Annotated in this window: 44 protein-coding genes (2 of these 44 cut by a window edge); 16 read left to right on the top strand and 28 right to left on the bottom strand. The window is 62.0% G+C overall.

Features of this window, described 5'->3' with window-relative positions:
• The 5 genes in view from FHR70_RS13665 to FHR70_RS13645 are tightly spaced (at most 43 nt apart) and all read left to right on the top strand, a layout consistent with a single transcriptional unit that may run on beyond the window.
• Window positions 1-943, top strand: partial view of a sugar ABC transporter ATP-binding protein gene (locus FHR70_RS13665; RefSeq protein WP_183451005.1) — the 3' portion only. It extends 587 nt beyond the left edge of the window; only the last 943 of its 1,530 coding nucleotides appear in the window; the start codon falls outside the window, past its left edge; the stop codon is at window positions 941-943.
• Complete coding sequence (locus FHR70_RS13660; RefSeq protein ID WP_183451003.1) at window positions 936-1,937, top strand: ABC transporter permease; 1,002 nt, start codon at window positions 936-938, stop codon at window positions 1,935-1,937. Before FHR70_RS13665 ends, FHR70_RS13660 begins: the two co-directional genes overlap by 8 nt.
• Window positions 1,938-1,945: 8 nt before the next feature.
• Window positions 1,946-2,920 carry an ABC transporter permease gene (locus FHR70_RS13655; RefSeq protein WP_183451001.1) on the top strand — a complete coding sequence of 325 codons (975 nt, stop codon included), beginning with the start codon at window positions 1,946-1,948 and terminating at the stop codon, window positions 2,918-2,920.
• A 43-nt stretch (window positions 2,921-2,963) separates the two neighbouring features.
• Complete coding sequence (locus FHR70_RS13650) at window positions 2,964-4,052, top strand: mandelate racemase/muconate lactonizing enzyme family protein (protein WP_183450999.1); 1,089 nt, start codon at window positions 2,964-2,966, stop codon at window positions 4,050-4,052.
• Between the two features lie 43 nt (window positions 4,053-4,095).
• Complete coding sequence (locus tag FHR70_RS13645) at window positions 4,096-5,784, top strand: GMC family oxidoreductase (RefSeq protein WP_183450998.1); 1,689 nt, start codon at window positions 4,096-4,098, stop codon at window positions 5,782-5,784.
• Between the two features lie 3 nt (window positions 5,785-5,787).
• On the opposite strand, the gene FHR70_RS13640 is transcribed toward FHR70_RS13645, so the two are convergent.
• The 3 genes from FHR70_RS13640 to coxB are packed head-to-tail and all read right to left on the bottom strand — an operon-like array spanning window position 5,788 to window position 9,664.
• Window positions 5,788-6,147 (bottom strand): hypothetical protein, encoded by a 360-nt coding sequence (locus FHR70_RS13640; protein ID WP_183450996.1) that lies wholly within the window; start codon window positions 6,145-6,147, stop codon window positions 5,788-5,790.
• Window positions 6,147-8,714, bottom strand: coding sequence for a cbb3-type cytochrome c oxidase subunit I (locus FHR70_RS13635; RefSeq protein ID WP_183450994.1), 2,568 nt, complete (start codon window positions 8,712-8,714; stop codon window positions 6,147-6,149). The genes FHR70_RS13640 and FHR70_RS13635 overlap by 1 nt, the downstream gene beginning before the upstream one ends.
• Window positions 8,711-9,664 (bottom strand): cytochrome c oxidase subunit II, encoded by a 954-nt coding sequence (gene coxB, locus FHR70_RS13630; RefSeq protein WP_246408149.1) that lies wholly within the window; start codon window positions 9,662-9,664, stop codon window positions 8,711-8,713. The genes FHR70_RS13635 and coxB overlap by 4 nt, the downstream gene beginning before the upstream one ends.
• A gap of 120 nt (window positions 9,665-9,784) precedes the next feature.
• Here coxB and FHR70_RS13625 point away from each other — a divergent pair, with 120 nt between their 5' ends.
• Entirely contained in the window at window positions 9,785-10,750 is a 966-nt protein-coding gene (locus FHR70_RS13625) for a cytochrome c oxidase assembly protein (RefSeq protein WP_183450990.1), read from the top strand.
• A gap of 10 nt (window positions 10,751-10,760) precedes the next feature.
• Window positions 10,761-11,303 (top strand): c-type cytochrome, encoded by a 543-nt coding sequence (locus tag FHR70_RS13620; RefSeq protein WP_210277610.1) that lies wholly within the window; start codon window positions 10,761-10,763, stop codon window positions 11,301-11,303.
• Here the strand turns inward: FHR70_RS13620 and FHR70_RS13615 are convergent.
• The 9 genes from FHR70_RS13615 to FHR70_RS13575 all read right to left on the bottom strand — a co-directional run bounded on the left by FHR70_RS13615 (window position 11,300) and on the right by FHR70_RS13575 (window position 22,637).
• Window positions 11,300-12,250 (bottom strand): hypothetical protein, encoded by a 951-nt coding sequence (locus FHR70_RS13615; RefSeq protein WP_183450988.1) that lies wholly within the window; start codon window positions 12,248-12,250, stop codon window positions 11,300-11,302. The genes FHR70_RS13620 and FHR70_RS13615 overlap by 4 nt on opposite strands.
• Window positions 12,247-12,735 carry a c-type cytochrome gene (locus tag FHR70_RS13610; protein ID WP_183450986.1) on the bottom strand — a complete coding sequence of 163 codons (489 nt, stop codon included), beginning with the start codon at window positions 12,733-12,735 and terminating at the stop codon, window positions 12,247-12,249. The genes FHR70_RS13615 and FHR70_RS13610 overlap by 4 nt, the downstream gene beginning before the upstream one ends.
• Window positions 12,726-13,265 (bottom strand): DUF3341 domain-containing protein, encoded by a 540-nt coding sequence (locus FHR70_RS13605; protein WP_183450984.1) that lies wholly within the window; start codon window positions 13,263-13,265, stop codon window positions 12,726-12,728. Before FHR70_RS13605 ends, FHR70_RS13610 begins: the two co-directional genes overlap by 10 nt.
• Entirely contained in the window at window positions 13,262-14,575 is a 1,314-nt protein-coding gene (gene nrfD / locus FHR70_RS13600) for an NrfD/PsrC family molybdoenzyme membrane anchor subunit (RefSeq protein WP_183450982.1), read from the bottom strand. Before nrfD ends, FHR70_RS13605 begins: the two co-directional genes overlap by 4 nt.
• A gap of 4 nt (window positions 14,576-14,579) precedes the next feature.
• On the bottom strand, window positions 14,580-17,483 hold the full coding sequence (locus FHR70_RS13595; protein WP_183450980.1) for a TAT-variant-translocated molybdopterin oxidoreductase: 2,904 nt from the start codon (window positions 17,481-17,483) through the stop codon (window positions 14,580-14,582).
• 5 nt (window positions 17,484-17,488) lie between these two features.
• A complete protein-coding gene (locus FHR70_RS13590) occupies window positions 17,489-18,139 on the bottom strand; it encodes a cytochrome c3 family protein (RefSeq protein ID WP_183450978.1) in 651 nt (216 codons plus the stop codon).
• Window positions 18,140-18,253: 114 nt separating this feature from the next.
• Window positions 18,254-19,069 (bottom strand): formate dehydrogenase accessory sulfurtransferase FdhD, encoded by an 816-nt coding sequence (gene fdhD, locus FHR70_RS13585; RefSeq protein WP_183450976.1) that lies wholly within the window; start codon window positions 19,067-19,069, stop codon window positions 18,254-18,256.
• Window positions 19,066-21,378 (bottom strand): FdhF/YdeP family oxidoreductase, encoded by a 2,313-nt coding sequence (locus tag FHR70_RS13580; RefSeq protein WP_183450974.1) that lies wholly within the window; start codon window positions 21,376-21,378, stop codon window positions 19,066-19,068. The genes fdhD and FHR70_RS13580 overlap by 4 nt, the downstream gene beginning before the upstream one ends.
• A 176-nt stretch (window positions 21,379-21,554) precedes the next feature.
• Window positions 21,555-22,637, bottom strand: a complete 1,083-nt coding sequence (locus FHR70_RS13575) for a D-TA family PLP-dependent enzyme (RefSeq protein WP_183450972.1) — start codon at window positions 22,635-22,637, stop codon at window positions 21,555-21,557.
• A gap of 171 nt (window positions 22,638-22,808) precedes the next feature.
• Here FHR70_RS13575 and FHR70_RS13570 point away from each other — a divergent pair, with 171 nt between their 5' ends.
• From FHR70_RS13570 to FHR70_RS13550, 5 genes are all read left to right on the top strand, one after another.
• Window positions 22,809-23,171, top strand: coding sequence for a hypothetical protein (locus FHR70_RS13570; RefSeq protein ID WP_183450970.1), 363 nt, complete (start codon window positions 22,809-22,811; stop codon window positions 23,169-23,171).
• Between the two features lie 97 nt (window positions 23,172-23,268).
• Window positions 23,269-24,603, top strand: coding sequence for a poly(ethylene terephthalate) hydrolase family protein (locus tag FHR70_RS13565; RefSeq protein ID WP_210277609.1), 1,335 nt, complete (start codon window positions 23,269-23,271; stop codon window positions 24,601-24,603).
• A 228-nt stretch (window positions 24,604-24,831) separates the two neighbouring features.
• Window positions 24,832-26,619 (top strand): adenylate/guanylate cyclase domain-containing protein, encoded by a 1,788-nt coding sequence (locus FHR70_RS13560; RefSeq protein WP_183450966.1) that lies wholly within the window; start codon window positions 24,832-24,834, stop codon window positions 26,617-26,619.
• A gap of 201 nt (window positions 26,620-26,820) precedes the next feature.
• Window positions 26,821-27,861: a phosphatase PAP2 family protein gene (locus tag FHR70_RS24525; RefSeq protein WP_183450964.1), complete on the top strand. Its 1,041-nt coding sequence runs from the start codon at window positions 26,821-26,823 to the stop codon at window positions 27,859-27,861.
• 38 nt (window positions 27,862-27,899) lie between these two features.
• A complete protein-coding gene (locus tag FHR70_RS13550; protein ID WP_183450962.1) occupies window positions 27,900-29,960 on the top strand; it encodes a S8/S53 family peptidase in 2,061 nt (686 codons plus the stop codon).
• Window positions 29,961-29,996: 36 nt separating this feature from the next.
• On the opposite strand, the gene FHR70_RS13545 is transcribed toward FHR70_RS13550, so the two are convergent.
• The gene (locus FHR70_RS13545; protein ID WP_183450960.1) at window positions 29,997-30,353 is read right to left on the bottom strand and encodes a DUF2934 domain-containing protein; all 357 of its coding nucleotides are present in this window, start codon (window positions 30,351-30,353) and stop codon (window positions 29,997-29,999) included.
• 147 nt (window positions 30,354-30,500) lie between these two features.
• On the opposite strand from FHR70_RS13545, the gene FHR70_RS13540 reads away from it, so the two are divergent.
• Window positions 30,501-30,728 (top strand): hypothetical protein, encoded by a 228-nt coding sequence (locus FHR70_RS13540; protein ID WP_183450958.1) that lies wholly within the window; start codon window positions 30,501-30,503, stop codon window positions 30,726-30,728.
• A 23-nt stretch (window positions 30,729-30,751) separates the two neighbouring features.
• Here FHR70_RS13540 and glgB read toward each other — a convergent pair whose 3' ends face one another.
• The 4 genes from glgB to otsA form a co-directional block, all read right to left on the bottom strand.
• Window positions 30,752-32,959 (bottom strand): 1,4-alpha-glucan branching protein GlgB, encoded by a 2,208-nt coding sequence (glgB, locus tag FHR70_RS13535; RefSeq protein WP_183450956.1) that lies wholly within the window; start codon window positions 32,957-32,959, stop codon window positions 30,752-30,754.
• Window positions 32,956-36,270: a maltose alpha-D-glucosyltransferase gene (gene treS / locus FHR70_RS13530; protein ID WP_183450954.1), complete on the bottom strand. Its 3,315-nt coding sequence runs from the start codon at window positions 36,268-36,270 to the stop codon at window positions 32,956-32,958. Before treS ends, glgB begins: the two co-directional genes overlap by 4 nt.
• Before the next feature lie 5 nt (window positions 36,271-36,275).
• The gene (locus FHR70_RS13525) at window positions 36,276-39,533 is read right to left on the bottom strand and encodes a maltotransferase domain-containing protein (RefSeq protein WP_183450952.1); all 3,258 of its coding nucleotides are present in this window, start codon (window positions 39,531-39,533) and stop codon (window positions 36,276-36,278) included.
• 259 nt (window positions 39,534-39,792) lie between these two features.
• A complete protein-coding gene (gene otsA, locus FHR70_RS13520; protein ID WP_246408147.1) occupies window positions 39,793-41,382 on the bottom strand; it encodes an alpha,alpha-trehalose-phosphate synthase (UDP-forming) in 1,590 nt (529 codons plus the stop codon).
• Between the two features lie 302 nt (window positions 41,383-41,684).
• Between otsA and FHR70_RS13515 the strand changes: the two genes are divergently transcribed.
• Window positions 41,685-44,168, top strand: coding sequence for a glycogen/starch/alpha-glucan family phosphorylase (locus FHR70_RS13515; RefSeq protein ID WP_183450950.1), 2,484 nt, complete (start codon window positions 41,685-41,687; stop codon window positions 44,166-44,168).
• Between the two features lie 433 nt (window positions 44,169-44,601).
• Here FHR70_RS13515 and FHR70_RS13510 read toward each other — a convergent pair whose 3' ends face one another.
• Complete coding sequence (locus tag FHR70_RS13510; RefSeq protein WP_183450948.1) at window positions 44,602-45,213, bottom strand: hypothetical protein; 612 nt, start codon at window positions 45,211-45,213, stop codon at window positions 44,602-44,604.
• A 320-nt stretch (window positions 45,214-45,533) separates the two neighbouring features.
• Here FHR70_RS13510 and FHR70_RS13505 point away from each other — a divergent pair, with 320 nt between their 5' ends.
• Together FHR70_RS13505 and FHR70_RS13500 are read left to right on the top strand one after the other, a co-directional pair.
• Window positions 45,534-46,376 (top strand): TIGR02587 family membrane protein, encoded by an 843-nt coding sequence (locus FHR70_RS13505; RefSeq protein ID WP_183450946.1) that lies wholly within the window; start codon window positions 45,534-45,536, stop codon window positions 46,374-46,376.
• Window positions 46,377-46,384: 8 nt separating this feature from the next.
• Complete coding sequence (locus tag FHR70_RS13500; protein ID WP_183450944.1) at window positions 46,385-46,807, top strand: TIGR02588 family protein; 423 nt, start codon at window positions 46,385-46,387, stop codon at window positions 46,805-46,807.
• A 373-nt stretch (window positions 46,808-47,180) separates the two neighbouring features.
• Here FHR70_RS13500 and FHR70_RS13495 read toward each other — a convergent pair whose 3' ends face one another.
• The 10 genes from FHR70_RS13495 to FHR70_RS13450 form a co-directional block, all read right to left on the bottom strand.
• Window positions 47,181-47,951, bottom strand: a complete 771-nt coding sequence (locus FHR70_RS13495) for a sulfite exporter TauE/SafE family protein (RefSeq protein ID WP_183450942.1) — start codon at window positions 47,949-47,951, stop codon at window positions 47,181-47,183.
• Between the two features lie 3 nt (window positions 47,952-47,954).
• Window positions 47,955-49,958, bottom strand: a complete 2,004-nt coding sequence (locus FHR70_RS13490) for an alpha-glucosidase (protein WP_183450941.1) — start codon at window positions 49,956-49,958, stop codon at window positions 47,955-47,957.
• 7 nt (window positions 49,959-49,965) lie between these two features.
• The gene (locus FHR70_RS13485) at window positions 49,966-50,730 is read right to left on the bottom strand and encodes an SDR family NAD(P)-dependent oxidoreductase (protein ID WP_183450939.1); all 765 of its coding nucleotides are present in this window, start codon (window positions 50,728-50,730) and stop codon (window positions 49,966-49,968) included.
• A gap of 12 nt (window positions 50,731-50,742) precedes the next feature.
• The gene (locus FHR70_RS13480) at window positions 50,743-51,624 is read right to left on the bottom strand and encodes an SMP-30/gluconolactonase/LRE family protein (RefSeq protein WP_183450937.1); all 882 of its coding nucleotides are present in this window, start codon (window positions 51,622-51,624) and stop codon (window positions 50,743-50,745) included.
• Window positions 51,621-52,508 (bottom strand): aldose 1-epimerase, encoded by an 888-nt coding sequence (locus FHR70_RS13475; RefSeq protein ID WP_343058826.1) that lies wholly within the window; start codon window positions 52,506-52,508, stop codon window positions 51,621-51,623. Before FHR70_RS13475 ends, FHR70_RS13480 begins: the two co-directional genes overlap by 4 nt.
• Window positions 52,509-52,529: 21 nt before the next feature.
• Window positions 52,530-53,339 (bottom strand): HpcH/HpaI aldolase family protein, encoded by an 810-nt coding sequence (locus tag FHR70_RS13470; protein WP_183450935.1) that lies wholly within the window; start codon window positions 53,337-53,339, stop codon window positions 52,530-52,532.
• Window positions 53,340-53,349: 10 nt separating this feature from the next.
• Complete coding sequence (gene araD / locus FHR70_RS13465) at window positions 53,350-55,083, bottom strand: L-arabinonate dehydratase (protein WP_183450933.1); 1,734 nt, start codon at window positions 55,081-55,083, stop codon at window positions 53,350-53,352.
• A gap of 12 nt (window positions 55,084-55,095) precedes the next feature.
• Entirely contained in the window at window positions 55,096-55,947 is an 852-nt protein-coding gene (locus tag FHR70_RS13460) for a carbohydrate ABC transporter permease (protein WP_183450931.1), read from the bottom strand.
• A 5-nt stretch (window positions 55,948-55,952) separates the two neighbouring features.
• Window positions 55,953-56,891, bottom strand: a complete 939-nt coding sequence (locus FHR70_RS13455) for a carbohydrate ABC transporter permease (RefSeq protein ID WP_183450929.1) — start codon at window positions 56,889-56,891, stop codon at window positions 55,953-55,955.
• A gap of 75 nt (window positions 56,892-56,966) precedes the next feature.
• Window positions 56,967-57,671 carry the 3' portion of an ABC transporter substrate-binding protein gene (locus FHR70_RS13450; protein WP_246408191.1) on the bottom strand. It continues 486 nt past the right edge of the window, so 705 of the gene's 1,191 nt are visible here — the last part of the coding sequence; its start codon lies beyond the right edge, outside the window — the gene reads right to left on this strand; its stop codon occupies window positions 56,967-56,969.

The raw sequence follows: 57,671 nt of genomic DNA, 5'->3' as shown, positions 1-57,671 counted from the left end.
GAGCCATAAGCTCGACGAACTCTATGCCGTCTGTGACCGCGTCACCATCATGCGAGACGGACGCACCGTACAAGTCGCACCGATGAACCAGCTGTCGCGGATCGACCTTGTCACCTCCATGCTCGGGCGCGAGCTGTCGCAGGTTCTACACGAGGGGCATGACACGACCGATACGGCAAGCGAGACGCCTGGGTCCGTGCTGGAGGTCCGGAATCTTGCCATCGGCCGCAAGGTCAGCGATGTCAGCTTCGATGTCCGGCCGGGTGAAATCGTCGGACTCGCGGGACTTCTGGGAGCGGGCCGGACTGAATCCGTGAGGGCTGTCTTCGGAGTCGACAAGCCGAATGCCGGTACGGTCAGCTTCGGCGGGCGTGAGAATGCCATCGTCGCACCGTCGGATGCAATCCGGGCCGGCATGGGCTTCTGCTCGGAGGATCGCAAGCTCGAGGGCATCATTCCAGACATGTCCGTGCGCGAGAACCTGACGCTTGCCCTCATGCCGCAACTGGCCCGGCGCGGTATCGTGGACGAGGCGCGCAGCCGGGCGATCGTCGATCGCTTCATCAAGCGCCTCGGCATCCGCTGCACCGGCCCGGAACAGCGCATCCGCGAACTCTCGGGCGGCAATCAGCAGAAGGTGCTGCTGGCCCGCTGGCTCTGCATGAACCCCAAGCTCCTAATCTTAGACGAGCCGACCCGCGGCATCGATGTGGGCGCCAAGGCCGAGATCCTCAGCCTGATCAGGGAGCTCGCGGGCCAAGGCCTTGGCGTCCTGATGATTTCCTCCGAATTGGAGGAAGTCGTGGAGGCAGCCAGCCGCATTTTCGTCCTACGCGACGGCCGCACCGTGGCCGAATTACACGGCGACGAGGTGAACGAGCAGAGTGTGATGTCCGCCATGGCCCATGGGCATGAGAGCGACCGGGAGGTAGCCCATGGCTGATACGGCAACCACCCTGCCACCGGCGCACAGGGCGCCTCGCTTCGATGTCAGAACCATTCTGACGCGCTATGGCGCCTGGATTGCGCTCGTCCTCCTGATTTTGGTCAATCTCGCCATTACGCCGAACTTCGCCACGTGGCAGACGCTCAACGTCAATCTCACCCAGGTCTGCGCCATTGTGATCGTCGGAGTCGGGATGACCCTCGTCATCGCCACGGGAGGCATCGATCTCTCGGTCGGCGCTCTCATGGCGATTGCAGGCGCGCTCGCACCACTGATCTTTCTCGGCAAGCTCTTTCCCCTGCCCCACCCGGCCATCGGCATTGCGCTGGCCTTCATCCTTCCGGTTCTGGCCGCGGCGGCACTCGGATGGTTCAATGGCTGGCTTGTGACACGCCTGCGCATCCAGCCTATCATCGCCACCCTCGTCCTTTTCATCGCCGGGCGCGGCATCGCCCAGGTCTTTACCAACGGCAACCTGCAGGTGTTCAACCTGCCCAGTTTCCAGTTCATCGGCCTTGGGCGCGTCTTCGGCATCCCGTTTCAAGCCATCCTGATGATTTTTATCGTGGCGACGGCTGCCTGGATGCTCAGGCGCACCGTTTTCGGCAGGCAGATCCTTGCCATCGGGGGCAATGAGAAGGCCGCCCGGTTGTCCGGCATTCCCGTGGCGTCCGTGAAGAAGCGAGTCTACCTCATCAGCGGCTTTCTCTCCGGCATCGCAGGCCTCATCGTGATCGCCCGCAACTCCGCCGCTGACGCCAACCTCGTGGGCCTTGGCATGGAGCTTGACGCCATCGCAGCAGTGGCCGTGGGTGGAACGCTCCTCACCGGCGGCCGGGCCACAATCATCGGCACCCTGGTCGGAGCACTGATCATCCAGCTCGTCCGCTACACGCTTCTGGCCAACGGCGTCCCCGATGCGGCTGCCCTCGTGGCGAAAGCCGCCATCATCGTGCTGGCCGTCTGGCTGCAGCGGCAGAGCTATCGCTGAGGTCGCCGATGAACACAACCTCCCTCAAGCTGTTCCAGGGGATCGGACGTTACGGTGTGCTCCTCGCCCTCGTCGCCCTGATCCTGTTCGGCTGGCTGCGCTACGAGAATTTCCTCGGCGCCTTCAACGTTCTCACGGTGCTGCGCTACAACAGCATGTTCGCCCTGGTCGCGCTTGGTATGTGCTTCGTTATCATCACCGGCGGCATTGATCTCTCTGTCGGTTCGACCGCGGCTCTCGGCAGCGTCGTTGCCGCCTTGCTCTCTCCTTACGGCGTCATGCCTGGTCTGCTCGGCGGCTTGGGAGCCGGGCTGGCGATAGGCGCCTGCAATGCTTTCATCATCACACGCCTCAATATCCTTCCGTTTATCGCTACCCTCGCAACCATGTTGGCGGCGAGCGGATGCGCTCTGCTGCTAGCCGACAACCAGTCGGTCTCGGTTTCCTACGAGACCGGCTTTGTTGAGCTTGGCCAAGGCGATTTCCTCGGCTTTCCCATTCCAGCCTGGATCGCGCTCATCGCATATCTTCTCGGCTCTCTCATTCTCAATTTCACTTCGTTCGGGCGCACCGTACTGGCGATCGGCGGCAATGAGGACGCAGCTCGCCTTATGGGTCTGCCGGCCCAACGCGTGAAAGCGCTTGTATACCTGGCCAGCGGCGGCCTTGCTGGCCTCGCAGGTGTGATCCTCGCAGCGCAGTTCGGTGCGGGCCAACCGATCGAGGGTGTGGGCTGGGAGCTTTTCGCGATCGCGGCCGTCGTGGTCGGCGGCACCCTGCTAACCGGAGGCGTCGGCTCCGTCGGATCGACGCTTGCCGGTGTGCTTCTCCTCGGCCTGATCTTCAACATCCTGAACTTCGAGAACGGTCTCGGCTGGATCAGCCTCTCGGCCTATTGGCAATCGGTCATTCGCGGCGCGTTCCTGCTGCTCGTCGTGGCCATCCAGGCCCGGCTGAGCATGCGCACGGAAGAGGCCGCCTGAGTACCGGCCGCAAATTCGACAGTTAATATAGCGAAGGACAACCATGCCTCGGATCACCTCCATCGAACCCGGCTTTTACCGCATCCCTTTGCCGGCTGTCCTGACCGACTCCATGCATGGCGAGATGCGCGCCTTCGAGCTCAATACGGTCCGTATCCGCGATTCGGACGGCGCTGAGGGTGTCGGCTACACGTTCACGGTCGGGCGCAATGGCGCTGCCATCGACACGATCCTCGCCCGCGAGCTGCCCGAGATCATGGACGGCGAGGAGGCTGACGAGATCGAGCGTCTCTGGCACAAGGCCTGGTGGGCGCTCCATTACGGCGGTCGCGGCGGCCCGACTGTCCTGGCGCTCTCGGCCTTCGACATGGCGCTCTGGGACCTCAAGGCGAAACGCGCCAATCTCCCGCTCTGGAAAGCGCTCGGCGGCTTTGATCCCAAAGTGCCATGCTATGCCGGGGGCATCGATCTCGACCTGCCTCTCGACAAGCTCCTGCGCCAGACGGACGATAATCTCGGAAAAGGTTTCCGGGCCATCAAGATGAAGGTCGGCCGCACCAACCTCTTCGAGGATGTGGAGCGGGTGAAGGCCATGCGCGAGCATCTCGGAGCCGGTTTCCCGCTGATGGTCGACGCCAACATGAAATGGAGCGTCGATGGCGCCATCCGTGCTGCGCGCGCCCTTCAGCCCTTCGATCTCACATGGCTCGAAGAGCCGACCATTCCCGACGACCCCGCAGGCCATGCCCGTATCGTACGAGAGGGCGGGCTGCCGATCGCAGCCGGTGAGAATCTCCGAACGCTCTGGGAGTTCAAGCTCTACGTGGCGGGTGGAGCGGTGACCTATCCGGAGCCGGACGTCACCAATTGCGGCGGCGTCACGCCCTTCATGAAGATCGCCCATCTGGCCGAAGCCTTCAACCTTCCGGTCACCAGCCATGGCGCCCATGACGTGACCGTGCACCTCCTCGCCGCCTGCCCGAACAGATCCTATCTCGAAGCCCATGGCTTTGGACTCGAACGCTACATCGCCGAGCCTCTGCAGATTCAGGACGGCTTCGCCCTGGCCCCGGATCGTCCCGGCCACGGCATCAAATTCGACTGGAAAGGTCTGGAGAAGATCAGAGCTTGAGGGATTTGGCGTCATTCGGCCGAATGTGAAGCAGGATGCAGCAATGAAAGAGCGTTTCGACTACATCGTCGTGGGTGGCGGGTCTTCCGGCTCCGTGGCCGCTGCGCGCCTCGTCAATGAAGGCAGACGTGTGCTGTTGCTTGAGGGCGGCTATTCCCATCGCCACCCGCTGCTGGATATGCCTCCCGGCATCTTCAAGATGATCAACGGCAGCAAGTACATGCGTTATCACCACACGGTGCCGCAGGAGCATCTGGATGGGCGCGTGCACGACATCCCGCAGGCCAATGTCCTGGGTGGGGGATCGTCGGTCAACGCTCAGGTCTATATGCGCGGACGCCCATCCGATTACGACGAATGGCACGAGATGCTGCACGGAGAGAACGATTATCCCGGCTGGGGCTGGGCCGACGTTCTGCCTCACTTCCGTACCATGGAGGGCAACAACAGGTTCTACAATGAGCTACATGGGGCCGACGGGCCATTGCTGGTATCGGACCCTGGACACATCAACGATATGTCCCGCTGGTTCGTGCAGGCCGTTCAAGCCCTGGGCGAGCCCTTCAACCCCGACTTCAACGGACCTAAGCAGCGCGGCGTCGGCTTCTATCAGTTCATGAACCGCCGCGGCCGGCGCAGCAGCGCGGCCTACGCCTTCCTGGCACCGCTCGCGGAGAACCCGAACCTCGTGATCCGCCTGCAGTCGCGAGTGCGCAGGATCGAGATCCAGAACGGCCGTGCTGTCGGCGTCACCTATCGCGATGCCAGGGGCATAGACCACCAAGTATACGCAGACGGCGAGGTGATCATGGCATCCGGTGCCCTCGTCACGCCACAGCTCCTCATGCTCTCTGGCATCGGCCCAGCCGACCAGCTGCGGGAGCACGGCATTCCCTGCGTGGCGGATTTGCCCGGCACCGGGGAAAATCTCATCGACCACCCGGAGGTGCCGTTGATCGCGAAGGCGAACGGGCCCTATGGCTATTACAAGCAGGGGGTCGGTTGGCGGATGCTGCTCAACGGCATCCACTTCCGGCTGTTCGGCTCCGGCCCGATCCTCTCGGCCGGCGTCGAGGCCGGCGCCTTCGTGAACCCGGCCGATCCCGAGTCCGAGCCAACAATCCAGGCTTTCTGCGTCCCTATCGTCTATCTGGACCGTGATACACTCGACCTTGTCGAGGACACGTATGGGTTAACGATCACGACCGTCGTGGTGAAGCCCAAATCCCGTGGCTATGTTCGCCTGCGCTCCGCCAATCCGGACGATATGCCGCTCGTTTCACCCAACCTGCTGAGTCATCCCGACGACGCTCGCGCGATGATCGACGGTCAACGGTTCTTTATCCGAGCATTCCAGGCCACTCCCCTGGCTGAGCGGATCGAGCGCATCTCAATTCCTGATCCGAACGATCTCAGCGACGAAGCGATCATGAAGCATTGCCGTCGCTTCGTGAAAACGAACTATCACCCGAGCGGAACCTGCCGGATGGGCACATCAAGCGATCACATGGCTGTCCTCGATTCCAGGCTGCGCGTCCGAGGAATCGAGAACCTGCGGGTCTGCGACCTCTCGGCGATGCCTAACATCAATGCGGGCAACACGAATGCGCCCGCAATGATGCTCGGAAGCCGTTGCGCAGAACTCATTACCGGCCGACCGACCACCAGCACCTCTCAATTCGGCCATCGCCTGTCTGAGCAGGGCGATATGAGCGTCGCAACGATAACCTAAGCCTTACGCGCAGGCCGGCAGGATGAGCGCAGGAGCGCCCTGCCAGAGAATGACGACGAGCGACAAGCCGTTGATGAGAAGGCCGGCCTGAACCATGAAAGCTGTTGCGGCGGAAGCCCCCTGCTCTTCCACCTGCCTGTGGGCACGAAGCAAGACCATGAGCATCAACGCAGTAGGCGCGAGCGCCAGTAGCGTGGTTGCCAAAATGACGGCCGGTACGGCGCCGATACCGAATAGGCTCGCATCAGCCCATCCCCGTCCGCAGAGGGTCGATGTGATGCCGTAGATGACGGTGAACTGCACCGCCCAGGCGATCATGCCGCTGAGCATGCCGATCACCTGCAGGGTCCGCGTTCCGCTCATCAGACGCCTCCGGTCAGGCGCGGGAAGCCATGGACCACCATCAAGCCGACCAGTCCCTGCCCGACCGTGTAGTACCAAAACAGCATGGTATTATCGAAGGTCGTTCGACGCACGCTGTCGAGCTTACCGGTCAGCCCGCGGGCAATGGTGTAGGGTCCCATAACGAGGGTCGTCAGAACGAAGAAGATCTGCAGAGACAGGATTGCATAGACGGCCGCCCCATAGGCATGGGCGGACGGGCTCAAGCCCGTGTGCCATTGCGCCCAAAGATCGACCGTGGATGCGCCAGCGAGCAGAAGCAGCGCAGTGCCGATCAGGATCGGCACCGAGCGCGGGCTCCGGCGATCGTCCCCCTTCAGCAACCGGCTGGCGCTCGCAATGAGGATTGCGCTGCCGATGTAAAGAAAACCAGAGAGCGACGGCCATATCCATTGTGGGATTTCGACTTCTCGGGGCGGCCATGCTCCCGGATTCACGAGCCACAGGAAGAGGTAGGAGAAGATCAGGCAGGTGAAGATCATGCCGCACACCACCATGAGGACGATCATCGCCCACCACGAGTGGTTCATCGGTCCCGTGACGTAGACCGGAACGACGATGCCGCCGCCGATATCCGCCGGGGGGCGCACCGGCCCGGGATCGGTCTCCCAGAGCCACCAGATCACGCAGGCTACGGCGAGCACGCCACAAATCACCGAGGTGAAGATGAATTTCACAGTCAGCAGCAGGAAGAAGGCTGCCGTGAACACCGCAGCGAGAACCGGCTGCCACCCAGGTCCTGGAACCTGCAGGATGTACTGAGGCCGCGCATCGAAGGGGCTCGTGACCAGCGCCTCCCGCCCGCCCGTTGCGGTCCCGGGCAGGTAATAGCGTCCGTCCTTTACGTCTTTCGAGAGATTGGGTTGATCCCATAGGGGATCACGACTGACGACCGAGGGGATGCTGCGCGTGTTGTAGTTGCCGTTCGGCAGCCACTCGAGCGTGCTGGCGTTCCAGACATTTCCGGCATTGTCCTCCCCCGCAAAGCGGAAGTTGCGGGCCATGTCGAACAGGAAGAGCGCGACGCCAGCTGCCAGCATAAAGGCGCCGATGGTGGAGACGAGGTTCAACTCATCCCAGCCCATGCCCACAGGGTAGGTATAAACCCGCCGGGGCATGCCGATGAGCCCCGTAATGTGCATGGGCAGGAAGGTCACGTTCATGCCGAGGAACATGAGGCCGAACACCCAGCGCCCGACACGCTCTGAAAGGGGCCGTTTGCTCGCCACCGGAACCCAATAGTAGATGGCAGCGAAGAGCGGGAACACCATGCCGCCGATGAGCACATAGTGCAGATGCGCCACGACGAAGTAGCTGTCGTGGGCCTGCCAGTCGAAGGGCGCCATGGCGACCATCACGCCTGTGAGGCCGCCGAGAGTAAAGATGAACAGGAAGCCGATGACGAACAGCGACGGCGTCGTCAGCTTCATGCGCCCGGACGCGATGGTGGCGATCCAGGCAAAGACCTGAATGCCGCTCGGCACAGCGACCGCCGTGCTGGCGGCCGAGAAGAAGCCGAGGGACATCTTCGGCAGGCCCGTGGCGAACATGTGATGGACCCACAGGCCAAAGGAGAGAAAGCCCGTGGCGATGAGGGCAAGAACCACGAGGCGGTAGCCCACGAGCGGCGTCTGCGCCATGGCGGGCACGATCATCGACACCATGCCGGTCGCCGGCAGGAAGATGATGTAGACCTCCGGGTGGCCGAAGAACCAGAACAGGTGCTGCCACAGCAGCGGGTCGCCGCCCCTCTCGGCGATGAAGAACGGCCAATCGAAGGCGCGCTCCATCTCGAGCAGCAAGGTACCGAGGATGATCGCCGGGAAGCCGATGACGATCATGACGGCGAAGACCAGCATGGCCCAGGAATAGACCGGCAGCTTGTCGAGGCTCATGCCGACCGCGCGGGTCTTCATGACGCCGACAATGATCTCGATGGCGCCCGCGATGGCCGATATCTCAATGAAGCCGATGCCGAGGAGCCACCAGTCGGCATTCTCGGCAGGCGAGTACTTGGTGCTGGTGAGCGGCGGATACATGAACCAGCCGCCATCCGGCGACAGACCGAAGAAGATGGTGCCGAAGAACACGAGTCCGCCGACGAAGTAGGCCCAGAAGGCATAGGCCGACAGGCGCGGGAACGGCAGGTCCCGGGCGGCCTGCATGTTTGGCAGGAGATAGACGCTCGCCGCCTCCACGGCCGGCACGGCGAAGAGGAACATCATCACCGTGCCGTGCATGGTGAAAAGCTGGTTGTACAGACTATGGCTGACGAGATCGTTTTCCGGCACCGCCAGCTGAGTGCGCATGATCAGCGAGAGGATTCCCGCCAGGATGAAGAACAAAAAGGCCGTGCCCACATACCACAGGCCCACATAGGTGTTGTTGACCGCCGTGATGAAGCTCAAGCCCCGCGGAGCCTCCCAGGCTTTCTTCAAAGCCTCGAACTCGCCCTCCGGCCGCGGCAGCGGGTTGGGGAGTTCGCTCTCCCGGCGCTCGAAGGATTTCGGGAGCTCGGGTGCGTTCATTTCAAGCTCTCCAGATATCCGGCCATCGCGCGCAGATCCTCGCCGGTGAGCGAACCGTAGGAGGGCATCTTCGCGCCCGGCTTGATGTGCTGCACGTTGGCGATCCAGCCCGCCAGCGTGCCGACGTTGTTCGGGAACTGGCCGGCCCCGATAGTGCGTCGGCTGCCCACATGGGTGAGATCAGGTCCGAACTGTCCGTTGGCTTCTGTGCCCCGCACCACATGGCAGGAGCCGCAGCCGCCGCTGCGGAACAGGTCGCGGCCTCTCGCCAGGAACGGGATCGCCGGTTCCTGGGCCGGCTGCGCCTGTGTCTTTCGCCACGCGTCGAACGCTGCGGGCTCCAGGACCATCACGTCGAAGGCCATGCGCGCATGCTGGGCGCCGCAGAACTCGGCACAGATCCCGCGATAGACACCAGGCCGTTCCGCCGTGAAGTTGAAGCGGTTGAGCCGCCCCGGGATCATGTCGATCTTGCCGCCGAGATTTGGGATCCAGAAGCTGTGGATCACATCCGCCGCCGTCACCGACACGGTGATCGGCCTGCCGACGGGAACGACGATCTCGTTAGCGGTCGAGAACTCGTCCTGCCCACCCTCGGCCGGGTAGCGAACCCGCCACCAGTACTGCTCGCCGATCACTTCGATCTGCAGCGCGCCGGGCCGCGGCACATCTGTGTTCCGCATCACGACGAGGCCGTAAGGAAGCAGCAGGGAGAGAGTCACGATGGGAAAGGCAAGGCCGCCATAAACGATGGTCCTGCGGGTTCCAAGCCATGCGCGGCGCTCCGGCGGGGCAAAGACGACATAGAGCAGAAGGGCCGTCACGAAGATGAAGATGAGAGTGGCTCCCACCGTCATGACAATGGTGAGCCAGTAAAGGTCCCACGCATCGCCCCCGGCCGGATCGAGGGCCGACTGCACGCCGCTGCAACCTGCAATAGGACATGCCAACAGAAGCCGTCTCCCGCACCTCAGGACGGATTCAAACCGCCCTCGGAGGCGCGTCAGGGTCGTTTCAAAGTCCATCCGCCCTAGATCGTTTCTGCATGCATTAAACGGAAAAGCTTGGCCGTGAGACTTGGTTCCCGAAAGGCGTTCTCGAACAGGTTCCTTAAGACCGAACTAGGTCTCACGGCCGGATTGGCCACCATCCTGTTCGACGTCCCTGCACTTGCCCATGGTTCAGCCCCCCACGACGGGAGCGATCTCTGGCATGCATGGCATGCGGATCCGCTGGTTTCGGTCCCGTTGCTCGCATCGTGCCTGCTCTTCATCCGGGGCGTCCAGCGTCTACGGCACGACTTGGGGCGGTTCCGCCTCGGTTTTGGGTTACGGCAGATCGCCTGTTTCGCCTTGGGAGCGGCCCTGCTCGTCATCGCGCTGCTCTCGCCGCTGGAGGCGCTGTCCTCCACCCTCCTCTCGGCTCACATGGTGCAGCACATCCTGCTGATAGCAGTTGCACCGCCGCTTCTCGTCCTCGGCAAGCCCGAGGTCGCGTGGCTCTGGGCGTTGCCGGCGCACTGGCGACGCGATGTGGCGCGATACAGCTCACTGCGATCTCTCCTCGGAATTCTTTCACCTTGCGCAAAGCCCATCCCGGCAGCCCTGATCCACATGGCGACCTTGTGGGTCTGGCACAGCCCGATGCTGTTCGATGCCGCAGTCGCCTCAGACACGCTGCACTGGCTGGAGCACGTTCTCTTCTTCGGAACGGCACTGCTGTTCTGGCGGGCCGTGATCAAGGCGCATTCCGGCCGTGAGGCCGCGGCAGCCTCCCTCATTGCCTGCTTCATCACCCTGCTTCAAAGCGGCCTCCTCAGCGCCCTCCTCAGCTTCGCCCGCGAGGCCCTGTATCATGCACCCGATACGATGGACTGGGGTTTGACGGCTCTGGAAGATCAGCAACTGGCAGGAGCTATCATGTCCCTTCCCATGTGCGCGCTCTATCTTGCGGCAGGGCTCATCATGGCGCTTCGGCTCCTGACCCCTGGGACGGAACGGACGCGACGCTCGCCTGTTGCCTCGACAGTACCGTGAAGCCGAGACGATGACCTACCGTCCTACCCTCCTGATACTGATACCTGTGATCCTGTCAGGACTTGCTGCCTGCAGCGACACGCAGGACCAATCCGCGCGCCTTGCAATCGCAGGCGGCGAGCCGGAGCAGGGACGTGCGCTCATCCAGGCCTATGGCTGCGGCACTTGTCACACGATTCAGGATGTCCGAGGCGCGCGGGGCAAGGTGGGACCGCACCTGGAGAACTATGGGCAGCAGCATCTCCTCGCCGGCTTCCTGCCGAACACGCCACAGAACCTGATTGCCTGGCTGATCGATCCTGTCGCCCTGAAACCCACCACCGGCATGCCTGCTCAAGGAGTGACCGAGGCGGAGGCCCGGCACATGGCCGCCTATCTCTATTCCCTGGGTCGCGACGGGATGCAGGTCTATCCGCCCGATCCGCCTCTGTCACTTCGTGATGAGGGTGAGGTCGCCGTGGACATTCCGAACCCTCCGGTCGTTCCCTCGGAGACCGATATTCGCACCCGCCGCATCGTCCCCAGCCCCGATGGACGGACGCCCAGGATCTAAGGCTCTTCCGCCGCCTCCTCGGCGTAGGTCGGGCGAACGCGCATGATCGCCCCATAAACACCAATCCAAAGTGCGGCCACCGTGAAGATCAACCCGAGAGCGAGCCAGGAGAGGCCGCCGCGTGGCTGCAGCACCCAGAGCATGTGCGTGGTATGATGGAGGAGCGCCAATGCGCTGCCGATCAGCATTGCCATGCGGCTCACACCGGACGGCACGAGGATGACGATGGCGGCAAGCATGAGCGCATAGGACGTCCCGAGGAGGGTCAGGTTTCCATCGCCCGAGCGTCCCAGATACCATGCAACCTCGTGCGGCAGGTTCGCGAGCCACACGATCAGGAACTGCGCAAACCATGTCCAGGCCGTCAGCAACAGCAGGGTCAGCAACGCCCGTTCAAGGCTTGCCATGCGCTTGGGAGACGCGGGCTCGGTCTTGAGGAGCGTGATCAGGATGGCACTCGCAAGGGCTGCAAGAACCTGACCCAGCCCGAACGCAAGACCGAACAGGCTCGACCACCAATGCGGCTCTCGCGACAGCACCCAATCATAGGCAGAGAACGTCATGACCGGCGTCAGCAGCGCGAGGCCGATGGCGCTGGCGCGGCGCAGATCGTGGGTATGCGTCAGCCAATAGGCCAATCCTGTGCAGATCAGAAGATAGGCGGCGCTCCGGATCATGAAGAACGCGGGGCTCAGGTAACTTGCCCGTGCAGAAGGAAGGTTGAGTGGATCATTGGCCCAAGGGAAAAGCTCACCGAGGCCAAAGGCCAGCACGAGGCCCAGGAGCAGAAGGAGAGGCAACGTCAAGGCTGCAGCTTCTGCCTCACTGCGCACCGGCGCAAGCCAGTGCTCATTCATGAGATGCCCGATCATCAGCACCACGAGACTGCCCATTGCAATCCCCGCGAGGGCCACGAAGACAATGTAGAGGGCCTCCATCGCGCTCATGGTTTCGCGCTCTCCTGCCCTACGCCTCCGCGCATCTGCAGTTCCTTGATGTAGTGGGCGATCGCCCAGCGGTCCTCAGGGAGCACGCGGTCAGCATAGGGGAACATTCGTCCCTTGCCCTGCGTGATCACCTGCACGACCTGCTCTGGCGTAAGTGCCCGCAGGCGCTCCTCATAATAGGAAGGTGGCGGAGAAAAGCCACGCGGGACAACAGGACCATCGCCATGGCCGCTCACACCATGGCAGGGCGTGCAGAAGGCCTTGAACCGCTCCTCGCCTCGAGCGAGCAGAACCGGCGTTGGCTCCGGTCCCGGGGGTGCGAGGGCAGCGGCCTGGGCAGACACTCCTCGCGGAATAGTCCCGGGAGGCACGGGCACGAAGCCCCGCTGCACGCTGCGCGTTGAAGCAACCGCGTCCCGCTCCTCCGTCCCGGTATCGCAGGCGGCCAGCAGGACAAAGCTCGTGATGGCTGCCGCTATTCGCATGCCGGAACCTCCCGAACGGCCAGGGGCGAGAGCGTCCCCAGAAAGTCACGGATGGCCTCGCTGTCGAATTTCGGATCGTCTTGCAGGATGCAGACGAAGAACCGGTCCTCCGACGCACGCTCGAAACCCGGCACCGCAAAGACCGGATGATTCAGACGCGGCAGCCGCAGGATTACGAGTAAACCGATGAGGGTTGCTGCACCCGCCCAGAGGATGGCAACGATCATTGAGGCAGGAATGAAAGCAGGCCAACTGTGGAGTGGCCGCCCGCCGACGTTCAACGGATAGTCGACCGCGTTCATCCAATATTGCGACCCGTATTGAATGACTGCCCCGACTAACCCGGCGACCGCCGCGATCCAGGGGATCACGCTTGTACGAACGCCGAGTTCCGTGGCGAGATCGGATAGAGGAAAAGGGCTGAAGGCGTCGAGCCGCGTATAACCCGCACGCTTCGCCGCCCTGACCGCCTCCATGAGCGCCTCGGGCGTCTTGAACTCCGCCATGATGCCATAGATTGGCTGCGTCATGAGGATTTCTCCTCGTGCTCGTCGTGGCGGGTCTCGAACATGGAGACCACGGGCAGGATACGAACGAAGAGCAGCAGAAGGGCTGCGAACAGCCCGATGGTTCCCAGGAAGAGACCCGTTTCCGGCAATGTCGGGCTGTAGTTGCGCTCGATGGACGGCAGATACTCGGTCTGAAGGCCGCCAACGATGATGGAGAAGCGATCAAACCAGATGCCGATGCCGATGGAGGCACCGACGAAGACCCCGCCCAAGGTGCTCAGGCGGGCGCTCCTGAGCCAGAACAACTGCGGGATCACGACGGAATAGACGATCGCGGTCCAATAGAGCCCGGCATATTCGCCGGTCATGCGGGTGAAGGTCGCCTCCTGCGTCAAGCCCCCCGACAGGAGGGCCGCGGCGATCTCGTCGATGTAGAGATAGCCGGCAACCAGGGCACTTGCGAGAACCAGCTTGCCCAGAAGGTCGATGTCTCCCTCGTCGATGTAGCGTCCAAGCCGTAGACCCCAGCGCAGAAGCACCGCGACGAGGAGCACGATGGAGAGGCCCTGCGCCAATCCCGTGACCACGAAATGGAGTGGTTGGCGGGTCTCGTGCCAGTCGGGCACCAGGGTCACGGCGAACTCGAATGCGACCGTGCTCTGCATGATGAGGATCAGCGGCATCACCAGGATAGCGACGAGGCGATAGGCCCGTTGATGATAGGCCCAATGGCGCACGGAGCCGCGCCAGCCAAGGGCGAAGACACCATAAATGCCCTGCACCATCGGGCGTCTGGCGCGATCCCGCAGCGTCGCCAGATCGGGGATCAGACCCACGTACCACAACAGGCTCGTGACGATGACATGGGTGCTGATGGCCCAGAAATCCCAGGTCAGGGTGCTACGGAACTGCGGCCAGACCTGGAATGTCGCCGGGTAGGGAAACGTCCAGTAGAAAAGCCAGGGCCGCCCGAGATGAAAGATCGGGAAGATCCCGGCGCAGATGACGGCAAAGAGAGCAATGCCTTCCGCAAAGCGATTGACGGCCGTGCGCAGATCGTGCCGGCGCAGGACCAGGATGGCGGCAAAGAGGCTCGCACCGTTGGCGATGCCGATCCACCAGGCATAGTTGATGAGATCGAAACCCCAGACATAGGGGATGTTCACGCCCCAGACGCCCACACCGATGATCGAGACGGAGATCAGCGTATAGCCCAGAAGCCCGACGAGCCCGCCGGCGGTCAGGAGCGAAAGCCACCACGCCCAGCCGAAATGCGGGGAGAGTGGGACATCGGCCACTTGGCTCGTCACAGCTTTGGCGTCGCCGCTCATGGGCCTACCCGTTTTCCTTGCTCTCGATACGAGCGAGATAAGTGGTGCGAGGCTTCGTGTTCAGCGCTCCCAGCAGCGCGTAATTGCGTGGGCTCCCCTTAAGACGGCTGACAGTGCTGTCGGGATCGTTGATATCGCCGAACACGATGGCTTGCGTCGGACAGGCCTGCTGGCAGGCGGTCATCACCTCGCCGTCGGCCAGGCGCCGATCCTCGACGCGGGCATTCGCGCGGGCAGTCCCGATCCGCTGGACGCAGAAGGTGCACTTTTCCATCACCCCGCGATCGCGGACAGTCACCTGCGGGTTCATGGCCTCGATCGGGGCCGACACGTCAGTGCCCTGGTAATCGACGAAGTTGAAGCGGCGCACCTTATAGGGACAATTGTTCGAGCAGGTCCGCGTGCCGACGCAGCGGTTATAGACCATGTCGTTGAGGCCCTCGGATGAATGCACCGTCGCGTTGACGGGGCAGACGACTTCGCAGGGCGCCTTCTCGCAATGCATGCAGGGAACCGGCTGGAAATAGGTCTTGGGCGCCACCGGATCGCCCGCATAATAGCGGTCGACGCGAAGCCAGTGCATCTCGCGCCCCTTCGCGACTTCTTCGGGGCCGACAACGGCAATGTTGTTCTCGGCCTGGCAGGCGATCACGCAGGCATTGCATCCGATGCAGGCGTCGAGATCGATGGCCATGCCCCAGGCATGGTCCTTGTAGGGCCATTCCGGGTAAATCGACGGATGCACGGGCTCAGGAGGCATAGCTTCCCCAGGCGCCACCACGCGCACGATGTCCCGCCCCTGCAACGAATGGTGCTGCTGCGTTGAGATGACGGGGATCTTCTCACCGACCCGCCGGATCTCACCGGGCGCTACCCATCGGGCATCGGAGGAGCGAACGGCATAGGCATCGAAGCCGATGCCGTTGCCGATCCTACCGGCCGTTTGCCGGCCATAGCCGAGCGTCAGCGTCACGGCGCCGGGCGCATGGCCGGGCAGAAGCCATACGGGTGCCCGCACGATGCGGCCGTTGAGGGACAGGTCAATGGCGTCACCCGAAGAAAGCCCGAAGATCTCCGCAGTTTCCGGTGCGATCAGAGCCGCATTGCCCCAGACCTGCTTGGTGAGAGGCTTTGGCAGTTCCTGCAGCCAACCGTTATTCGCATACGACCCATCCCAGATGGACGGATCGGGCGCGAACAGGACATCGATCCCTGCGGATGAGGCTGGCACGGCAGGTTCCAGTCTCCAGTCCGGCTGGACGATAATATTGACGGCAGGCGCTGCGGAACCTTCGACCACGCCGTCTTCCAGGGATCGTGCCCAGCGCTCCTCGAACGCGTCCCCCCAGGCTTCGCGCCATGCCGCCTGGACCAAGCCGCGTCCATCGGTGTTCTGGCCTGCCATGAGGCCGAGGAATTCCTCCACGCTCAAGCCCGGTTTGAGCCGCATCGTCGTCGGCTGGCGCAGACCGACTGTGCCGTCGAAGGCGCGCAGGTCGCCCCAGCTTTCGAGCGGGTGGCTCTCGGGGATGTGCCAATGGCAGGCGGCAGCCGTTTCGTCCCGGTGCTGGCCCAGATGAACGGACAGCGGCACGCGCCGGACGAGCGCGTCGAGATCGATGTCGGCCGGCGCGGTGTAGACGGGATTGCCGCCGAGGATGACGAGGCGCGAGATCTGTCCAGCCTCTATGGCTTCCGCCAGATCGGCGAGTGTCCGGACCTCGCTGGGATGAGCCTGCAGGGGCTCGATAGCGCGGATCGTCGTGCCAAAGGCGCCGAGACGGGCATTGATGGCCAGTGCCAGCGCATGAACGCGCGCGGGCTGCTCGCGACCTGCCACGACGAGGCTGCGAGTTCCGGCGCGGCGCAGGGCATCGGCCAAGCGAGGGATGGCAGGGTGTGAGCCGGATGGCGCAGTTCCATGATCGAGAGCCGCAGCGAGCGCCTCGGCGAAGGCATCGAAATCCCTTGGGCGGAGTGGAACTCGCTCATCCGCACGCGCGCCAAGGAGACTAGGACGTGTCTCGACAGCGAAGAGTTGGGGAAGCCCCCGGCCCAGGACCCGCCGTCTCGCTTGGTAATCGGCCGCGTAGCGGATATGTCCCGGCTCCTCGGCAAAGAGATCGCCTCCCAGAGTGACGATGGAATCGGCCTGAGTCAGATCGTAGACCAACTCCACGTCGCGTCCGAAAACGGCCATGGCGGCAGCCTGACGATTGCCGTCGTCAATAGGGGTGAACACATGCCATTGCGCATGTGGGAATAGCTGACGGGCCTGTCCCACCAACCGATGCAGGGTCGGCGAGGTGGTCGGCGGCATCAGGATGTGCAGGCCCCTGCCCTCGTCGACCACGAGTTCGTTGCGCACAGGACGAATGAAGTTCGTGAGATCCTCCCAAGACCTCGGCACGCCGTCCTGGAGCGGAGCGTCCGACCGATCAGGGTCGTAGAGCGAGAGGATCTCAGCCTGGGCGAACACGTCTGTCGCACCGAGGCTCGCGGGATGAAGCCGATTGCCCTCGATCTTGATCGGCCGCCCTTCCTGCGCCTTGACGAGCACGCCCCTGCCATATCCGTTCAGCGGCAGGGAAGTGGCAATCGTTACCGGTACGCCCGGCACATAGCCCGGCATGTTGTGGCTCTGCGACAGGAGCGGTGCCTTTGTTCCGACATCGCTGCCGTTGCAGGCCGCCAAGCCTCCCAAGGCTAGGGAAGCGCTCATCAGCCTCAATAGGGTGCGGCGATCAATCTGCGAGGTCTCCATGATGTCGGGAAACTCGGCCTCGATGTGCCGGCGCACCTCCGGCACGTCCGCGAGTTCTTCAAGGCTGCGCCAGAGACGCGATCCCTCTTCCGTCGCGAGGCGGGACCTCAGGGCTGCGAGATCGATTGTCGTTCCCTCACCCATCGGACCTACCGGTGACACGTGTTGCAGCTTGTGAGCCGCCGGGAGGCTTCCCGGTAGAACTCGCGGATATCGTCTGGCAGTTCGTCGCCATGGGGCTCGTACCCCATGGCGAACACCGCCTCGCGCGGGCGAAGGTTCGGCACCGGGTCGCGATGGCAGTCCAGGCACCACCCCATGGAGAGGGTCTGGGTTTTCACCGTCTTCGGCATCCGGTCCACACGGCCGTGACAGATTTCACAGGCGACGCCCTTCGTCACATGGGCCGCGTGATGGAAATAGACGTAGTCCGGCAGGCGGTGAACGGATGTCCACTGGATCGGCTGGCCAAGCGTGAAGCTCGTACGAACAGGTTCGAGAACGCTCGCCCCCACCCAGACCTGCGAATGGCAGGACATGCAGGTCTGGGCCGAGGGCATGCCCGCATCGGCAGCGCGCTCCACGGTCGAATGGCAGTAGCGGCAATCGATGTCGAGTTGACCCGCATGAAGGTCGTGCCGGAACGGGACCGGCTGAGGGGCGGGCTTGCCGACGTTCCAGGTGCTGTCCGCGCGGGCCCACAGATAGGCGGTCACGCCCGCTCCCACGAGTCCAAGCCCCGTAAGCACGATGACCACCCGGAACAAGGTGGTTGCCGCCGGTGTGAAAAGCTGCGCCATCGCCCGTGTCGCGCACCCTTCATTGTGTCAGGCTCCGCGCCCGAGGAGAAGCTTCGCTGTTGGACAATCGGTTCGGCGCCGGATCGTTCCCTGGAGGGGACAGTCGCTCTTCGCCTAGGATCCGAGGTGCTGAACACGCTCGGGATGGGTGAAGACCTCGAAGGATTCCTCGCGCGCCACGGCCACCAGGGTGATCCCACAGCCCTCCGCAACCCTGACGGCCAGAGCCGTGGGAGCGGAAATCGCCGCGATGATCGGGGCGCCCATGCGGGCCGCCTTCTGCACCATCTCCACCGACACGCGGCTCGTGAGGAGCACCATGCTGGCAGAACAAGGCTCGTCGGCTCTTGCGAGGGCTCCGGCCAGCTTGTCGAGGGCATTGTGCCGCCCGATATCCTCCCGGATGGCAATCAGACCCTGCTCAGGGCGCCAGAGGGCGGCTGCGTGGATAGCTCTTGCTTCTCTGTTGAGCCTTTGTGCCTCGGAAAGATCAGCCATGGCAGCGGCAATCGCCTTTGGCGGCAGTTGGAGAGTGCCGGCGACCTTCGATGCTGGCCGCACCGCTTCTTCCAGGGATTCCACCCCACATAATCCGCAGCCCAAAGGCCCGGCCATAGCGCGCCGCCTGGACCGATAGGCTCCGCTGCAGGATTCCTGCAGCCACATCCTGATTTCGCAACCGAGCTCGTGTTCGATGACCTCCATGGAGGTCAGTTCACTCCGATCGGCGATGATCCCTTCCGACAGGCTGAAACCGAGGGCGAAATCCTCCAGGTCAGCAGGGCTCGCCATCATGACCGCATGTGTCGACCCATTATAGGTCAGCGCCACCGGGGTTTCTTCCGGAAGCACCCGCTCGCCCTCAGCGAACACCCCCCTGGCTACGCTCGTCTGCGGCAGGCGGATGACAGGCTCCAGGTGAAGAGTCATTCCGCAGCCTCCGGCAATTGCTTCTGCTGAAGCGCAATGCGGATCGGGATCGATTTCGCCGCCGGCACCTTGCTCTTGTCCGCGTGGTGCCAGACCGGGATCAGCGGATTGCACTCGGGATAATAGGCTGCGCAGCATCCCTCCGGGATTTCATACGGCGTAACCCGCAATCCGCTCACCTGACGCGTCACGCCATCATCGACGGCTGTCGTGAGCGTGACCATGTCCCCCTCCTGGAGGCTCAACCGGGCGATGTCGTTGCGGTTCATGAAGAGCACCATGCGGGTGCCCCTGACGCCCCTGAAGCGGTCGTAATAACCATAGACTGTGGTGTTGAACTGGTCGTTGGACCGCACCGTCATGAGCTTGAAGATGTCGCGATCGGTCTCGGCAATGCCGAGGTCGGCCTGAAGGCTCTGGGGCACGACGAAGTTCGCCTTGCCGGTCTTGGTCTTCCAGCGGCGCTCGCGCGCTGCGATCGGCCGATGGAAGCCACCGGGCTTCCACATGCGCTCGTTAAACGCGCGGAAATCCTCCGGATAGGTCTCCTCGATGGCGTCCCGGACACGCGCGTAATCGGCCACCCACTCGTCCCACGGCACTTTGGAATTCGGGGGAAGGGTCGCCTTCGCGAGTTCCGCGACGATCCGCGGCTCGGACAGGAGATCGGGGCTTGCAGGTTTTGCAATGCCCTTGGAGCCGTGAATGCAGGCGGTGGAATCTTCAACCGCAACAGCCTGGGGCCCTGTCGCCTGCTCGTCGATCTCGATGCGTCCGAGGCATGGGAGAATGTAGGTGACCTCGCCAGGAATGAGGTGATTGCGATTGAGCTTGGTGGAGATCTGCACCGACAGTCGCAGACGGGGCCAGGCCTCCTCAAGGGCGGCGGTCTCGGGAGCGGCGCGCACGAAGTTCCCGCCAAGCGCGACGAAGGCTTTGACCTCGCCTTTGATGATGCCTTCGCAGGCCTCCACCGTGGTCATGCCCTTCCAGCGCGGCGGCTCGAAGCCATACTGTTCCTTGAGCTTGTCGAGCGGAACGAGCTCGGGCTTCTCGGCGATGCCGACCGTGCGCTGCCCCTGAACGTTGGAGTGGCCTCGCACAGGACAGATGCCGGCGCCCGGTTTGCCGATATTCCCACGCAGGAGCAGAAGATTGACGAGCATCTGCACGTTCTCGACGCCAGCCTTATGCTGAGTGAGCCCCATGCCATAGATGCCCATGACGGCATTCGCCCGGGCGTAAGCCGTCGCAGCAGCTTCCAGCGTTGAGCGAGAGAGACCGGAGCGCCGTTCCAGCTCGGGCCACTGCGCCTTCCGGGCGGCCGTCGCGAACTCCTCGAAGCCATGGGTATGTTCTGCAATGAAGGCATGGTCGAGCACCGGCTTTCCTCCGGTGGCCCGTGCCTTGTCGTCCGCTTCGATCAGGATCTTGGCCATCCCCATGAGAGCCGCGACATCGCCTCCGATCTTCACCTGATGGTACTGCGAGGAGATGCGGGTCTCCGACCCCGTCAGCATCTCGGTCGGCGCCTGAGGGTTGGTGAAGCGCTCGAGGCCGCGTTCCTTCAAGGGGTTGAAGGTGATGATGGGCACGCCGCGCTTGGAGGCCTCCTGGAGCGGATGCAGCATCCGTGGGCTGTTGGTCCCGACATTCTGGCCGAAGAACATGATGCAGTCGGTCAGTTCGAAATCGTCGAGGATAACCGTCCCGACGGGGACGCCGATGCTCTCCGGCAGCGCCACAGAGGTGCTCTCGTGACACATGTTGGAGGAATCCGGCAGGTTGTTGGTGCCGTAGAGCCGGGCGAACAGCGCCCACATATAGGATGTCTCAAGCGAGGCACGGCCGGAGGCATAGAGCACCGCCTGACGCGGATCGAAGGTTTTCAGCTCCTGACCGATCTCCCGGAACGCCTCCTCCCAGCGGACCGGAACATAAGTATCCGAGGCCTCGTCATAGCGCATCGGGTGGGTCAGGCGACCGGCTTCCTCAAGATCGTGATCCGACCATGTCCGCAGTTCGGACAGCGTATGCTTGGCGAAGAATTCGGGTGTCACGCGCTTCGTCGTGAGTTCCCAGGCAGTCGCCTTGGCGCCATTCTCGCAATATTCGAAGGGATGCGGGTCAGCCGGCTTTGCCCAGGCACAGCTGACGCAGGCATAACCGTCAGGCTTGTTCTGCTTGAGCATAATGGCGTTGCCGCTGACGAGCCGTCCCTCCTTGGCAAGGATGCTTTCGACGGAGCGAACGGATCCCCATCCACCTGCAGGACCTGGATAGGGCTTGATCTTCGGCTCATCGTTCATTGAGGGCAGCCTCCCGCTTACCGTCATTCATCTGCGGCGTTCGATGCAGCCTATGTAAATGATCGGGAGGCATGACCGTTCAAGTGGGCGCGCATCGGTCGACGTCACGGCCAGACAAGTGCGGTTCGTCAATTTCTCCTCACATTACCGCGACCATAGCCATGCCGCGGAACCTGTCACGTTAGGCGCCCCCGGGCCGCGACAGGCAACTCGCCGATGATTTCGTGACCGCGCACTGCAACAAGGCGGTCGACCATGTTGACCACGACACACACGTGATTGGGAATGATCCGAACGACGTCGCCGACATTCGGACGATCGTTGCACGCCGACAGATCCAGGAAGCCGTGTTCTTCGGCAAAACGGGCGATCTTGGCCTGGGGATGCTCAAGAATGAAGCCATGCCCCTCCAGCCCGCCGGTGTCGCTCGTCAGGGTTTTCGATCCCGAATCCAGAATGCCCCTTTCCGGTCCCGCCCGGCTCACCACAGTGGCATAGACGGTCAGCGCGCAATCCTGCAGTTGCGCGACACCGGCTGCCAGCATCATCCGGTCGTTGAACACCGATGTGCCGGCCCGATGCTCGGTCACACCTTTGATCTTGCCCAGGTTCAGGAGATTGGGCGTCCCGCCGGACGACACTATCTGCGGTTCAAGACCGAGATCGCGGATACCCGATGAGGCCGCATCCAAGAAGGCCTGCGTCTCGGCCATGGCGTTCTCGGGCGGGTACAGCATGAAACCGGCGAATGAGAGCCCTGGGCGTGATGCGATGTCCTTCGCCAGGGCTACAGCCTCCGCAACCGTCTCGACTCCAGCCCGCTTGCGCCCAGTATCGCACTCCACCACCACACGCAGCTCCCGCCCGGCAATAGTAGCGGCTTCCGGCAGGCCTGCCACGACGGTGGGATTGTCGGCTGCGACCGTCACCTTCGCTCGGGACAGAAGCCTGCCGAGGCGGCCGAGCTTTTCCTCGCCCAGGATATTGTAGGCGATCAGGATGTCGTCGTGCCCGGCCTCGGCCATAACCTCCGCTTCACCGACCTTCTGGCAGGTAATGCCACGAGCGCCGGCGTCCCGCTGCATGGATGCGATGACGGGGCTCTTGTGCGTCTTGATGTGGGGCCGGTTGGCCACGCCAGCGGCATCGCACAACCCCTGCACCCTGGCGATGTTGCGCTCGACCACATCCAGGTCGACAACCACCGCAGGCGTCCCGAATTCACGCGCAACCTTGGCCTTGAGATCCTCGATGCTCATGTCTGCCCCTGTCATGTTTCCAAACTCGGCAGACGATAGGCGATCAGGACGCTGCTGTCCTGCCTCGTCCATCGATGGAACAATGCTTCACTTCAATGCGGCATTTTCGTTGTTAATTCTCTCTTAATTTCGGCCCGGTCTCCGCTAGATGAGACAGGACCTTCGGCTAATATGGCCTCAACAAATGCCTGCAGTGATGGTCCCGTGCTCTACCCGATGACCCAGAACCCGCTCACTCGAGTCCTGGATATCCTGGGACGTGATTTTGCCTCCCATCCTCCAGCGCCAATGCCGCCCGTCCTTGGCCCCAAGACAGGCCAACTCCGGAGCCGGGAGGAAATCTCCCATGAGAAGGGATTCAGCAGCGTCTCCGACATGCAATGCCGGATGGCGGAGGTCGACGTGGGCCTCTACTCGCGCTCAGCCGCCCTGAGGCGATGGTACTATACGGACGGATCCAAGGCCGGGCTGGAGGCCCTGATCAACACTCAGTTCAGGTTTTTTGCACCACAGACAACGGTGGACTCCACCTGAGACGTCGTCATCCTGTCACAGGCCGATGCATGATCGCGTCCGGAAGCGACCTGCCGGCTGGTGTCCATCAATCACTCAATCACACTGGAGGAACCCCGTGAGAAGTGCAGCTTTGGCGACCCTGATCCTGTTTGCCATTTCCTCTCCATCATCCGCACAGGACATGACCCATCACAACCGCATTGACCTGATCCGCCCCGACGCGCCGGCCCTCGCGAAGCATGGCGAGCATGGAATCGGCGTCCGCACCATCGAGGTGATCAACAAGAATCAGATCGATGTCTTGAAGGCGGTAGCCGGCCAGGACCCTCCGCGCTATGACCGCAAGCTCACTCTGGAAGTCTGGTACCCGGCGGAGACGGATGGAAAGCAGCCCGGCGCCTATTCCGGAGTGTTTCTGCGCGACGGCAAGACCCAGGTCACACTCCATGGCAAAGCGGTGCGGGACGCCGAGCCCAAGCGGGCGGCCGGGAGTCCCTACCCGCTCGTGATTATCAGCCATGGCTATCCAGGCAACCGCTTCCTCCTCAGCCACCTTGCGGAGAACCTCGCAACCAAAGGCTATGCGGTCGCATCCATCGATCATGCGGATTCCACCTACACGGATCAGGGCAAGTTCGGATCGACCCTCATCAACCGCCCCCTCGATCAGGTTTTCGTGCTCAACGCGATCGATCAGCTGTCGAAGGAAAGCGGCCATTTCCTGAATGGGCTGGTCGATACTTCACGCACCGGGCTGATCGGCTACTCGATGGGCGGATACGGCGCGGTGATCACTGCCGGCGCCGGAGTCACCAAGGAAGCGGTAGCCTACGATTCAGGTGTTCCGGCGGGCATGCTGTCCGTGCATTTTGCTGGATCCGACACCCACAAGAAGCTGCGGGACGAGCGGATCAAAGCGGTGGTCGCCATTGCTCCTTGGGGCATGCAGCGTGGCTTCTGGAACCAGGAGGGATTGGCCGGGATCACGACGCCGATCCTCTATGTCGCCGGCAGCAAGGATGACGTCTCAGGCTACGAGAAAGGTGTCCGCGCGCTCTACACCGGAACCTCCAATGCTGACCGCTTCATGCTGACCTTCGAGAACGCCAACCACAACGCCGCGGCCCCCATCCCGGCACCGGTCGAGAGCTGGCAGATGGCCGAGGGTGGAAACTCGACACCGTTCAACCATTATGCCGATCCGGTTTGGGACACGGTTCGCATGAACAACATCACCCAACACTTCGTCACGGCCTTCCTGGGGCGCTACGTCAAAGCGGACCAGGAACTCGGCAGCTACATGGACGTGCCCGTGGAGCGGGCCAGCGAAGGAGTCTTCGCGGCCAACAAGGACGGCTCCTTCAAGCCCGAGCATACCTATTGGAAGGGTTTTGCTGCCCGAACCGCCGCAGGTTTGGTTCTGGAGCATGGCACCCGAAGCGCCAACTGATCACAGCAATTCAAGAAATGGCCCGGCAGATGCCGGGCCTTTTCACATGGGCGGAACCGCCGCGCCGACAACTCTTCAGTCGTATCTTGAAGGTGGGCTGGATACCCACTCCTGGACTGTCAAACCGGGCCCGATTACGTTAGGATCAAACAAAAAAGACTTCCAACATCGTCTGTTATCCCAGCTGAGCCACTCTGTGGACAGAAACAGTGTTGCGAGCTTTTTTCAATGCAGATCGGCCAGCAAACCGAAGATCCCTTCCCTGCCGCCATACGGGCGAAGCGGGCGGTTCTGATCCTCGATGTGGTCGAATCCGTCCGCCTCGTCGAGCAGGACGAGACGGAATTCATTTCCCGCTGGCTGGCTTTCGTCGAGCAGGTCCGGAACCGCATTCTTCCTGATCACAACGGCCACTTCACGAAAGGGTTGGGTGATGGAATGCTGCTGGACTTCGACGACGTCCGATCTGCCATTTCGGCTGCATTCTCGATTCAGCAGGAACGTAATCGACAGAACCAGACGCTTCCTCCAGCCCAGCAGATCTTGCTCAGGATGGGGATCGAAGTCAGCGATGTGATTATCGATCAGGCAGATCTCTATGGGATCGGTGTCAGCCGGGCGGCACGGATCCTCACCCTTGCAGGCCCTGGCGAAATCGTGATCTCGGCCAACGTGCGCGACCAGCTCACGGCTGATCTCGATGCCGATATCGAGGATCTCGGCGAATGCTATCTCAAACACATGCCACAACCCGTGCGCGCTTATCGCATCGGGCCACCCGGGCCGCGGCCGGTGATCGAAGCCGGATCACTCTTCGAGGATCTGCTTCCGACGCTTGCCGTTGTCCCTTTTACGACACACGACTCCGAGGATGAGCATCACATTCTGGGAGAGGTGCTGGCGGAGGAGCTGATCCAGGATCTCTCGCGATCTCCTGAGCTGCACGTCATATCACGCTTGTCGACAACGGTATTTCGCGGCAGGGAAACATCCCTGGCTCAGGTCAGCACCAATCTCAACGCCAACTACGTGCTTTCCGGCTTTTACCGGATCCAGAACCGGCAAGTTATCGTGGAGGCCGAGCTTGCCGAAGCAAAGTCGGGACAGATTGCATGGGCCGCACGTTACAGGGGCCAGCTAAGTGGCATCATTTCCGGCAAGCGGGACCTCATCGATGAGATCGCCGCCAATGTGAATGCAGCGGTCATGGTGAGCGAGCTCCAGCGGGCTCAGTCCCAGGCTCTTCCAACCCTGCGGAGTTATACGCTGCTGCTGGCCGCCGTGGCCTTGATGCACCGGCTCTCTCCTTATGACTTCGGTGAGGCGCACAGGCTTCTTGAAGCCCTCATCGAACGGGCTCCGCGTCAGGCCATCCCTCGCGCATGGCTCGCCAAATGGCATGTGCTGCGGGTTCAGCAAGGCTGGTCGGATGATCCCCGGCAGGATGCACAACTCGCCCTGCAATGCACGAAACAGGCCCTGGATGCAGATCCGCAATGCTCCCTGGCGCTTGCTGTCGATGGTTTCGTCCATACGAACCTTCTGAAGAAGCTCGATACCGCGATGGAGCGCTATGATCTCGCCCTCCTGAACAATCCGAACGATTCCCTCGCTTGGCTGCTCAAGGGCACGCTTCATGCATTCAAGGACGAAGGGCAGCAGGCTGTGGGCTGCACGCAGCGCGCGCGGAAACTGTCGCCACTCGACCCCCACCGCTACTTTTACGACTCCCTCGCCGCGACCGCTCACCTCGCGGCCCATCAGTTCGACCGAGCCTTGAAGCTCGCGCAGCGCTCGCTCCGATCCAACTGCACCCACACCTCGACGCTTCGGGCTATGGCGGTTGCGCAGTGGGAGCTCGGGATGCACGAGGATGCCCGTCGCACGGTGGCAAGGCTCATGCAGTTGGAACCCCATCTCACGATCAGTAGCTGGCGGGAGCGCTCGCCCAGTGCCGGGTACAGGATCGGGGAGGAGTGGGCCTCCGTGCTGCAGCAGGCCGGAGTGCCCAAGTAGCGGCAGTTATTGCGGAAGAGGGAGTGAACCAACGTGAGCTACTTATCGGCAGGGATTGGCCCGCTCGGTGGTATCGGGGGAATTGGTGGGATTGGAGGCATAGGGGGGATTGGCGGCATAGGAGGCATCGGCGGAATCGGTGGGATCGGCGGAATCGGTGGGATCGGAGGGATTGGCGGAGCCGCCTACGATTCCCCCCTCGTGAGTGATGCTCTTATCCGCAGCCGTGACGGGATCGTCGGACAATGGCGCGCACCTACGGCTATTCCCGATCAACTCGACCTTGAAGACAGCAGCAACCTTGATCGCTGGTCGCCCTGGGTCCGTGCCGCAATCATCGATGCCGAGATGGTGTCGCGCCTCGGTTTCACGCTGGAAGATGCCACCATGAATCCACGCCATATGGCGGTCTGGCACCTCGAGGTTCCCACGCCTGCCGGAGGCAACGCCCCCGCGCCGACCTACAAGCCCTTGATCCTCATGGCCCGTCCGACGCAAGACATCTTCGAGGCGCAACTCACTCTGGTGAACAACTATGCCGAACTCCGTGGTGATCGGCAGAGCGAAATCCTGGCGCAGATCGGCGGCGGCATGGCCTTCTTGAGCTCGATCGCTCAACTCCATCCGGATCGCACGCCCCATACTTTGGAACTTCTGGCAGCCGTCCTGCGGCTGGCGCTTTTCGTGCACCTGCGCCTGAAGCAGGGTCTCGCGTGCCGCCGGCCGCTCGAATACTCACCGCAGATCCAGCCAATGATCGCCACGCCGGCCCATGGAGCGCTGCCGAGCGGGCATGCGGCGGAGGCGTTTGCCGCCGCTCTGGTGCTGTGGAACGTGATGAGAGCCGAGGCGAGGCCAGGATACGACAGCGCGGATTGGCGTACGCAGCTTCTCCGTCTTGCGTCAAGAATTGCCGTCAACCGGACCGTCGCAGGCGTGCACTTCCCTGTCGACAGCGCCGCCGGTGCGGTTCTTGGCCTGACGCTCGGCCATTACCTCGTCAAACGCTGCTCCGGCGCCACCGGATACAGGGCATGGCGCTTCGAAGGCCCGAAATATCCCGAGGACGCCGACTTCACTTGGCATGATCTCTATGACGTGACGGCGGAGAACCTCTCATCGATGCAGGGCGCCTCGGCCTATTCCGTGGAATATGCAGCCAATGATCAGGTGATCGACCCGCAGCACAAATCCTATGTGCTCACCTGGCTCTGGGACAAGGCGAAAGCGGAATGGACCTGAATACAACTTCTCCCATTCCTTGAAAGCAGGAGCGCCCCATGGCCTGGAAGCGCGTTCAACCGAAGATTGATCCTATTGCTCAATCCGTCGTCGACCCCTACTCCCATTGGGCCTTGGGACCGGGGCTGCAGGATTTCCTGCTGCCGTCGGTCGAGGAACAGAGCGTTCCGGTTCTCGTGCGCCGCAAAACGGAAGCCTGGGATGAGAAAGCCTGGGCCCTCTGGCGAAGCGCCGCTGAAGACCCCGACATGCCGAAGCGACCGCCCCGCGACGGAGAGCCTTTCGACGTCCGTTTTTTTTCTCTTACCAAGACCCTCCGGTTGATCGAAGACCGGAAGTTTCGCCGCTTCTTCCAGACCCTGGATCGCTTCACCCTCGGTCCGCCCCTGCCTTCCTCATCCGTAGCTCCCCATGGCTATAAGGGCGCTCGACCGCTTCAATCCCCATCGCCCGGGGTGACGCCGGACACCGTCATCGTCGGTATCATCGACGATGGCATTCCCTTCGCGCATGAACGTTTCCGAAAAGCGGACGGCACCACCCGCGTCGAGTATGTGTGGGTGCAGCACGGACCCTTGGGCAACGTGCCAATTGATTTCGATAATGGCTTCGAGCTTCCTAAGGCGGACATCGACGACCTCCTCACGAAATGCCGGCAAGGTGACTTCATCGACGAGGATGAGATCTACCGTCGCGCCGGGGTAGCCGACTTCACCCTCGATGGTCGCAAGAGCCTGGCATGGCGCGCCTCGCACGGCGCCCATGTGATGGATCTTGCCTGCGGCTGGGATCCAAATGAGGCACCGGACTGGCGGATCATCTGCGTCCAGCTACCGACTCCGACAACAGCCGACTCGTCCGGCGCCAGCCTCGCGCCTTATGCCGTCAAAGCCTTGGAGTACATTCGCAACAGAGCCCAGGCTATCGCAGGACCGGGCCTGAGCCTGCCGGTCGTGGTCAATTTCAGCTATGGACTGCTGGCCGGGCCCCATGACGGCACCCACGAGATCGAGTTGGCCTTCGACAGGATTCTCAGCGACCACAACAACACTCCCGGCAACAAACCGATGCGCGTGGTCATTCCCTCCGGAAACAGCCATCTGGCGCGCGCCCACGCAACGGTCTCTTTTCAAGCCGCGGGCGATCAGGCGACCCTGCCCCTGCGCGTGCTGCCTGACGATCTCACGCCGAGCTTCGTCGAAATATGGCTTCCACCGCCCCCCGCCGCTGCAGCAAACCGGGTAGAGCTGACCATTGCGACACCACAAGGCGACGTCAGCCCCCCGCTTGAGGAGAACGACAGCGATTATCTTCAGTATGAGATTGGCGGAAAGGTTATCTGCGAGGCACGATACCATTTCTTCCCTGCGCCTACGGGGCGCGGCATGTTCCTGATCTCCCTGCAGCCAACCACGCGGCTTGAGGCAGAGAAGTCACCCGTCCCGACCGATCCGGTTGCTCCGGCTGGATTGTGGAACCTGACTCTGAAGAACCTGGGGCTATCGGCGCTCCAAGCCGTGGAGGCCTGGGTGCAGCGGGACGATGCGCCTGTCGGCTACCCACGGCGAGGACGCCAATCCTATTTCGATGTCCCCAGCTACGAGATCTACGGCCATGACGGCAAGCCTCTCGAAGAGGACGATCCGGACTGCCCCGTAAAACGCGCCGGCTCGATCAATGCGATCGCCACAGGCAAGGACACCATCGTGATCGGCGGCCTGATGCGCAAGGAGCTGCGCCCGCCCGCCTATTCCGCAGGCGGACCGGTCACGACACCCACTGGAGCCGCTGCGTCCCATCGCTGCGGACCCGATGCGCTGACGGTGAGCGATGACTCCATTGTTCAATCGAGCGTGCTCGCGGCTGGCACACGCAGCAGTTCCGTCATCGCCATGAATGGTACAAGTGTCGCGGCACCGCTGATCACCCGATGGATCGCCTGTGAACTGGCAGACAAGCGCGTCGGGGACAGGGACGCTGTCCGCAAACTGGCCGATGACAAAGAACCGAACCTTTCACCTCCTAAGCCTTCTCCTGAGAGAGGCGGAGCTGGACGAGCGCCGCTACCCCGTGTTCGTCCTGCCAAGATCGAGAGGTAGCCGCTGCAGACGGGACAATAGGGTAAGCCTTGGCCTTTAGCCGGTGCGCTTGCGCCGGGCTTTTTTCTGGGCACTACCCTCTCCGGCGGGCTGCTCGGTCACAGCCTCCATCGCGCCGACGGCTGCGGCCGGGGGTGCATCCTCGACGGTCGCGACGGATTCTTGCGACCGACCTCGGTTCAGTTCACGCTCTGCCCTGTACCAGTGATCATGCGGGTCGCCCGCTCGTCCCTCGCTCTCCCATATCTCGTAGGCTCTCTGGCGAATAGTCTCTTCGCTGGCGTTGGACTGCTGATCCTTCCGCTGACCGCCGCTCGTATCGTCGGAAATCTGGCGGCCGAGATCGAGTCCGATGCGAGGCGCCGCATCTGGTCCGGTCTTGTCCTGGGTCATGATGGTTTCTCTCCTTCAGACGTCGGGTCAATGCCGAGTACGGGAACATGTTTCCTGCTGCCCTCGAACAGCTTCCCGTCACAAACGCAGACTCTGGTTCCCTGGCTGAAAAGTTTGGTACTGTACAGGACAGAGATGGAGGCCTGAATGACGAAAGAGGATCTGGCTCAGAAGCTTGACCATTTGGATCCTGGAGCGAGTCTTGCGATCCCGGAAGATGTGCTGGCGCAGATGTTCGGTGAGGTGACGCTTTCATACGGGTCTCAGGAAGCACTCAGACGTATTGCCGAGTTTGCGCTCGAACACCGTTGCACCTTTGCGTTTCATGAGCATGAAGGTGCGGCCCCTTGCTTCCAGAAGGACGACGTATTCTGAGGAACCTAGAGCCAAAGGTTCGGCTAACCCCACCGAAGCAGAATCGTGCTCAATGGCGGGAGCACGAGGCTTAAGGAGAAGGGGCGTCCGTGGGATGGAACATCCTCGGCCTGCAGAGCGCCGCCATTCCCGAAATTGCTTCCGCCATAGATCTCCGCATCCGTATTGAGAATTTCATGCCAGACCCCTGCCCTGGGCACACCAATGCGATAGGACACTCTTGGAACGGGAGTCATGTTGCTGACAGCAAGGATGATCGAACTGCCGTCCTTTGCCAGCCGCAACATGGCGAAAACTGAGTTCCCGGAATCATCCACTACCGCCCACTCGAAACCATCAGGATCGCTGTCGGTGCCGTGGAGTGCCGGTTCGGCCGCATAGATGCGGTTGAGATCCCGGACGAGCCTTTGGATCCCGGAATGCCGCAGATAATCCAGCAGCTCCCACGAGACCGAAGCATCGTGGTTCCACTCCCGCTCCTGCGCGATCTCGCCTCCCATGAAGAGAAGCTTCTTGCCGGGATGGGCCCACATGTATCCGAAATAGGCCCTGAGATTTGCAAACCGCTGCCATTCGTCGCCCGGCATCTTCCGGATCAGCGAGCCTTTCCCGTGCACGACCTCATCATGCGACAGGGGAAGGATGAAGCGCTCGGAAAAGGCGTAGACCATGCCGAACGTGAAGGCGCCGTGATTGTAGCTCCGGTAGATGGGGTCCTGCTCCACGTAATGGAGCGTGTCGTGCATCCAGCCCATGTTCCACTTGAACGTGAAGCCGAGCCCACCCTCTTCGGGCGGCCGGGTCACGCCGGGCCAGGCGGTGGACTCCTCTGCGATCGTGATCGCACCATGGCATCGTTGGGCCACGATGCTGTTCAGGTGCCTGAAGAATTCGATGGCTTCGAGATTTTCTCTGCCGCCGTACTTGTTCGGGATCCACTCATCCGCCTTCCGGCTGTAGTCGCGGTAGAGCATCGATGCGACGGCATCGACCCGAAGTGCGTCGATGTGAAAGCGCTCCAGCCAGAACAATGCACTGGCGATTAGGAAGCCTTTCACCTCGTTGCGGCCGAGATTGTAGATCAGGGTGTTCCAATCCTGGTGGAAGCCTTCCCTGGGATCGTGATGCTCGTAGAGCGCCGTTCCATCGAATTGCGCAAGCCCCCAGACGTCGGTCGGGAAGTGAGCCGGAACCCAGTCGAGGATCACTCCCAGTCCGGCCTCATGGCAGCGGTTCACGAACTCCGCGAAATCTTCCGGTGTGCCGTACCGTCCGGTCGGGGCGAAGAGGCCAAGGGGCTGATAACCCCATGAGCCTCCGAAAGGATGTTCCGTGATGGGCAGGAGCTCGATGTGGGTAAAGCCCAGCCCCGACACATAGGGAATCAGGCGGTCTGCCAGTTCAGTCCAATCGAGGCTGCGGTTCCCTTCCTGCTCCAATCGCATCCAGGAACCGGCATGGACCTCATAGACCGAGATCGGTGAGATCTCCGTCTGGCGCGCCGCCCTTGTTTCCATCCACTCCGAGTCCGTCCAGGGGAAAGGCTCCGACCGTGCGACGACCGATGCCGAACCGGGAGCAGCTTCGGCCGCCCGTGCAATCGGATCGGCCTTCTGCGGCAGCAATTGTCCATGCGGCCCGATGATCTCGAATTTGTAGCGTTCGCCGGGGCCGAGACGCGCTATGAAGAGCTCCCAGACTCCCGCCTCCCGGCGCAGTCGCATGGGATTGCGCCGTCCATCCCAGCTGTTGAAATCACCCACCACTGAGACACGAAGGGCGTTGGGAGCCCAGACGGCAAATCGCACACCGGTGACACCGTCGATGGTTATGGGCTGCGCGCCGAGGACGGAGCCGAGTTCGTAGTGAGTGCCCTGCCCGATCAGATGCAGATCGAGATCGCCGAGGAGCAGGCCGAAGCTGTAGGGATCTTCCAGCTCCTGCACGGTGTCTGGCCAGTGAATACGCAGCCTGTAGGCGTCTCGATGGTCGATCCTTCCGGCGAACAGGCCATCCGCATGCACGAGGTGAAGCCGGCCAGGCTCTCCATCTGCCTCACGCCGCAGAACCTCGACGGACTTGGCACCCGGCATGAAGACGCGGACGATGCTTCCGCCGTCCGCAGAATGCTGACCGAGAATCGAGAATGGATCGCCATGTCGCCCCTCGACCAAGGCCTGAACGCTGCCTGGCTCGATGCCGGCGAGGAGATCGTCACGTCCGGGCGTCATTCATGTCCTCCGCGGCCCTCTTCTGCGAGGCGTTGCACAATGTCGGACAAACCCTGAAGGGGGATCGCCAACCATTTGGGGCGGTTGGAGGCCTCATACTGGACCTCGTAGGCAGCCTTCTCGAGCAGGAAAAGATCAAGGAGAGAACTGTGCCTGTCAGGCGAGAGACCGAGATGTGGAGCCTGAGCAGTAGCATCCCAGTAGGCGTCCAGGAAAGCCTTTTGAGCTCCTGCATAGAAGTTCTTGAGCAACGAGCCCCGGATCTCTCGAAACTGTTGAGACGAGATATCCTCCTCAGGCATCGACGCGGTGACGGCCACGTAATCAAGGGAGCGCAGCAATCCGGCCACGTCCCGAAGTGGGCTCGTCTTCGCGCGCCTTTCTTCCAGCTCGCGCACGGGCTCGCCCTCAAAGTCGATAATGTAGGCGTCGCCCTGCGAGACAAGCACCTGGCCGAAGTGGAAGTCACCATGGATCCGTGTCAGCAGCGTCCCGCGGCCGGTCTCCGCAAGCCGCTCGACGGATGCGATCAGCTCGTCACGATGCTCCAGAATGCTGTCGGCGAGCGCACGGGTCTCGGGATCCAGATCCCCACGAGCCCCATTCAGGATATCGAGAGCAGACACGAGTTGCTCCTTAGCCCTCGTCGTCCAGACTCCGATATCACGAGCGCTGGCCTCGGTCGGCGCGAAGGCTTGGTCGTCCGTCTGTGCAGCCAAGGCCACATGCAACTCACCGAGGCGCTGCCCCACGACTTCGGCGAAGTTTTCAAGGGTGGTGAAGATCCCCTCCTCCGGGACCGTTTCGTTCTCGATCAGCTCATACTCATCGAGGGTGCGCTTCAGGTTCTCGAGCATCCAGTTCCAGGCGTCGCCCTGGTTGCGGATGGCGCCCTGGACGATTGCGAGGGTATGAGGCGTTCCATCCTCGGAGACCCGCAGGACCTGCCCCAGGAGAGGAGCGGAGTTCTCGTAGCCGACCTTCGTCAGGTACTGCGTCATCTCCGCTTCCGGATGAGTACCGGCAAACACGCGGCGGACGAGCTTGATCATCGCAAGATCGCCGACAATCAACGAGCTGTTCGACTGCTCGGCCGAAAGCCAGCGGATTGGGGCATCCTGCGAGACCTGCATGCAGTCGAGTTCGGGAGTGCCTTCGAACCGGATCTCTCCGTCCGGAGTCTTCACTGTCGATCTCTCGCACAAGGCTTGCAGGATCGCATATGCCCAACGGTCGACGGCAAAGCCATCCGTCAGGAAACCCACCCGAGGTCCTCTGCGGACCCGAGCCAGAGCAAGCTGCTGCGGCAGCGGCAGCCCGCCGGCGCTTTCCCATGCAATGCCCAACGGCATGAAGTAGCGCTCCGTGCGCTTGCCGACGCTCGCCTCGACCTCGGCCATCAGAACATCTTCGGCGAACGGCATCGGCACCGTCCAGGGGACGCGTGCTCCATGCAGTGTCTCGTTTTTGGAGGCAAACCAGCGCCGGATCGGCAGATAGGTGGGCAGGATGTCCCGAGCGACAATCTGCAGATGCCGCTCTTCCAAACCTCCCTGCAGGCCGCCTCGCAGAACCAGGGTTTCGAACTCGGTCAGCTGCTCCGGCGGGGCCGTCCTCCATTGCGGGCTCTCGGCTTCCGTCGTGAGCTGGAACCAATAGAAGCCATAGGGCGGAAGGGTCAGCAGGTATGTCAGCTGGCCGATGGGAGGGAACGGCGACGGGCCGGTCATTTCGACCGGGATCCGACCGGCAAACGCCGACAGGTCGAGTTCGACCGCCTGCGGCGTCCGCGACAGGTTCGCGACGCATAGGATCGTCTCATCCTCGTGCTCGCGCAGATAGGCCAAGACCTTGCGGTTAGCCGGATACAGAAGCCGGAACGTGCCGCGACCGAAAGCATGATGATTGCGGCGGAGCATCAGCATGCGGCGCATCCAGTTCAGGAGCGAATGCTGGTCGCGGCTCTGCGCCTCCACATTGACGGATTCGAAACCATAGACCGGATCCATAATCGCCGGCAGCACGAGGCTTGCCGGATCGGCCCTCGAGAAGCCGCCGTTGCGGTCTGGCGACCATTGCATCGGCGTACGGACGCCGTCCCGGTCGCCGAGGTAGATGTTGTCGCCCATCCCGATCTCGTCGCCGTAATAGACGACGGGCGTTCCGGGCATGGACAGAAGGAGCGCATTCATCAGCTCGATGCGCCGGCGGTCCCGCTGCATGAGAGGCGCGAGGCGGCGGCGGATGCCGAGATTGATGCGGGCGCGCTTGTCGGCCGCATATGTGTTCCAGAGGTAGTCGCGTTCCTCGTCGGTCACCATCTCGAGTGTCAGCTCGTCATGGTTGCGGAGAAAGATCGCCCACTGGCAGTTCTCAGGAATTTCCGGCGTCTGACGCAGGATGTCCGTGATGGGAAAACGGTCTTCCTTGGCGATGGCCATGTACATGCGCGGCATCAGCGGGAAGTGGAACGCCATATGGCATTCGTCGCCATCGCCGAAATACTCCTGGGTATCCTCCGGCCATTGGTTAGCCTCCGCCAGCAGCATCCGGTCGGGATAGGTGTCATCGAGCGCCGCGCGGATCTTCTTGAGGACCACATGGGTCTCGGGAAGGTTCTCGTTATTGGTGCCCTCCCGCTCGACAAGATAAGGGATCGCATCGAGGCGCAGCCCGTCGATGCCCATATCGAGCCAGAACCGCATGACGCTCAGAACTTCCTTGAGAACACGCGGATTGTCGAAATTGAGATCAGGCTGGTGCGAATAGAATCGGTGCCAGAAATAGGCACCTGCCGCTGGATCCCAGGTCCAGTTCGACTTCTCGGTATCGAGGAAGATGATCCGGGTCTCCGGATACTTCTGATCCGTATCGGACCAGACATAGAAGTCGCGTTCCCGCGAACCGGGCTTCGCTAGACGGGCGCGCTGGAACCAGGGGTGCTGATCCGAGGTGTGGTTGATCACCAGTTCCGTGATGACGCGCAGCCCTCGAGCATGGGCTTCACGCACGAAGGTCTTGAATTCCTTCAAGGTGCCGTAGTCGCGACTGACATCCCGGTACTCGGCGATGTCATAGCCGTCATCGAGCCGCGGCGATGGATAGAAGGGCAGCAGCCAGATCGTGTTGACGCCGAGAGAGGCAATGTAATCCAGCTTGGCGAGCAGGCCGGCGAAGTCGCCGATACCATCGTTGTTGGCATCGAAGAACGACTTCACATGCAGCTGGTAGATGATCGCATCCTTGTACCAGAGCGGATCTGTTCCAAGGGAGGTGTCGCTCTTGAGGGACGTGTCGTTCTTCTTGAGCATTCTTGTCAGTCCTTCGGGGCAATGCGCCAGATCGAGAAAGGAAGCTCGCCCGGATCGCAGCGGATGCGCTGGTACTTGCCCGTCCAGGTGAAGCGGTGGTGACGCACGAGGTCTTCAACAACCAAGGAGCCGTGATCCGGCAGGCCGAACTTCCAGAGGGGCAGCTCCACATCGGCCTCCTGCACGTTGTTGGGATCGAAACTGACCGCCACGAGCAGAACATTCTCACGCCCGGGCGTCGCCTTCTCGAAGAAGAGGATGTTGTCGTTCCAGGCATTCAGAAATGAGACGTTGAGGTGCGAATGCAGGGCCGGATTGTCGCGCCGGATCCGGTTCAGGATCGAGATTTCCCGAATGATGTTGCCGGACCGGTCCCAGTCCCAGGCGCGGATCTCATATTTTTCGCTGTCGGCGTATTCCTTCTTCTTGGCGTCGGGCCGCCCTTCGCAGAGCTCGAAGCCGCTGTACATTCCCCAAAGGCCTGACAGCGTCGTCGCGAGCGCCGCGCGGATCAGGTAGGCGGACCGGGGCGCATTCTGCAGGAAGTCCGGGTTGATATCGGGCGTGTTCACGAAGAAATGCGGCCGGAAGAAATCCTTAGGCCCCGTCTGCGAAAGTTCGGTCAGGTACTCCGCCATCTCCCCTTTCGCGTTCCGCCATGTGAAGTAGGTGTAGGACTGCGAGAAGCCGATCTTCGCGAGCCTGTACATGATCTTCGGCCGCGTGAAGGCCTCAGACAGGAAGGCGACGTCCGGGTGGTCGCGGCGCACCTCCCCGATCAGCCATTCCCAGAATGGAAACGGCTTCGTATGGGGATTGTCGATCCGGAAGAGCTTCACGCCGTTCTCGACCCAGAGCAGAATGGTGTCGCGCAGCTCAAGCCACAGGGACGGCATCGCGCCCTTGGCATAAAAGTCGACGTTGACGATGTCCTCGTACTTCTTGGGAGGATTCTCGGCATACTTGATCGATCCATCCGGCCGCCAGTCGAACCAGTCCGGATGCTCCTTCAGCCAAGGGTGATCCGGGGAAGCCTGAACGGCGATGTCGAGCGCCAGCTCCAGCCCGTGATCGGCTGCAGCTGCGACGAGACGCCGGAAATCCTCGAAGGTGCCGAGTTCGGGATGGATGGCATCATGGCCGCCCGCCTCCGAACCGATGGCATAGGGACTTCCCGGATCATCAGGACCGGCGCTAAGGCTGTTGTTGCGCCCTTTCCGATGCGTTCGACCGATGGGATGGATGGGCGTCAAATAGAGAACGTCGAACCCCATGTCGCGGATATATGGGAGCTTGCGAATCACATCGTCGAACGTGCCGTGGCGGTTGGGATCGTCGCTCATCGAGCGCGGGAACAACTCGTACCAGTTCGCGAACCCGGCGGCTGTCCGCTCGGCATCGACCGGGATAGCCCGGGAGCGCATCGTGAAGGGGCGTCGGTCCGCCTCTGTCATGGCGTCCGACGTCTCGGGCGCCAAAAGGAGCTCGAGACGCGCGTCATAATCCGCGCCGACGAGCCTCTCAGCCAGCGCATGAACACGATCGGCGACATCGCCCTTGGCCTCGGCCCTCGCCTTTTCGACGAGGAGGCGCCCCTCCTCCAATTCCAGTGTCACGTCGAGACCGGCAGCGTATTTCTTTTCCAACTCTGACCGAAAGATCGCAAAAGGATCGCGCCATGCGAGAACCGCGAATTCATGTCGACCGAGCCGCTCCAGGGGGAATTCCGCATACCAGCGATCATTGACCAGAGGGGTCATGCGGGTCTCGCGCCACTGCTCCTCATCGATCGCCCTCCAAGCCAAAGCGGCCGCAAGAGGGTCATGCCCATCTCCGAAGACGTCAGCTTCAACTCTGACCACTTCGCCGACGATCCGCTTGACCGGGAACTCGCCACCATCGACTGCGGGCGTGATATTCTCGATGACGAGCCGCGGCGCCTCAATTGCCTGTTCGACGGTCGGTACGGAGACGGCCCCCTGCACCGCCCTTAGGGGATGGCCTTCCAAGATCCGGACCTCTCCTGGCTGAAGTTTGACCACGGTCGTCGGAGTAAGTTCAAGGCCGCCCTCGCCCACTTCGCGAAACGGCATAAACTGGGCGCCGCTCTCAGATGCCACGAACGCACCTGTGGCCTGGGCGGTTCGGCGGAGATCGGCATTCGCGATGATCAGACGGGCCGCCTTGCTCTGCCGTGCATCTTCTGCATCGGTCCTCAGTAAAGTGGTCACGGGAGAGGCATGCCCCACCACGAGATGCAGAGGCTTGCGGACAAATTGCTCATTGCTGCGAGCGAGCGACTGGTTGGCCTCACGGAGCTCCCCCGTGAGATCAAAGCTGCCCCGATCTTGCAATCCTGTGAGCCCCGCTCCATCGCCGCGGGTCGGGTCGAACCTGTCCCGGCAGCCGAACTCGAAGCCCATGGGAATGAGGAGACCATCTCCCACGGACGCGGCCAGCCGCAATGCACGGGTTGCGCGCCGCTCCAGCACATCGAGAGGTTCCACCGCATGGGTGATGCGCTTGTCGAAGGGAACTTCCGGGAAGGCGATCTCGTAGCCGATGCTTCTCAGCTGTTCGTACTCGTCGGCAATCCAGTTGTCTCTCAGGTCCCACCAGCACAGGGAAGAGAACGTCCCGTCAAAACCCGCACCATCGAGCGCCTGCCTTGCTTGAAAATTGGTGCCAGGAGTCCAGGCAAGGAAGCGCACCCCGGGCGCGCCTCCTCTGACGTCAGCTATGAAGCGCCTCAAAGCGGATGCGGGAACCCTGTCCCAGTGGAGACAACGAAAACCGGAAATTCCTGCGGCGACAAGTGCCTGCAGGCGCGTAGCCAAATTCCTCAGATGTGGATGATCGTCGTCTTCAAATGGAACAAGGACCGCTTCCCTTTCAGCCGGGTCCTGCCGCGGATCGAGGGTATCCAGGTTTGAGACGGTCAGGCCGAGTTTGCGGGCGAAGATGCTGTCGGCGGCGACCCGGTCGATGACAATGTCGAGCGACAGGGTGAGCTTTCGCGCATTGGCTCTCTCAGCAAGCCGTGCAAGACCCTCGATTGCTTCGTGATGACCGAGTTTCGGGTGAAGGCGGGTCATGTCACGTGGCAGGAAGACGCTGCCGCCATGTCCCGGCTCGAACGGCGGAGCCATCAGGATCGTGTCGAAGCCCAGGGACGCTGCATGATCGAGGATGTCATCCCAGCCGTCCAAGGGCCCTGCCAGCAGCGGGTGCACGTAATAGATCCGCGGAGCCTTCTGGCTCACGCCCTTTGTCCGTGCTGTCTGGGAGCTTGCAAGGAGGCTGTCGGCTGGTGACACGGTTCGGCCCTGTCGCTGTTCGATTGGATCAACCTGGAACGAGCTCACCACCGGCACAGAAAAGATCAAGGCTTGACCGGCAGAGTCTCCCTGTCAGAAACAGCCCCCCTTGCCTTTGGTTCCTGTTCCTATCGAGATCGCTCGTGATCCGCTCAGCACCCGTGTCTCGCCTAATTCATGCGTAACTGGAAGGAACCGGTCTTCCCTAAGCCGGTGCAGCATCGGCGTTTGGAACTCGGTTACTCTCCGGATCGGGCGAGATTTGGGGCTCTAATGCATCTCCCAGACTATTGAGGAAGTTCTGACACCACGCGTCGACCGTGTTGGTCCGCAGCCGGACCATCATCGATTCCCACCGCTCCCGCCTTTCCTCCAGCGGCATCCGGAGAGCCCTTGCGATGGCCGTAGCGCATGCCTCCGTATCATAAGGATTGACGAGAACCGCACCATCAAGCTCGTGCGCCGCGCCTGCAAAGCGCGATAGGATCAGGACGCCGGGATCATCCGGCTGCTGGGCCGCGACGAATTCTTTGGCTACCAGGTTCATTCCATCCCGCAACGGTGTCACGAGGCCGATCCGGGACATGCGGTACAAGCCAGCGAGAGCCGCATGTCCGACCGTTCTGTTGACATAGCGGACCGGAGTCCAATCCACCTCGCCAAGGCTTCCGTTGGTCCATCCGGCCTGCTCCGCGATCTCACGCTGCATCCGCTGGTACTCGGGAACATCCGAGCGCGACTTCGGTGTGATCTGGATATAGGTAACCCGGTTGCGGAAGTCCGGGTTGGAACGGACAAAGCACGAGAATGCCTCGATCCTTTGCTTCAAGCCTTTCGAATAGTCGAGCCGATCCACCCCGATGATCAGGTCCCGATCTCCCAGGCTGGCCTTGGTTCGGTGCACGAGGGCATTACGCTCCGCACTGGCGGCCGCGCGGGCAAAGGACTCCGTGTCGATCCCGACCGGGAATGCGCCGATCCGAACTTTATGGTCATTGATCTGGTGTTCTCCGGTTCCGATGGCGGATCCGATGTTCTCGCGGACCAGGCAGCGCTGGAAGTTCTCCGCATCTTGCGGCGTGTGAAAGCCGACCAGATCGTAGGCACCGAAGCCATGAAGAAGCTGCTGATAAGCCGGCAGAGCGCTGGCCACATCCGACGGTGGCCATGGAATGTGGAGGAAAAAGCCCATCCGGTTCTTGAAGCCCAGTCGCCGGAGCTCCGCTGCCAAGGGAATGAAATGATAATCATGAACCCAGATGACGTCATCGGGCCGCAACAACGGCGCGAGAGAGGCCGCAAAGGCTCGGTTCACCCGGAAATATCCGTTTAGTTCCTGCCGTTCGATCTGCACAAGATCGAGCCGGTAGTGGCAGACCGGCCACAAGGCACGGTTGGCGAAGCCTGCATAATATTCGTCGTAGTCCCGTTGAGAGAGGTCCAAAACAGCGAAGGTGATGTTGCCGGACTGTACGACCTTCGCCTGATCCGTGGGGTTTTCGACTGTCTCACCGGACCAGCCGAACCAGAGGCCACCGCTTCGCTTCAGCGCTCCCTCAAGCGCGACAGTCAGGCCTCCTGCCTTGCTTGCACCCACTCCAGGCACGGGAACCCGGTTCGAGACTACCACGAGGCGCTGCTGGGACGACGAGGAAGCCTGTCTCCTGCTCCGGCTCGTGCGGGGTGGCCTCTTGGCTTTCTCAAGAGATAGATCCGGCGCTTTCAGCCCGCTCTCCATCAGAGACGGAGCTGCCCGCTCCTGTGCTTCTCGCGTGATGTCTGGGACGTCGGCCATGCTCTGACCTTGATCGAATGGTGAAGGTTAAAACCATCCGGACCAGAGGCAGTTCCCGTGGACCCAAAATAAGCTGTGGGGCATTCACATCTTTTCCAGCGGAGCTTGGCCGTAAGGTAAAATTAGTCCTGAACTGCGGCGAGGCGTCACGCTTTCAGGATGATTTGATAACTATTGTTGAGTATCATTCTGAAGTTGCTATCGGTCTGGCAAAAGGATGAAGACAAAATACAAGCCAGATCATTTCTTGCTTGATAATAGAAGACTAGGGGTTGCCTGTGGAGAGTTTCGACCAAAGCTTAGTGCCCTCCTCCGCTCACCAGGACGAGGCGGAGCCTGCCTATCGGGCGAGCGAGCCGGCACGTCCGGCCAGCGGCACCGAAACGGAAGCGTTTCAGCAGGCGATCCTGGCAAAGCTGACTTATGACGTCGGCACAGATCCCGCCCATGCGACTGACCATGACTGGTTCACCGCAACGGCTCTGGCCGTGCGCGACCGCGCCATGGACCGGTGGATGGTTTCCAAGGGGCGGAACCAGGCAGGGGACAAGCAGGTCTGCTATTTCTCGCTCGAGTTCCTGATCGGGCGGCTTCTATCCGACACCCTGAACAATCTCCGCCTGACGGATTGCGCGAGGGATGCCCTCGCCGGGCTGGGCGTCGATCTTGATCGTATCCGGGCCATCGAGCCTGATGCTGCCCTTGGAAACGGTGGCCTCGGCCGGCTCGCCGCATGCTTCATGGAGAGCATGGCGAGCCTTGAGGTTCCGGCCTATGGCTACGGGATCCGCTATGAGCACGGCCTGTTCCGCCAGGAACTCCGTGATGGATGGCAGCAGGAACTCCCCGAAGACTGGCTTATCCGCGAAAATCCATGGGAGTTCGAGCGGTCAGATCTGGTTTACCGGGTGACGTTTGGCGGCTTCGTCGAGGAATTCCCTGCATCGGGCAGGCCGACACGCTTCGCCTGGAAGCCTGCCGAAACCGTTCAGGCCGTCGCCTTTGATACCCCTGTGGTGGGCTGGCGCGGACGCCACGTCAATACTCTGAGGCTGTGGTCGGCGCGGGCCGCCGAGCCGCTGCGGCTTGATGCCTTCAATTCAGGCGATCATGTGGGCGCCCTTGCCGACCGGGCCCGAGCCGAAGCGATCTCCCGCGTGCTCTATCCCGGCGACGAGACGGAGGCAGGCCGGGAGCTGCGCCTGCGCCAGGAGTTCTTCTTCACCTCGGCGTCGCTGCAGGACCTGCTGGCCCGGCACACCCGGCTGCATGGGGATCTCCACACCCTACCGGATCACGCGGCGATCCAGCTCAACGATACCCATCCGGCTCTCGCCGTGGCGGAGCTGATGCGCCTACTGGTCGATGAGCGCCATCTGGCGTGGGACGACGCCTGGGCCATCGCGACCAGGACACTGAATTACACGAACCACACCCTCATGCCCGAGGCCCTCGAGCGCTGGCCCGTGTCGCTGATGGAGCAGCTTCTGCCACGGCATCTCCAGATCATCTACCATATCAATTGGCTGCATCTGGAACCCTTGATCCGCCGGTCGGCCGATATCGAGCTTATCAAGGCCGTCTCGGTAATCGACGAGAGCCAGGGCCGGTATGTGCGGATGGGCCATCTCGCGTTCATCGGCGCCCACAAGGTCAATGGCGTCTCGGCGCTCCATACTGACCTCATGCGCCAGACGGTGTTCCGTGATCTGAACGCTCTTTACCCGGGTCGTATCGTCAACAAAACGAACGGCATCACCTTCCGTCGATGGCTGCATCAGGCGAACCCACAATTGACCCAGCTCCTGACGCAGGAACTGGGTGAGGCTGTCCTGGATGATCCAGGAGCACTGATCAAACTGGAGAGGCTTGCCGACGACAGCGCCTTCCAAGACCGATTCAGGAGCCAGCGCAGCGCATCGAAGATCAGCTTGGCTAAGCTCGTGGCTGATCGGACAGGCGTGCAGATCGACCCGAGTGCCCTGTTCGACATCCACATCAAGCGCATCCACGAGTATAAGCGCCAGCTTCTCAACATCCTGGAAGTGGTTGCTCTCTACGATGCCATCCGGTCAGAGCCCGGGCGGCACTGGGTGCCGCGGGTCAAGATCTTTGCTGGTAAGGCTGCTGCAAGCTACCACCGCGCAAAGCTGATCATCAAGCTTGCCAACGATGTCGCCAAGATCGTCAATTCAGACCCTGTTGTGGCCGGCCGTCTGAAGGTTGTTTTTCTTCCCAACTACAATGTCAGCCTGGCCGAGACGATCATCCCGGCGGCAGACCTGTCCGAGCAGATCTCGACGGCTGGCATGGAGGCCTCCGGCACCGGCAACATGAAGCTCGCCCTGAACGGCGCTCTTACGATCGGCACCCTCGACGGGGCGAACATTGAAATCCGCGAATGCGTTGGGGAGGAGAACATCTTCATCTTCGGAATGACCGCCGAAGAGGTCGAGACCTATCGCAAAGCCGGGCTGCACCGCGACCGGGCAGGATGGTCGGCTCGATTTGAGAACGCCATCAGCCTGATTTCGGCAGGTGCCTTCTCTCCGGATGACCCTCATCGGTTCGACTCGCTGATTCACGCCCTGTCGTCCGATGATACATTCATGGTCGCTGGGGACTTCGATTCATACTGGGCAACCCAGCGGCGGGTCGATGAGCTGTGGCAGGAGCCTTCCGCATGGAGCCGCGCCAGTGTGCTGAACACAGCCAGAGTTGGCTGGTTCTCGGCGGATCGGACCATCCGCGAATACGCCGATGACATCTGGAAGGTTCCGGTCTGAGCGAAGGCCAAGCATGGAACTTTGATCCTGATCGTACCTTATGGACTCAAACCCTCGTCAGGAGACGAAGGTTGATTGGTAGCCTCACGGAGCCTGCCATGATTCATAAGTTCGATGTCGGCCAATCCGTGGTTCCGGCAAGCCCTTTGCGTCCGAGCCGGAACACCTACGTGGTCGTGAAGCAACTTCCTCTCACCTCCTATGAACCCCAATACTGGATCCAGGGCGAAAGAAGCGGGGTGGATTGCGTCGTTTGCGAGTCCCAGATCGAAGCCGCTGACGATCACCAGCCACGCCTATGGCTCGCAGCTCTGGGAGTGGCCGAAACGAGGGTTCAGCCGCTCGGGTCTTCCTAACAGGCTTTATACCGCACCGGCACTTTGCGGACGGGCCGGGATCATTGAATGTCCCGGCCTGTCCGAGGTGACATGCATCAGAAGCTGTTGTTCGTGTGGCTTGCGGCCTCGACATTATTGCGGGCATGGAAGTGACTGCCCGAAGGGCTTGATCGGGGTGCCGGTTGCCACGTCTGCGCATTTCGCGGCCGGCGGTTGGATCCGGCATGCCAAAGCCGCTGCGAAGATGAGTTCGACATGCGCCGTCCCAGCATCCATCCCAACGCACAGCCGAACGCTCCGATGGCGAACAGGACCGCAACCGGATGTTCTTGTACGGGACGCCCTATGGCGTCAGTCCCCTGACGGTAATAACGCTCAGCCTCTGGCACATAGCGCCTGCCGCGCTCCAGATAGGCTTGACCGCGCTGGTAGAGGTCATGTGCGAACTCGGCCGCCTGCTCGGCAGTCGTTTGAGAAGTGTTCGTTGATTGTCCTTCGAGCCCCTGACCAGGGGGGGTAGGCACATCGTTGAGGGCTTCGGGCTCACATTCCGCCGCAACGCTCTTTGACGCCGATGTGGTCCAAGCCGGCGGATCGCTCGCGGGAAAGCTGTCGTCGACTGTGTCATCCACGTGCCGCTGCTGAGTTGGTTTCGGCTCGTTCTCAGCTTCTACTGGGCGTTTCTGATCGATCTTCTCATCGGGCATCGGGAGCCTCCATCAAGCTTCACAGAGCAATGGTGCTTATGAGGAATGGTTCCGACTGTATGATCGTTCCGCCTATCGCTAGCGGATCGGGCAAGCAGACGGGTGCTGCTGTCGACGTTCCTGAACTGAGACGAGGAACGGGTCGGATTGCAGGTTCAATCAAGGCCCGATGAGGGGATTATCATCGCGGTGACGGGATGGGGTCTTTTCTGAGGGCATCCTGGTGTCGCGCCGACCCGGCTGGAACCGCAATGAAACGTGCGGGTTCTCCTCACACGGCCAAGCTTCCTGAAAAGCGGGAGCGGATGAAGGTTGACGAGATGGCGCGCGATAACACTGTTCCAGAAACGAACAAGGACTATGCCATAGGCCTCGGCCGCGCCTTCGGCGGTGCCGTTCTTTTCGCCATTCCGCTCCTGATGACGATGGAGATGTGGTGGCTCGGCTTCTCGATGGGACGGGGTCGACTTCTCCTGCTCATGTCTCTCAACTTCGCGATCCTGATCGGGCTTTCCTATTTCGCAGGCTTCGAGAAGACCTTCAGCTGGTGGGAGGACGTCGTCGATGCGCTCACCGCGTACGGAGTTGGCATCGTCACATCAGTGATCATGCTTGGCCTGCTTGCGGTGATCACCGTCGACATGACGTGGAACGAGATCGTCGGCAAGATTGCTCTCCAGAGCGTTCCGGCGAGCATCGGGGCCATGCTCGGGCGCAAACAGCTGGGGGCGGAACAGGATACTCAGGCTGAGGACGATCGTAAGCAGGAGGCCGGATACCGCGGGGAACTCTTCCTGATGCTGGCTGGCTCCTTGTTCCTGGCCTTCAACGTGGCGCCGACCGAAGAAATGATCCTGATCGCTTTCCAGATGTCGCCCTGGCACACCTTTGCTCTTGGCGGGCTCTCCATCGCCCTACTGCACGTCTTCGTCTATGCCGTCGGGTTTTCGGGTCAAGAGAGCCGACCGGCCGGGGGAACGTTTTTATCGACCTTCCTTCACTTCACCATGGCCGGTTATGGCATCGCCCTTCTGGTCAGCCTGTACATTCTCTGGACCTTCGGCCGCACGGAAGATGCGGCACCAGCGGAGATTGCGAACATGGCGGTCGTTCTTGGGTTTCCGTCCTCTCTGGGCGCTGCGACGGCGCGACTGGTGATATGAGGTCGATCATGAGCGATGAGAGCCTTCACCAAAATGAACAACGGTCAGGCGCAGCCCGGCATACCCCTTGGCTCGAATGGTGCGCATCAGGTGCGGGTCTTCTGCTGACTCTCTGCATCTTCGGCTTTATCACCTGGCAGGCGTTTGACGACGCCGTATCCCCTCCTGCGATCACTGTCGAGGCCACGAATATCAGCTCAATCGACGGCGGCTATCGCGTGATGTTTCAGGCCAGGAATGCAGGCGGTGCGGCAGCCGCGCAGGTTCGGATTGAGGGAGCGCTGTCGTCCGGCAGCCATGCGCCGGAGACGAGCAGCGTGGTCCTTGACTACATCCCGGGGCAATCAGCCCGCGAGGGCGGCCTGTTCTTCACCCAGGATCCTCGGTCGGGGAACCTCGCGTTGCGCGTTTCTGGGTTCGCCAGACCATAAGCACCCCCGCCGTTTGAACAAAATGGTGGGAACTCAGTGACAATGGTGCGGATTGCCCTTGAGAGAGACATTGGAGCATTGTTCGTATGCCGATCCCACTGCCGAACCAGCCATATCCAGAGCCGACCCCAGCGGATCCCAATCCGGCTCCTGTGAGCCCGCCGACACCGCCAGAAACGCCGCAACCCGAGCCTGTGGGCGTGCCTCCGACGACACCGGGAAACATTCCTCCTCCCGGCGAGCCCGTGGGCGTGCCACCCACCACCCCTCAGGAGATCCCCGTTACACCGACGACTCCGCAGCCCACCGCCAGTTGAAGGTCGTTAGATCTCGCAATGCCCGCTGCCACGATCCACGGGTTGGGCATCAGCAGTCATGATGAGGCTTCCAGGAGGTGAATGACGGCAGGGGCTCCAAGCGACACGCCCGAGAGGAAGAGCAGGGCGAACACGATGCGGCGCATCGTGGCTGGCGAAACCGGAGGTGGCCAGCGTCGTGCTGCATAGGTCGCGCCCATGACCGCCGGAATGGCCAGAAGACCCGTGAGGTTTGAGCCGGATGGCAGATCGCCGGAGAATACTACCAGACCAATGCGGAACACGGCATTGAGCGCAAAGACGGTGACCAGAGTTTCCCGGATTTTCACCAGGGGCATGGGCTGGCGGTAGAGGTGATAGACGAGCGGCGGCCCTGCCGTGGAGAACATCCCTCCCATGAGGCCGGCGATGGCACCGAAGAAGAGAAACGATCCGTCACCTGACCGTCTTGCCAACGGCTCCGGCTTGCGCGCCAACTGCAGGCTTGAGACGATGATCACGAGTCCGAGGATCAGGCGCAGGAGATCGGCCCGGGCTCCGGCAAGCCATCCCAGAAGCCAATAGCCGACAAAGAGCATCGGAATGCTGGCGGCCATGACGAAAATGAACTCCCGCCATGCCACATCGCGCCAGCCTTTCAGCAGCATCTGCGTGGCATTCACCATGGTCAGCACGCTCACGATCATGGCGGCATCGGGCAAGGACAGTAGTCCTGTCAGGCCGACCCCACCCATGGTGATGAGACCAAAGGCGAAGCCGGTGAGAGTTTGAGCATAGGCTGCGGCGCCCGCCAGCAGAAGAAAGCCGATGAGTTCCGCAACCGACATTGCTCAGAGCGTCCTCAGGCCCGCAAACAGTGCGGCGAAGCGTGTGCCGGCACGGTAGAATACCGGCGGCTGGCCGAAGGGCACTGGAACGGTCACGTCGCTTCCGCCTGCGAAAGTCTCGTTCGTCCAGACATGAACCCAATCCGCCCCAGCCGGCAGGTAGGTGCTCCACTCGGTCCTCCCGGCCTGCGAGACAGGAGCGACAAGCAGGTCGGCACCATAGAGATAGGCGTCTTGGATGGCATAGGTCCGAGCATCGCCCTCGAAATGAAGGAAGAGCGGACGCTGTACCGGCAGCCCTTGCGTGGAGGCCTCCTCCACAAGGGCTTTTAGGTAGGGTACGAGATGCACATAGACCCGCGTCATCCGGGCGAAATGGGCCAGCACCTGCGGATCCTGATCGATCTGCAGGTTGTCGCGGGGACGGTTACCCTCATGGGTGCGCATCACCGGCGTGAAGGCGCCCATCTCGGCCCAGCGCATGATGAGTTCCGCCGTGCGCACATTGCCGAAGAGGCTGGTATAGCCGCCGATGTCCGAGTGATGATAGGCGTTGCCGAGAAGCCCCGATGAGAGCGCTCCGGAGATGACCGTCACAAGACCATCGTGACGGGTGAAGTCAACCGATTGATCACCCGCCCAGAGCAGCGGGCAATGCTTCTGCACTCCCGTGAACCCGGCGCGCATGAAGAACAGGATCTCGCCAGTCCTTCCCCGGCTCTCGACCGCGCGGGCATTCACCTCGGCCCAGAGCGTCGGCCAGGCATTGTGCATGACTTTCGCGTCAACGTCGTTGGCGAGCTTCACATCGATGGGAAGATACTCGCCGAAATCGGCCATCCATCCGGAGAGCCCATAATCGATCATGTTCTGGCCGATGACACGCTCAGCGAACCAAGCAGCGGCTTCCGGGTTCGTGAAGTCGACAACGCCGCAGTCGAACTCGCCGAAATCGACGAGAGCTGTTTTGCCGCTCTCGTCCGTCGCGAAGTAGCCGGCAGCTTCGGCCTCCGGGAACAGGGAGCCGTCGACGGCGAGGTAAGGGTTCACATAGCCGAGGAAGCGGATGCCGCGATCCTCAAGCTCCGCGATGCGCTGACGCAATGCGGGGTAGCGATCGTCGTTCGCCTTCCAATCCCAGAAGAGACGGGCGCCAAAGGAGGTGTGGCGCAGCCCCACCCAGTCCTCGCACCAGACACCTGAGACCTTCGTGCCGGCCGCGATGATACGTTCAAGCCGCTCGAAGGAATTTGCCCCGTCCTTGAGCCCGATGATCGCGCCGCCATAGACCCATTCTGGTAGCGTCGGCTGGCGGCCGAAACGCTCGGACATGACTTCGACGAGGGCAATGAAAGTCGGGCGGGCGGTCAGCTCGATCCGGTCCGGCACAGCCCAGACCTCAATCTCGTGGAAGTCGTCGCGTCGGAAATCGAAAGCCGAATAGGAGGTCGTCTCCACATGCAACGCGTAGCGCCGCGATGAGAGATAGGTCGGCTGCGGATAGTTGGTGTTCCAGTAATCGCCACCCGACTTGCCTGTGACATCCGCCTTGAAGGTGATCTCGGTGGTCTTGTCGCGACCCACGCCGGGCTCGGAGGTCCAGAGAGGAAAACGCCGGCCGCGCATGTCGAAATACGACATCTGCTCACCGCCGCCCCAGACATGCTCGCCCTGCTCGGCCGCAATGCGAACCCAGAGCCGGTTGATGGCGGCATCGTCGGCTCGGAACGCAATGGCGCCGTTGTGCTCGTCGCCCGACATCTGCAGAGTCAGGCGGACCGGCTGCCCCGGTGCCGCCGAGAAGGCGATCACGGAGCCGGACACGACGGCATGCGCCAGCGGTGTGCGTTCGATGACGTAATCCTCGATGTCGAAATTGCCGCGATACATGTGCATGCGGGCATCGCCCTGCCCGACGAAGAGGCACGGGGCATCGCTGCGGTGGCGCAGGATGAGCCTGCCGTCGAGGACGAGGTCGAAGCCGTTAGAGGTGGTCTGGATCTTCATGGCAATCTCAATTCTGCGTCAGGCCGGCATCGACGATGAAGTTCGCTCCCGTACAGCCGCCGCTCTCGTCGGAAGCCAGGAACAGCGCCATTCTTGCCACGTGACTGGCATCGAGCCGGAACTTCAGGGCCTGGAGGTCGAGGAACTGCTGGTTCAGATCCGGCGTCAGCCAGAGCTTCTTCTGGCGTTCGGTGAGGATCGCGCCCGGCACGATGCAGTTCACACGGATTCCAGCCGGCCCCAGTTCCCGTGCAAGCGTGCGCGTCATCCCGTTGATTGCTGCCTTAGCGGTCGTATAGCCCACCATGCCGGGACGCCCGCGCATCCATGAGATGGAGCCGAGCATAATGATTGACCCGGCGCCGCGCGTGGCCATACCCTTTGAGACCGCCTGTGTAGCGAAGAACTGATGGTCAAGGTTGAGCGCCAGCGCACGACGCCAGTAATCAGGCTCTACCTCGGCGATGTCGTGCCGGTCATCCTTTCCGGCATTATTGATGAGGACATCCACAGCACGGTGATCATTCTCGATAGCAGACAGCACCTCGCGGAGGGCTGCAATGTCTGTGACATCGCAGGCATAGAAGCTCGCACCGGTTGCCTGCGCCAACTCTTCGCCCGCATCCTTCGCGATGTCGATGAACGAGACACGCGCACCTTGAGCGACGAAGGCCTTGACCATCTCCTCGCCTATCCCGGACGCGCCCCCGGTCACGATGACCGATCGGCCCGCAAGGGAGCGGTATTGGGCATTTGTATAATCGAACGACATGGCAATGCGGCCTTAAACAGAAAGATCGAATTCGTATTCAGGCAATCCCGGCACATCGACCCGCATGGTGAACAGGCTTCCGGAATGAGGGAATTCCGCCAATTCATCCTGGGGGCGGCCGGTTCGGGCAGACGTCACATACAGGGTCTTCAGGTCGGGCCCGCCGAAGCAGACCATGGTGGGGCACCGGGCCTGAACCGGATACTCGGCCAGCATCCGCCCTTCCGGCGAATAGCGCTGGATCCTCCCACCTTCGAACAGGGCGGTCCAGTAGCAGCCTTCCGCATCGACCGCCGCGCCGTCGGGGCGGCCTCTGTCGGTCTCGGTCGGCTGAAGACGCACGAACAGAGTTCTGTCCGTGGCCTCCCCCGTGGCCGGATCGTATGCGTAGCGCCACACTGTGAAAGTGGGCGTATCAGCGTGGTAGAGTGTGCGGCCGTCAGGCGAGAAGGCGACACCGTTGGAGGTCAGAAGGCCTGTTGCGAGGGTGTCAAGCCCACGGGAATCGTAGCGATAGAGATGCGCCTTGGCGCGTTCCTTGGGCTCGTCGATAGTGCCAGCCAGAAACCGTCCGGCCGGATCGACACGCCCATCGTTAAACCGGCTTGTGCGCTGGTCCTCCGGATTGTCGGTGAGCTTCTTCACCCGATTGCCAGAGGCATCAAGCAGCCAGAGGCCGGAGCGGAAACCTGCGATGAAGCCGCCGCCTTTTCGGAGCCCAACGCACCCGATCTCCTCCGGCATGGAAAAGGTGCAATGCGCGCCGGTCGCGGGCACAAAGCGATGAAGCGCCCTGCCCTTGATGTCGACGAAATAAAGCGCCTGCTCCTCGACGGACCAGACAGGACACTCCCCAAGTTCAGCCCGAACATCGAGCGCAACCGTGAGATTCATGACAGGATCTCCACGCGGAACCGGACCTGTGCCGTCAGCCGTTCGCCGGGTTTGAGAACTTTGAGGCCGTGAACGGTTGGGTTGGGCCGGTTGATCGCATCGTTCATGTGGCTCACAGGCTCCACGGCGAAGAAATCCCGACCTGTGGGAACGTACACGACGAGGTGACCGAACAACGGATTGGCCTCAATACTCAAGGCGATTCTCTCCTCGACATAGGCGATGCGGGCCATTCCATCCCAGCCCGCGAAGCAGTTGTCGAGACGCGGCTCGCCCAATTCGCGCATGGTCCGATAATTCCAGTCGCTCGGAATCGAGACGGCATCCATCGGCAGCGACTCCTCGCCATTGGGAAAAACGCGCTCGGCCGCAAACTGCAATCGAACGCCAGGGCGTTTTGGAAAAAACGGATGCAGCCCCAAGCCAGCCGGCATGGCGCGGCGATCCTCGTTTTCGAGCGACAGTGTCAGCGTTAAGCCAGCCGGAGACAGATCGAAGAGCTGCTCAGCGCGGTAGGCGAAGGGCCATCCCCTCGCCTCGTCGCCTTCCGGGCGATGAACGAGAACGAGACGGCAATGTGCCTCGTCAGCCTCCATGACCTCCCAGGGCTTCTGCCAGGCATTGCCATGGATCGAGTGCGGATGATCGCCAAAGTTCAACGCCAGCCTGTGCTCCACGCCCTCGAACGAGAAGCGACCCTGCGCGATACGATTGCTGTAGGGGATCAGCGGGTAGCAGCTGGTCTGCCGCACCATTCCATCCCGCAACGCCCTCTCCGGCGTCTCGCGCATGAGCGCCACGCCATCATGCCAGAAGCCCGCGATTGCACCGCCGATCGATGGCGCCAGATCGAGCTTCAGAGCACTGTTCCTGAGCGTAACGATCAGGATAACCTCCTCGGGGTTTCAGTAGGCTGCAGCGGGCGCGGCGGGAGCAGGCGCAGTTTCGCCCCTGAGTGTGGAGAGCCATTCTGAGGCGCGGCTCGTCATCATCGCAATGTCGGACGCCACCGCCACGTAGCTGTAACCATAGGCGATAAAGCGGCGTACCATATCCGGATTGGGACCGACGATGCCGACTGGCTTGCCGGCATCGCGTGCCATCCTGGCCGCCTTCTCTATCAGCGCCTGGACATCCGGATGAGCGACATTGCCGATATGCCCCATGGCAGCAGCGAGGTCTCCTGGACCGACAAACAGGGCGTCGATCCCTGGAACGGCCGCGATCTCCGGAAGTCGCTCGATCGCCTCCGGCGTCTCAAGTTGGACGATCACCGCAATCTGGTCGTTGGCGCTCTTGAGATAGTCCGCAGCACGGCCGAAGCGCGACCCACGGTGCACGGCGGCTACGCCGCGCACGCCATCAGGCGGATACTTGGCAAAGGCAACAGCCTGGCGGGCCTCCTCGGCCGTCTGAACGAAGGGCAGCATGATCGTCTGGGCGCCCGCATCGAGTACGCGCTTGACGAGAACCTGATCGTTCCAGGCAAGCCGCACCACCGCGTCGGCCGGCGTGCAGCCGATGGCACGAAGGATATGCGCAAGATCCGACACCTCGATCGGCACGTGCTCCATATCGACAACCAAAAAATCGAAGCCGCTGTAGCCCATGGCCTCGGCGGTGGCAGGTGCCGCCGCCATGAGCCAGGTGCCGAGCGGCGGCTTGGGCCCATGCCCGTTCAGCCAGCCTTTGAAGCGGTTTTCGATGCTGATCATGATCATGCCTTCAGAAGATGGACGGCTCGGCCACAAGGCCGCGGGTGGACAGGAAGTCGAAGTCGCAGCCCTCATCCGCCTGGGAGACGTGGCGCTGGTAGAGGGCTGCGAAGGAACGCTCGTAGCGCAGCGCCCCCGGATTCCACTCGGCCCGGCGGCGTTCCAGTTCCTGATCGCCGACCTGCATATCGAGGCGCCCGGCCTCTACGTCCAGTTCCACGAGGTCCCCAGTCTTGAGGAGGCCGAGGGGTCCGCCGATAGCCGCTTCCGGCGCCACGTGCAGAATGCACGTGCCGTAGTGGGTGCCGCTCATGCGTCCGTCGCAGATGCGCACCATGTCGCGCACGCCCTGTTTGAGGAGTTTCTTCGGGATCGGCAGGTTGCCCCATTCCGGCATGCCCGGCGCACCGACCGGACCGGCATTGCGCAGCACGATGACCGTATCTTCCGTGATGTCGAGATCGGGATCGTCGATGGTGCGATTCATCTCGGCCGGGCTGTCGAAGACCAGCGCTGGCCCCACGTGCTTGAGGAACTTCGGGTTGGCCGCCGAGGATTTCATCACAGCGCCGTTGGGAGCGAGATTGCCGCGCAAGACGGCCAGCGTCTTGCCCTGAGAAAGCGGCACGACCGGGCTGTCCTCACCGCGAATGACCTCGTCGTTCCAGCACTCGGCTCCAGCGATATTTTCGCCCAGCGTTCTGCCGTTCACCGTCATGGCGTCGCGGTCGAGATGCCGCTCCAGCTTTTTGAGCTGCGCCAGGATCCCACCGGCGAAGTAGAAATCCTCCATCAGGTACTCACCCGATGGGAAGAGATTGGCGCAGACCGGCACGCGGCCCGCCATGTCGGACATGTCATCGAGGGTGAGATCGACACCGGCCCGGCGTGCCATGGCGATCAGGTGAACGGCGGCATTGGTCGAGCCGCCGAGCGCCATGTAGGCGACAAGGCCATTGCGGAAGCTCCTTGCATCAAGAAAGCGAGAGGGTTTGAAGTCCTCCCAGATCATCTCGATGATGCGCTCGCCGCAGGCTGATGCCATGCGTGGGTGGCCGCTGTCAGCGGCCGGGATCGAGGATGCACCCGGCAGGGTAAGACCCATGGCGTCCACGATGGACGTCATGGTGGATGCCGTGCCCATGGTGTTGCAGGTGCCGATGGAGCGGGTCATCCGGCTCTCGAGATCGATCCAATCGTCCTGCGTGATGTTGCCGGCGCGAAGCTCATCCCAATACTTCTTGGTGTGGGTGCCCGCACCGGTTTTGTGCCCGCGCCACTGCCCGTTCGACATGGGTCCCGCCGGGCAGTAGATCACCGGAATGTCCATGCTGATCGCCCCCATGAGGAGGCCCGGCGTGGACTTGTCGCAGCCGCCCAGCAGCACGGCGCCGTCAATGGGATGCGAACGCAGGAGCTCCTCGACTTCCATGGCGAGGAAGTTGCGGTAGAGCATGGTGGTGGGTTTCACCATCACCTCCCCTACCGACAGAGCCGGCAGCTCCACGGGATAGCCGCCCGCCTGCCAGACACCGCGTTTCACAGTCTCCGCCCGATCGCGGAGGTGCGAGTGGCAGGGGCTGAGGTCGCTCCAGGTATTGACGATGGCGACGACTGGCTTTCCGAGGAACTCCTCCCGGCGCATGCCCATCTGTTGCGTGCGCTGGCGATGGGCGAAGCCGCGCATGTCGTCGGATGCGAACCAGCGCTGGCTCCGCAGCTCTCCGATGGATCGGCGTGTCATCTTAAATGGTCCTTATCCCTTGATGCCGCCGGAGGTCAGGCCGGACACGACGCGTTCCTGGAAAATCACGATCAGGACCGCGACCGGCACGATGCCGACGACGAGTGCCGCCGAGATCACCGGCCAGGGGAACGCGAACTCGCCCTGGTAGAGCGTGATGCCGACCGGAAGCGTGCGCAGCATCGGGTTGGAATTGAACGAGAGCGCAAGCAGGAACTCGTCCCAGGCGTTCACGAAGGCCAGGATGCCCGCCGTGAACACGCCCGGCGCCGAGAGCGGAACCACGACCTTGAACAGGGCACCGATGCGGGTGCAGCCATCGATCATCGCGGAGTTCTCAAGATCGCGCGGAATGCCCTCGAAGAACGAGACCAGGATCAGCGTGCAGACCGGCAGGCTCAGCACCGTGTAGGGCAGGATCAGGGCCACCCAGGTGTTGAGCAGGCCGAGAGCCCGCATGATCTCGAAGAGTGGCACCAGCAGCGTGACGAGCGGGAACGTCGACACCGCGATGATGGCCGACAGGATAAGGTCGCGCCCACGCAACTGAAGCCGGGCTAGCGCATAGGCCGCCAGCACCGACACGAAAAGCGTCAACGCAGTAGAGAGGATTGCCACCATGAAGCTGTTGAACAAAAACAGCAGAAGGGGCTGGTCCGTGAAGGCACGCAGATAGTTCGCGATCGTCGGCGCATGCGGCAGCCACGTGATCGGCTTCACGGTGAGTTCTGCTTCCGTCTTGAGCGACGTGAACAGGATCCACAGCGCCGGGAACATGCCGTTCACGACCAGGATGAAGCCGATCAGGATGCGCAGGGGCTTGCCTGAGAAGATCGAGCGGTTGGCGGTGGTGTCTTGGCTCATGACTGTCACCTCTTGGCCCGGATCATGCGCAGGTAGACGGCCGTCACGCCCATGGAGAGGGCGAACATGACGACTGCGAGCGCCGAGCCGTAGCCGAGATCCAGGAAATCGACCGTGTTCTGATGGATATACATGGCAAGCGTCGCGGTGGAGGTGCCCGGTCCGCCACGCGTCATGGTGAACGGGATATCGAAGGTCTGCAGCGCCGTGATGGTGCGGAAGATCAGAGCCACGACGATGGCAGGTTTGAGCAGCGGCAGCGTGATCTCGAAGAACTGGCGGATGCGCCCTGCCCCATCCACATCCGCCGCCTCGTAGAGGGAGCGCGGAATCGTCTGGAGGCCGGCCAGGATGATGAGCGCCATGAAGGACGAGGTCTTCCAGATGATCGTGAGGCAGATCGCGGCGAAGGCCCAGTTGGCGGAGTTGAACCAGATCACCCCCTCGAAGCCGAGGCGCCGGAGGACGTCATTCACCACGCCATATTCGGAATGGAAGAACCAAGCGAATATGAGGCCCGCGAACGAAAGCGGCAGGGCCCAGGGGATCAGGAGCGAGAGGCGGACCGGCCACTTCACGTTGAACGGCAGGTTGGCCATCAGGGCGAGAGCCAGACCCACGAACAGCGCACCCGGAACGGTGATGAGGGTGATGAGAACCGTGTTCCAGGTCGTCTCCCAGAATACCGGATCCTCCAGCATGAGGGTATAGTTCTCAAGCCCGGCGAAGGTCGCCGGAACGCCGGAGGTGAGCGACAGGTTCTGGAAGCTGGTCCAGACCAGTCGGCAGACCGGGTAGACGATGATGAGCGTCAGCAGGAGCGCTGCCGGCATCAGCAGCAGCACGGCCAGAGTGCGCTCGCTCGGATCGAGGAAGCGCGTCCACCACTTCGTGCCGCTCTCGTTACCCGTGGTTACCAAGGTCGTTTCGCTGACCGTTGCCATCGTGTCATCCTGCCCGGTTGCAACGTTGAGGTGACGGACGCCCGCAGGCATCCGTCAGATGATCATGGCAATGCCTTAGCGCAGAACGCGGCGCAGGCGGCCTTCCATCTGGGTGGCGCCCTCTTCAGGGGTCGATTGTCCGGCGAGAACGCCATTGACCGTGGTGCGGATGATCTCGCTCACCTCGTTGTAGCGCGGCGTCACGGGACGAGCCTTCGCTGTCTCGACGACAGGCTTTGCATTCGCGAACCATGGCACGGCCTTGGTCACGTCTGCATCGGTGTAGACCTCGGGGAATTGCGGCAGCAGCGCGGCATTGATCGCCATGAACTCCGAGATTTCAGGGCTCGACAGATACTGGACGAATTTCTGGGCCTCGGTCTTGTTGTTGGAATAGGCGGACACGCCCCATTCCCAGCCGCCCAGGCAGGAGGCCGGCTGGCCACCCTGCACGGCCGGAAGCTTCACGACGCCGACTTTGTCCTTCACGGCTGACTCAGCGCCCTGGAACTGGCCCCAGGCATAGGACCAGTTCACGGCGAAGAGCACGTTGCCGGCCTGGAACTCCTTGCGGGTGTCGTCGGTCGCCACTTCCGCAATGTTCTTCTTGGCGACGCCCTGATCGACGAAGTCCTTCCACAGCTTCAGCGACTTCACGGCCGCCTCCTTGTCGAAGGAGAGCTTACCGTCGGACACAAGCTGCTTGCCCATGCTCCAGTAAGGCAGGAGGAAGGTGCAGACCGCACCCTCGATGGCCTTGCCCTGGAAGGACAACCCCTG

It is taken from the genome of Microvirga lupini (genome assembly GCF_014191055.1).
GTDB classification, from domain to species: domain Bacteria; phylum Pseudomonadota; class Alphaproteobacteria; order Rhizobiales; family Beijerinckiaceae; genus Microvirga; species Microvirga lupini_A.
This window is presented reverse-complemented; position numbering and strand designations above follow the sequence as displayed.

Excerpts from the sequence above, each read along its gene's own strand:
- FHR70_RS13660 (WP_183451003.1), top strand. The coding sequence starts at position 936 with ATGGCTGATACGGCAACCACCCTGCCACCGGCGCACAGGGCGCCTCGC.
- FHR70_RS13655 (WP_183451001.1), top strand. The coding sequence starts at position 1,946 with ATGAACACAACCTCCCTCAAGCTGTTCCAGGGGATCGGACGTTACGGT.
- FHR70_RS13650 (WP_183450999.1), top strand. The coding sequence starts at position 2,964 with ATGCCTCGGATCACCTCCATCGAACCCGGCTTTTACCGCATCCCTTTG.
- FHR70_RS13645 (WP_183450998.1), top strand. The coding sequence starts at position 4,096 with ATGAAAGAGCGTTTCGACTACATCGTCGTGGGTGGCGGGTCTTCCGGC.
- FHR70_RS13640 (WP_183450996.1), bottom strand. The coding sequence starts at position 6,147 with ATGAGCGGAACGCGGACCCTGCAGGTGATCGGCATGCTCAGCGGCATG.
- FHR70_RS13635 (WP_183450994.1), bottom strand. The coding sequence starts at position 8,714 with ATGAACGCACCCGAGCTCCCGAAATCCTTCGAGCGCCGGGAGAGCGAA.
- FHR70_RS13620 (WP_210277610.1), top strand. The coding sequence starts at position 10,761 with ATGACCTACCGTCCTACCCTCCTGATACTGATACCTGTGATCCTGTCA.
- FHR70_RS13615 (WP_183450988.1), bottom strand. The coding sequence starts at position 12,250 with ATGAGCGCGATGGAGGCCCTCTACATTGTCTTCGTGGCCCTCGCGGGG.
- FHR70_RS13610 (WP_183450986.1), bottom strand. The coding sequence starts at position 12,735 with ATGCGAATAGCGGCAGCCATCACGAGCTTTGTCCTGCTGGCCGCCTGC.
- FHR70_RS13605 (WP_183450984.1), bottom strand. The coding sequence starts at position 13,265 with ATGACGCAGCCAATCTATGGCATCATGGCGGAGTTCAAGACGCCCGAG.
- nrfD (WP_183450982.1), bottom strand. The coding sequence starts at position 14,575 with ATGAGCGGCGACGCCAAAGCTGTGACGAGCCAAGTGGCCGATGTCCCA.
- FHR70_RS13595 (WP_183450980.1), bottom strand. The coding sequence starts at position 17,483 with ATGGGTGAGGGAACGACAATCGATCTCGCAGCCCTGAGGTCCCGCCTC.
- FHR70_RS13590 (WP_183450978.1), bottom strand. The coding sequence starts at position 18,139 with ATGGCGCAGCTTTTCACACCGGCGGCAACCACCTTGTTCCGGGTGGTC.
- fdhD (WP_183450976.1), bottom strand. The coding sequence starts at position 19,069 with ATGACTCTTCACCTGGAGCCTGTCATCCGCCTGCCGCAGACGAGCGTA.
- FHR70_RS13580 (WP_183450974.1), bottom strand. The coding sequence starts at position 21,378 with ATGAACGATGAGCCGAAGATCAAGCCCTATCCAGGTCCTGCAGGTGGA.
- FHR70_RS13575 (WP_183450972.1), bottom strand. The coding sequence starts at position 22,637 with ATGAGCATCGAGGATCTCAAGGCCAAGGTTGCGCGTGAATTCGGGACG.
- FHR70_RS13570 (WP_183450970.1), top strand. The coding sequence starts at position 22,809 with ATGGCCTCAACAAATGCCTGCAGTGATGGTCCCGTGCTCTACCCGATG.
- FHR70_RS13560 (WP_183450966.1), top strand. The coding sequence starts at position 24,832 with ATGCAGATCGGCCAGCAAACCGAAGATCCCTTCCCTGCCGCCATACGG.
- FHR70_RS13550 (WP_183450962.1), top strand. The coding sequence starts at position 27,900 with ATGGCCTGGAAGCGCGTTCAACCGAAGATTGATCCTATTGCTCAATCC.
- FHR70_RS13545 (WP_183450960.1), bottom strand. The coding sequence starts at position 30,353 with ATGACCCAGGACAAGACCGGACCAGATGCGGCGCCTCGCATCGGACTC.
- FHR70_RS13540 (WP_183450958.1), top strand. The coding sequence starts at position 30,501 with ATGACGAAAGAGGATCTGGCTCAGAAGCTTGACCATTTGGATCCTGGA.
- glgB (WP_183450956.1), bottom strand. The coding sequence starts at position 32,959 with ATGACGCCCGGACGTGACGATCTCCTCGCCGGCATCGAGCCAGGCAGC.
- treS (WP_183450954.1), bottom strand. The coding sequence starts at position 36,270 with ATGCTCAAGAAGAACGACACGTCCCTCAAGAGCGACACCTCCCTTGGA.
- otsA (WP_246408147.1), bottom strand. The coding sequence starts at position 41,382 with ATGGCCGACGTCCCAGACATCACGCGAGAAGCACAGGAGCGGGCAGCT.
- FHR70_RS13510 (WP_183450948.1), bottom strand. The coding sequence starts at position 45,213 with ATGCCCGATGAGAAGATCGATCAGAAACGCCCAGTAGAAGCTGAGAAC.
- FHR70_RS13505 (WP_183450946.1), top strand. The coding sequence starts at position 45,534 with ATGGCGCGCGATAACACTGTTCCAGAAACGAACAAGGACTATGCCATA.
- FHR70_RS13500 (WP_183450944.1), top strand. The coding sequence starts at position 46,385 with ATGAGCGATGAGAGCCTTCACCAAAATGAACAACGGTCAGGCGCAGCC.
- FHR70_RS13495 (WP_183450942.1), bottom strand. The coding sequence starts at position 47,951 with ATGTCGGTTGCGGAACTCATCGGCTTTCTTCTGCTGGCGGGCGCCGCA.
- FHR70_RS13490 (WP_183450941.1), bottom strand. The coding sequence starts at position 49,958 with ATGAAGATCCAGACCACCTCTAACGGCTTCGACCTCGTCCTCGACGGC.
- FHR70_RS13485 (WP_183450939.1), bottom strand. The coding sequence starts at position 50,730 with ATGTCGTTCGATTATACAAATGCCCAATACCGCTCCCTTGCGGGCCGA.
- FHR70_RS13480 (WP_183450937.1), bottom strand. The coding sequence starts at position 51,624 with ATGAATCTCACGGTTGCGCTCGATGTTCGGGCTGAACTTGGGGAGTGT.
- FHR70_RS13470 (WP_183450935.1), bottom strand. The coding sequence starts at position 53,339 with ATGATCAGCATCGAAAACCGCTTCAAAGGCTGGCTGAACGGGCATGGG.
- araD (WP_183450933.1), bottom strand. The coding sequence starts at position 55,083 with ATGACACGCCGATCCATCGGAGAGCTGCGGAGCCAGCGCTGGTTCGCA.
- FHR70_RS13460 (WP_183450931.1), bottom strand. The coding sequence starts at position 55,947 with ATGAGCCAAGACACCACCGCCAACCGCTCGATCTTCTCAGGCAAGCCC.
- FHR70_RS13455 (WP_183450929.1), bottom strand. The coding sequence starts at position 56,891 with ATGGCAACGGTCAGCGAAACGACCTTGGTAACCACGGGTAACGAGAGC.